Genomic DNA, 48,213 nt, shown 5'->3' with positions numbered 1-48,213 from the left:
GTCCGGCGCGTTCACCTTGACGACGATCTGCGAGTCGAAGCCGAGGCCGGTGTCGAGGTCCAGATAGCTGTGCGACTTGCGGGCGAAGCAGTACACGCACGCGTGCGAGCAGCCCCGGTACGGGTTGACCGTCCACTCGAAGGGCATGCGGGAGGCCCCCGGTACCCGGTTGATGATCGAGCGGGCCCGCACCTCGTGGAAGGTGATCCCGCGGAACTCGGGCGTGTCGAAGGTACGGGTGGTGACCGCGTCCGCGCCGAACAGCGCGACGTCGGCCGTCCGGCTGTGGCTGTCGGACTCCGTTGTCAGGTTCTCCCAGCGCATGGCGCCTCCTCGGTAGGCCTGCCCCCAGAGTGAAACACTTGTTCGAATTACTGTGCAAGTGAACTTCCTCATCGCTCCTGATCGCTTCCGACGTCCTGGGGTACCCCGATTTGGGTGACCGAGTGCGGGGGTGGTTGGCTTGCCCCGACCCCGAGAACGCAAGTCCTGGAGGAACGAAATGGCGCAGGTCGAGGCCACCACCGAGCGGGTCGTCGCAGCCGACGCGGAGAAGGTGTTCGACGCCCTCGCCGACTACACCGGCACGCGCGCGAAGCTGCTGCCCGAGCAGTTCAGCGAGTACGAGGTGCGCGAGGGCGGCGACGGCGAGGGCACCCTCGTCCACTGGAGGCTCCAGGCCACCAGCAAGCGCGTCCGCGACTGCCTCCTGGAGGTCAGTGAGCCGACCGACGGCGAGCTGGTCGAGAAGGACCGCAACTCGACCATGGTCACCACCTGGCGGGTCACCCCGGCCGGCGAGGGCAAGTCCCGCGTCGTCGTGACCAGCACCTGGAACGGTGCCACCGGCATCGGCGGCTTCTTCGAGCGCACCTTCGCCCCCAAGGGTCTCGGCCGCATCTACGACCTGGTCCTCGACAAGCTCGCCACCGAGGTCGAGAAGTAGGCCCCAAAGGCCAACTCCCCAGGGCGCGTTGGCGCCCTGGCCGCGTCCCTCGCCACGTCCCTCACCGGTTCGAGTGGATCTCCGTTCGAGCCGGGCGTACGTCGTAACTCGTCACGCTTGCTCACAGTTGTCGCCTTAAGCGGGAATTGTGTGGCAGGCGCGACGAGGGGAGCGGTACGTGGGCGGGACGACTCTGGTGCAGGACGAACGGCCCCCGGCACCCCCGGAGACACCCGTCCCCGCACCCGCCGAGCAGGCCGAACTCGGCCCGCGCCGGGTGCGGTTGGTCTTCCTCGGGCTGATGCTCGCGCTGCTGCTGGCCGCCCTCGACCAGATGATCGTCGCCACCGCCCTCCCGAAGATCGTCGGCGAACTGCACGGCCTGGAGAAGATGTCCTGGGCGATCACCGCCTACCTCCTCACCTCCACGGTCGGCCTGCCGGTCTACGGCAAACTCGGCGACCTCCTCGGCCGCAAGAGCGTGTTCCAGTTCGCGATCGGTGTCTTCGTGATCGGCTCCGCGCTCGCGGGCCGCGCCCAGTCCATGGATCAGCTCATCGCCTTCCGCGCGGTGCAGGGCATCGGCGCGGGCGGGCTCATGATCGGCGTGCAGGCGATCATCGCGGACATCGTGCCGCCCCGGCAGCGCGGCCGTTTCATGGGCCTGATCGGCGCCACCTTCGGACTCGCCTCCGTGGCGGGGCCGTTGCTCGGCGGCTACTTCACCGACCACCTCTCCTGGAGGTGGTGCTTCTACGTCAACGTCCCCTTCGGCCTGGTGACTTTCGCCGTCGTCACCGTCGTGTTGAAACTGCCGAAGCCGACCGCCAAGGCGCGTCTCGACATCCTCGGCGCACTGCTGCTCGCCGCCGCGTCAACGTGCCTTGTCCTGCTGACCAGTTGGGGCGGGACCGAGTACGCCTGGGGCTCGCGCGTCATCCTCGGGCTCGGCGCGGGAGCCGTGGTCGCCGCCGTCCTCTTCCTCGTCGCCGAGCACTTCGCGCCCGAACCCCTCATCCCGCTACGGCTGTTCAAGGACGCCGTCTTCAACGTCACCGCTCTGGTGGGCCTGGTGATCGGGGTCGCACTGTTCGGGGCCGCCAGCTATCTGCCGACCTTCCTCCAGATGGTCGACGGGGCCAGCGCCACCGAGTCCGGACTGCTGATGCTGCCCATGATGGGCGGCATCGTCGGCGCGTCGATCATCTCCGGGCAACTCATCAGCCACACCGGCCGCTACAAGATCTACCCCGTCCTCGGCAGCGCGCTGGCCGCCCTCGGGATGTGGCTGCTGTCCCGGCTCGAAGTCGACACGTCCAGGCTGCAGTACAGCGTCTGGATGGCCGTCCTTGGCGCCGGCATCGGCCTGGTGATGCCCGTCCTCGTCCTCGCCGTGCAGAACTCCGTACGGCCCGCCGACCTCGGCACCGCCACCAGCGCCAACAACTACTTCCGGCAGATCGGCGGCAGCGTCGGCGCCGCCATCTTCGGCACCCTCTTCGCCGACCGGCTCACCGACGCCCTGCGTGAGCGCATTCCCGCGGGTGCCGGTCTCCCCGACCCCGAGTCCATCACCCCGCAACTCGTCCACGCGCTGCCCCCGGCGCTGCGCGACGGCTACATCCGGGCGTACGCCGACGCGATGCCGCGGATCTTCCTCTACCTGGTGCCGGTGCTCGCCCTCGGCCTGCTCATCGCCTTCTTCCTCAAGGAGAAACCCCTGGTGTCCCACAACGCCCCCGCCGAGACCTCGGAGACCGCGCCCTTCAACTCGCCGATCCCGCAGGCCCGTTCGCCGTACACCCCGGGAATTCCCGTCTGCGGCACCGTGCAGCACCCCGACGGGACCGTTGTGCCCCGGGCGGCGCTCACCCTCATCGACGTCTCCGGGCAGCAGATCGGGCGCGGGGCCAGCGGCGAGGACGGGCGGTACGCGCTGTCGACGCCGGGCTCCGGGTCGTACGTCCTGATCGCGGCGGCCGGTGGGCACCAGCCGCAGGCGGTGTCCGTGACCGTGGGGGAGCGGCCCGTCGAACTGGACGTCGTCCTCGGCGGCGCCGGACGCCTCGCCGGGAGTGTGCTGACCGCGGACGGCACCCCGGTGCGGGAGGCGGCCGTGACGCTCACCAATGTGCACGGCGAGGTCGTGGCCAGTACCCGCAGCGGGCGCGAAGGCGCCTATGTGATCAGCGAGTTGGTGGCCGGCGAGTACACCCTGGCCGCCAGCGCGCCCGCGTTCCGCCCGGCCGCGCTCCCCGTCAGTGTCCAGGCGTCCCGCGAGACCCGCCAGGACGTCGAACTCGCCGGCGGCGCCGTGCTGCGCGGCACCGTCAGGGCGAGCGGCGGACGGCCCGTCGAGGACGCGCGCGTGACGCTGCTCGACGCGGCGGGCAACGTCGTGGACACCCTCACCACCGGACCCGACGGAACGTTCCGGTTCGTCGACCTGTCCTCCGGCGAGTACACGGTGATCGCCGCCGGGTACCCGCCCGTGGCCACCGTGCTCCAAGTGGCGGGCGGGGGACGCACCGAGCGGGACCTCCAGCTCGGCCACGAGGACTGAGCCCGCCCCAGGGACGCGGGGAGGCGCGCGCCGGTGCGATTGAGTGGAACCAATTCCAGGAATGCCACACATCGCCACCGGCCGCCCCCGTAGCGTGGTCGGTGGCGGCACAGATCTTGCGGAGCCGTGGGGAGAGAGGGCCTGGGTCATGGACCGTGGCACCGAGCGGGAGGCACCTCCCGGCCGCGGGGCCGGGGACGACGTGAGGGCGGAGCACAGCGCGGTCGGCCGCGTCCCGCTGGCCGTGATCCTCATCGACCGCGACGGCCTCGTCTCCCACTGGAGCCGCGGCGCCCGACGGCTGTTCGGCGCCACCAGGGAAGAGGCGATCGGCCAGCCGGCCCTCGACCTGCTCCCCGTCTCCGGCGCCCTGCCCGAGGACGAGAGCGTCAGCCCGTACGGCGCGTTCGCCGCCTACGACGGACTCGGCCCCGATCTGGAGTCCTCCCTCGACGGACGCCTGTCCTACCCGGCCGCCGGACGCGCCCGCCTCACCGTGCCCGAGCTGGACCGCGTGGACGTCCTGTGGTGGGCGTACCCGTTGATCGGCCCCGGCCAGGAGCGGCTGCTCGTGCTCGCAGCCGACGCGGGCGGACTGCGTCAGGAACTCCCCGAAGGGGACGGCGCCTTCGAGCGCATAGCACCCGGCTTCGCCCTGCACACCGACTTCCCCGGCGCCGAGGAACTCGCCCGCAGGCTCCCCGAGATCCTGCCCAGCATGAGCGTCGACGAGAGCGCCCGCATCGTCGCCCAGGTCCTCGAACTGGGCTATCCCGTCCTGGAGTTCAGCCAGAACGAGCGGGTGCCGGTGACCCCCGACTGGGGTGTCGCGCGCCGCGCCGAGCGCAAGGCGCGCCGCGAGCGGGCGGCCGCAGCGGTCGCCGAGGGGCTTCCCCTGCCGGAGGAGACCGTCGACGACGAGGGCGAGGACCTCGAATACGCCGCCGTACGCGAGCGGTTGGAGTTCCTCAACGAGGTCAGCGGCCGCATCGGCACCTCGCTCGACCTCGCGCAGACCATCATCGAGGTCAGCAAGGCCGTCGTCCCCAAGTTCACGGACGTCGCGGGCACGTACCTCCGTGAACAGGTCGTCGCCGGCGAGGGGTTCCCGGACGGCGTGCCCGACACGACCACCATGTGGCACCGGGTCGCCCTGGAGCACACCGACGAACCCGGCCGCTGGGACGACGTCGTACCCGTCGGCGAGGCCATGCCGTTCCCGGCGCACACTCCGTTCTTCCAGTGCATGACCACCGGCGATCCCGTCCTCGTGCCGCGCATCAGCGAGCAGATGGGGCACATGATCGCCTCGCAGTTCGAGAAGCGCGACATCCGGCCGCTGATCACGGGCCGTTCCATGCTGGTCGTCCCGCTCAAGGCCCGCAACGTCGTCCTCGGCTTCATGATCCTGCTGCGCCACCCCGAGCGCGTCGAGTTCAACGACATGGACCGCGTCACCGGCGCCGAACTCGCCGCCCGTGCGGGCCTCGTGCTCGACAACGCGCGCATGTACACCTACCAGGAGTCCGTCGCCGAGACCCTCCAGGACAGCATGCTGCCGCACATCCCGCCGCGCATGGCGGGCTGCGACATCGCCACCCGGTACCTGCCGGGCACGCTGCTCGGGCGGGTCGGCGGCGACTGGTTCGACTCGGTGAAACTGCCCGGCGCCCGCACCGCGCTCGTCGTCGGCGACGTCATGGGTCACGGCCTCAACTCGGCAGCGATGATGGGCCAGTTGCGCACCGCCGTGCAGACCATGGCCGCCATGGACCTCCCGCCCGCCCAACTCCTGCGCAACCTCGACGACTTGGCGCAGCGCCTCGGCGACAACTATCTCGCCACTTGCCTGTACGCCGTCTACGACCCGATCGCGAGCGACCTCCACATCGCCAACGCGGGCCACATCCCGCCGGTGATCGTGCACGCCGGGGACGGCCGCAGCGAGCTGCTCGACCTGCCCACAGGTGCGCCCATCGGCGTCGGCGGGGTGCCCTTCGAGGCGATACGCGTGCGCGTGGAACCCGGCGACCGGCTCGTGATGTGCACCGACGGACTGGTCGAGGTGCGCGGCGAGGACATCGGCGTAGGACTCGCGACCCTGTGCGAGTCGGCCGCGCATCCGGCCGCGTCGATGGACGACGCCTGCGACACGATCATCCGCTCCCTCAACACCCGCGGCGGCCGCAAGGACGACGTCGCCCTTCTGATGGCCCGCCTGAACGGCATCGAGCCGGACGACGTCGCCGAATGGCGGCTCGCCCTGGACCCGGTCGAGGTCGGCCGGGCCCGCGCGGTGGTCCGTGAACAGCTCCACGAGTGGGGCCTGCCCAAACTCGCCGACAACGCCGCCCTGTTGGCCGGCGAACTGGTCACCAACGCCGTACGGCACTCCCACGGCCGCCATGTCGAACTCCGCCTGGTGCGCGGCGACACCCTGCTGTGCGAGGTGGACGACGACGACCACACCCTGCCGAGCCTGCTCACCGCGGGCCCCGACGACGAGTTCGGACGCGGACTGCACGTGGTCGGCATGCTCGCCCGCGAATGGGGCGCCAGCCGTACGACCGCCGGCAAGACCGTCTGGTTCGAACTCACCCTGCCTCGCCGCTGAAGCCCTACCCACCGCTGAAGCGCAGGTGACCGCGGGGGCGCACGAGGCGCACATCGGCGTACACGGGTCGAATGAGCGGTGAAGGAATGCGCCGTGTGCTTGTGAGCGGGACCGGGGCGCGATAGACCGTACTGGCCCGTCACTTACGGCGGAACGGCCTTGCATCCTGGGGAGTTGGGCATGAGCGTGACCAGTCGGTACCGGGAGGCCTGGGAGGGTTTCTGGCGCGAGGCGCCCGAGGAACAGGGGGCCGTCTTCTGGGACGCGGCGCCCGCGCAGACCGTGGGACTCCATCTCGCCCTGTTCGAGCCGAAGTTGCGCGACCCCGGCCTGCAGATGATCGACCTCGGCTGCGGCAACGGCACCCAGACCCGCTTCCTCGCCGACCGGTTCACCCATGTCGTGGGCGCCGACCTGTCCGCCGCGGCCATCGAGCACGCCCGGCACGCCGACCCGGCGGGACAGGCCACGTACCGGCTGCTGGACGCCGCCGACAAGACCGAGGTCGAGACGCTGCACGCCGAACTCGGCGACGCCAACGTCTACATGAGGGGCGTCCTCCACCAGGTCGACCCCGACGACCGGCAGCCAATGGTGGACGGCATCGCCACGCTCGTCGGGGAGCGCGGCCACGCCTTCCTCGTCGAACTCTCCGAGGCGGCCCGCCCCATCCTGGGCGGCCTGGCGCAGGACCCGGAAGGCCCGCCGCCGAAGCTCGCCCCGATCTTCCGCCACGGCATCGCCCCCGGCGAGGTGCCCGACGACGAGGTGCCCGAACTCCTCCGAGCGGCCGGCCTCACCGTCATCGCGAGCGGTGAACTGCCGTTGATCACCACCGAGTTCAGGCCGGACGGCGCGCGTATCGAACTGCCGTCGAAGTGGCTGATCGCGGGACGTACGGGCTGAGAGGACAGGAGAAGGCAGGGGGAGACGGGACGGCTCACCGCCTCCCCCCACCTGGATCAACTGAACCGGGCCCCACTCGCCCTACCCGAACTGGTGCTTGAGGAAAGAGCCGGACCACGCCATCAGGTCCGCGGGCACGTAGTACCCCTTCTCGTCGTTGATCGCGTCCCAGTTCTTCGCGACGTCCTCGACGGAGGCAGCGCCCCCCTCGTCCGCGTACCCCTCCGTCGAGGCCAGGAAGACCCGCGCGAACCGGCCCGCACCGGCCGTGTAGATCTCCCCGCTCACCGGGACGCTCTCGTGCGCGAGGTAGGCCACCATCGGCGCGACCGCCGAGGACGGCATGTACGGCATGCCCTCCGCGGTCTCGGCGGGCTCCTCCTCCGGGCCGCCGCCCATCCGGGTCATCGCGGCCGGCGCGATCAGGTTGACCTTGATGTTGTGCGGCTCGCCGGCCAGTTTCGCGCTGCGGGCCATGCCGACCGTGCCCGCCTTCGCGGCGGCGTAGGACAGGTTGTCGTCCATGCCGAACATGCCGCTGGAGGTGGTCAGGACGACCCGGCCGTAGCGCTGCTCGACGAAGTGCGGCCAGGCGGCCCGCAGCGTGTTGAACGAACCGAGCAGGTGGACGGCCAAGTGCCGTTCCAGGTTGTCGAGTTCGATCTCCGGCAGGCCCGCGTACCGGATGATGCCGGCGTTGTTGACGAGGACGTCGATCCGGCCGAAGCTCTGGATCGCGGTGTCGATGATCGCCTCGCCGCCGGCCTGCGTGGACACGTCGTGGGTGTCGGCCACGGCCTGGCCGCCGTCGGCGACGATCCCGTCGGCGACCTTCTGCGCGGGTCCGGCGTCGGAGCCCTCGCCCTCCATCGACCCGCCCAGGTCGTTGACGACGACCTTCGCCCCGCGCTCCGCCAGCAGACGGGCGTAGGCGCGGCCGAGGCCACGGCCCGCGCCGGTGACGACGGCGACGCGTCCTTCGAAGCCGAACTCGCTCATGGGTGACTCCTGTTGTGTGCGGGTGACAGCGTGGGTGGCTACCAGGCGACCGGCAGCTCGTGCAGGCCGTAGGCGAGCGCGTCGTCCCGGCGGAACCTCAACTCGTCGAAACCGACGGCCAGTCGCAGGGTCGGGACGCGGCGGTACAACGTGCCGTAGACGACCTGCAGTTCGATCCGGGCGAGCTGCTGGCCGAGGCACTGGTGGATGCCCCAGGCGAAGGCGTGGTGATGGCGTGCCTCGCGGGCGATGTCGAACTTCTCCGGCTCGGGGAAGGCAGCGGGGTCCCAGTTGCCGGCGGGCAGCGCGACGACGATGCCCTCGCCGGCCTTGATGGTGACGCCCTCGATCTCGATGTCCTCGGCGGCGATCCGCCGCTGGCCGAGCGCCGGGATCGTCAGATAGCGCAGGATCTCCTCGACCGCGTTCGCGACGGCCTTGGGGTCGTCCGTCCCGCGCAGCAGGGCGAGTTGCTCCGGGTTCTGCAACAGCAGCGCGGTGCCCAGCGTGATCATGCTGGCGCTGGTCTCGTGACCGGCGATCAGCAGGATCATGCACAGCATGACAGCCTCGGGCAGGGTGACCTCGCCCGCCTTGATCCGCCCGGCGAAGTCCGAGATGACGTCGTCGCTCGGCTCCTCCATCCGCTTCTGGAGCAGCCCGGCCAGATAGCCGCCGAGCGCCTCCATGGCCACCCGGTCCTGCTCGGCGGTCTTGTCGCTCCGGGTCGCCAGCGAGGCGTGCTCCTGGAAGAACTCGTGGTCCTCGTACGGCACTCCGAGCAGCGCGCAGATCATCAGCGAGGGCAGCGGCAGCGACAGCGCGGCGTTGAGGTCCGCCGGGTTCGGGCCCGCGAGCATGCTGTCGATCAGCTCGTCGGTGAACCGCTGGATCTCCGGCCGCAGCTTCTCCATCCGGTTGCGCGTGAACGGAGCCGTCATCATGCGGCGGATCCGCGTGTGGTCGGCGCCGTCGGCGTTGAAGATGGTCAGCGGGTGGTGGGGAGCGTTCTCCGCCATGGCCCGGTTCGGGTAAGGGAATCCGGGCTGCTTGTCGTTCGAGCTCACCCGCGGGTCGGACAGGATCACGCGCTGCGCGGCGTGTCCGGTGACCAGCCACGGGGTGCTGCCGTCCCAGAGCCGGCCCCGGGACACGGGCGCCGTGTCGTTCAGGGCGCGCAGCCCGGCCGGCGGCGCGAACGGGCAGGCACGGTCCCGCGCGCCCGGGTAGTCGAAGATCTCCGCGTCAGGGGCGGCGAGTTCCGTCTCGGCCTCGGACATGGTCGTTCCTCCAGATGAGGGTGGGGGTGGGGGGAATACAGCTGGGGGTCATTCCTCGATACGGATCGCGAGCGCGGGGCACACCGCCGCCGCGTTCCGTACGTCGTCGGCCAGTTCGGCCGGCGGGTTCTCGGTCAGCAGGACGACGATGCCGTCCTCGTCGCGCTGGTCGAACACGTCCATGGCGGCGGCGACGCACTGCCCGGCGGCGACGCATTTTTCCTCGTCGACGACAACCTTCATGACAACTCTCCTGATCAGTCGTTCAGTGGGCGGGAGCGGGGGAGGGGACCGCGTCGACGATCTCCTGACGGCGCTGCCTGGCCTGCTTGGGCATGTTCCAGCCGAGGATTCCGGTGACCCGGCCGCCGCTGCGGTAGCGCGCGACGAACCGACGTGACGTCAACTCGCCGTCGACGACGTCCACTTCGGCATCGGCCGGCAGGAAGCCGTGCACCTGGAGCTTGGCGTCGAACTGATCGGTCCAGAAGTACGGCACAGGTTCGTAGGGCCGGTCCTCCCCGAGGATCGCCCCGGCGACGGCCATGGCCTGCTCGGTGGCGTTCGTCCGGTTCTCCAGCCGGATCAGCCGGCCGAGCCCCTCGTGCTGCCAGCGGGCCACGTCACCGACGGCGTAGATCCCCGGCGCGGCCCGGCAACGCGAGTCGCACACCACGCCGTTGTCGAGTTCCAGCCCGCTGCCGGCCAGCCACTCCGTCGCCGGGGTCGCACCGATCGCGACCACGACCACATCGGCGGGCAGCACCTCGCCGGTGCTCAACTCGACGCCGGAGACCCGGCCTTGGTCGCCGGTGAGCCCCACGACACCGTTGCCGAGTCGCAGTCGTACGCCCCGCTCGCTGTGCAGCTCCGCCAGCAGTCCCGACACCAGCGGGCCCACCTGGAGGGCCAGCGGTCCCGTCAGCGGGCCCGCCAGAGTCACATCCAGACCCAACGTCCGTGCGGTGGCGGCGATTTCGGAGCCGAGGACCCCTTCGCCGACGACCACGAGACGCGACCCGGCGAGCAGATCCGTGCGCAGGGCGAGCGCGTCGTCGAGCGTGCGCAGGACATGGACGCCGGTCAACTCCCGCTGTTCGGGCAGCATTCGGGGTCGTACCCCGGTGGCGATCACGATCGCGTCCGCGCCCAGCTCGCGCCCGGACCCGGTGCGCACGGTGCGGGTCGCCGGGTCCAGGGCGAGTGCCGGGTCGCCGAGCACGAACTCGGTGTCGAGGCCGGACAGCGTCTCCTCGGTGCGTAGCGCGGCCCGGTCCGGTGCCCAGGCGCCGGAGAGGATCTGCTTGGACAGCGGAGGTCGGTCGTACGGGGCGTGCGGCTCGGCGCCGAGCACCGTGATCCGGCCCGGGTACCCCTTGCGCCGGAGGGCCTCCACCGTGGTCAGCCCGGCCGCGGCGGCGCCCACCACCAGCACGTGGGCCACGGCCCCGGTGTCGTCCTCGATGCTCATGTGCAGCTCCGTTGCAGCGTCGTCGCGATGGTCTGTGCGGGTGCTCACACGAGGTGGCGTCCGCCGTTGGTGCTGAGGGTCTGGCCGGTGACGTAGGACGCCTCCTCGGAGGCGAGGTACGCCACCGCGTAGGCCACGTCCTCCGGCAGGCCGGCCCGCTTCATCGGCATGGTGGCGGCCGCCGCCTCCACGTCGACGGGGCCCTGGCGGACCAGAGGGGTGTCGATGAAGCCGGGCGGCACGTGGTTCACCGTGATGCCCTGCTCGATGTACTCGATCGCGAGGGCGCGGGTGAGGCCGATGACACCGCCCTTGGAGGCCACGTAGTGGGCCATGGCGGGTGCCCCGGTCTGCGCGGAGGACGAGGAGATGTTGATGATCCGGCCCCAGCCCGCCGCGACCATGTCGGGCACGATCTCCTGGGTGACCAGGAACGGGCCCTTGAGGTTGATCCCGATCATGCGGTCCCAGGACGCCTCGGAGATGCTGGTGAACGGCTCGTAGGCGGTGATGCCGGCGTTGTTGACGAGGATGGTGACCGGGCCGAGTTCCTCGCGGGTGCGGGCTGCGGCGGCGGCCACCGCACCGGCCTCCGCCGCGTCGCCGGCGACCGCGATCGCCGTACCGCCCGACTCCTGGATGGCCGCCGCGGTCTTCTCGGCGCCCTCGGAGTCGAGGTCCCAGACCGCGACCGCGGCTCCCCCGGCCGCGAGCACCGTCGCGATCGCCCGGCCGATGCCGCGGCCGCCGCCGGTGACGACCGCGACCTTTCCCTGCAGTGACATGTGCGCTCCCTTGCGCTCGTGCGCGGTGTCGGACACCTCGGAAAACAGCGATGGGGCGGGCCTATTCGCCCAAGGCCTCGCGGGCCGCGGTACGGGCCGCCACGGCCCGGGGGAAGCCGGCGTACCCGGCGGAGTGGTAGAGGACCTCGGCCAGCTCGTCCCTGGTCACCCCGTTGGTGAGGGCGACCCGGACATGGGTCTTCAGCTCGGGCTCGGCGCCGAGCGCGATCAGGATGCCGAGGGTGACCAGACTGCGGTCGCGCGGGGCCAGACCCTCGCGGCCCCACAGCGCACCCCACACGGTGCTCAGGCTGATCTCGACGAGATCCTCGCCGAGCAGGCCGTCCCGCAAGTCGAGATCACCCTCCCCGGGAACCACCCCGGGCAGCGCGGCACGCAGGGCTTCGATGCCCGCGACGCGCAGATCGATGGCTTCCTTGACGTCTTCGGCGCTCATGCGCGACTCCCGGTCCAGGCGATGACATGCGTCCCAAACGAAAGTTAGATCAAACGGTCGGTACAATCAATCCCCGCTGCGGACATGGCTGCTCCAAGCCCTCTCCGTCGTCGCCATTGATCGGGTCGAGGCCCTCATCTACTCTCGGTCTGAATATTCGACCGACTGGTCGAACTATCAAACCGGGCTCATGTGGGAGCCGCGGCCCCAGTCGCCTTGGAGGGCAAATGAGCGAATCTTCGAAGCCGGCGGTCCAGGACCGGGTCGACGTCCTCGTCATCGGGGCCGGTGTCACCGGCATCTACCAGCTGTACACCGCCCGTGAGGCCGGGTTCTCGGTGCGGCTCCTGGAGGCCGGCACCGGCGTGGGCGGCACCTGGTACTGGAACCGCTACCCAGAGGCGCGCTTCGACTCCGAGAGCTACACCTACGGCTACCTGTTCTCGAAGGAGCTGTGGGAGGAGTGGGAGTGGTCGGAGCGGTTCGCGGGCCAGCCCGAGATCGAGCGCTACTTCAACCACGTCGTCGACCGCTTCGACCTGCGGCGCGACATCCGCACCGGCGTCAAGGTGACCTCCGCCGTCTTCGACGAGCCGTCCGGCACCTGGACCGTCCGGGGCAGCGACGGCACCGAGGTCCGGGCCCGCTACGTCGTCGCGGCCACCGGCAACCTCTCCGTGCCGTTCATCCCGGGCATCCCGGGGCGCGACGACTTCCGCGGCGAGCAGCACCACACCTCGCGCTGGCCGAAGACCCCCGTCGACTTCACCGGCAAGCGGGTCGCTCAGATCGGCACCGGCTCCAGCGGTGTGCAGATCATCTCCGCGATCGCGGACGACGTAGCGCAGTTGACGGTGTATCAGAAGGACGCCGACTGGCTCACACCGCTCAACAACGGACCGATCACACCCGAGGAACAGGCCGGGCTGAAGGCGGACTTCGAGTCCATCCGCGACACGCTGAACACCTCGCCGAGCGGCTTCCTGCACCAGATCGTCATGCGCTCCGGCCTCGACGACAGCCCGGAGGACCGCCAGGCCTTCTATGAGGAGCGGTGGAACGGCCCGGGCTTCACCAAGCTCACCGAGCACTACATGGACATGCTGTCGAACGAGACCGTCAACGCCGAGTGGTGCGCGTTCATGGCCGACAAGATCCGCAGCATCGTCAAGGACCCCGAGACGGCCGACAAGTTGATCCCGAAGGGCCATGGCTACGGCGGCCGGCGACCCCCCTTCGGTACCGGCTACTACGAGACGTACAACAAGCCGAACGTCTCCCTCGTCGACATCAACGAGACGCCGATCACCCGCATCACCGAGGACGGCATCGAAACCGCCGCGGGCGTCGAGGAGTTCGACATCATCATCTGGGCGACCGGCTACGACTTCGGCACCGGCGCCCTCAACAGGCTTGGTGTGCAAGGCCGTCGGGGCCTCCCGCTGAAGGAGTACTGGGCGGACGGCCCGCGCACCTACCTCGGTGTCGCGACGGCCGGCTTCCCCAACTTCTTCTTCCCCGGCGGCCCGCACGGCGCGACCGGCAACAACCCGCGCTACGCCGGCGACCAGGTCGACATCATCACCGACGCGCTCGTCCACACCCGGGACAGCGGCTACGACGTCATCGAGGTGACCGAGGCCGCCGAGGAGGAGTGGACGGACAGCATGAACAACAGCACGATGTCCTCCTTCCTGGAGAGCAGCTACTTCTACGGCGGCAACATCCCCGGCAAGCCGGTCAAGCAACTCCTCAACCCGACGGGCCGCTGGGCGCTCCAGGAGGCGATCAATACCGTCAGGCAGAACGAGTTCCCGACCTTCGTCCTCTCCAAGGCCGAGAACCCGGACGCCTGAACGCCCTGACGCCCGTGTCGCCCTGGCATGGGCGGCACGGGCGTCAGGGTTTCCGCCGAGGCCTACTCCGCGAAGGTCGTGACCCGGCGCCGGAACAGCCATGCGCCGTCGTGCCGGCGCAGGACGTCGTCGTAGCGTCCGACCATCTGTACGGTCCAGCCCGCCTCGCCGCGCGCGAAGAACGCCAGGTTGCTGGTGGCGGTCGCCTCGTCCTCGGTCGCGGAGGTGACGACGGTGTTGGCGATCAGGTGCAACTGCGGCGCCCGGGGCGCGAAGCCGCCGAAGCCCTGCCGTATCGCCTCGCGGCCCTCGAAGGTGGCCATGCCGACGATCTCGGCGACGCCGTCGGGGGTGTACAGGTCGGCGATCTCGTCGGCCCGTCCGGCGTCCAGGGCCTGCGCGTAGGCCGCGATGGCGGTCTGGACGGCCGCCGTGACGGAGGCGTCGATCGATGTGGTCATCTCACTCCAAGGTCATGAAGGTCAACAAGCTTGCGGGCGGCGGCCGTTACGCCTGGTACGTCGTCCTCCTGCGGTGCAGCAGCCACTCGCCGTTCTCACGGCGAAGCGTGTCGTCGTAGTGCCCGACCACCCCCACCGCCCAGCCCGCCTCGCCGCGTTGGAGGAAGGCCACGTCGCTCAGGGCGCGCGCCTCGTCCTCGCCCGTGGACGTCACGACGGTGTTGGTCACGAGGTGCAGCTGCGGCTGTGCCTGCTCCCATCCCTTGAAGGCCGCACGGATCGCGTCGTGGCCCTCGATCGGTTCCGTGCCCGGCAGTTCGAGGACGCCGTCGGGCGTGTACAGCGCCACGACGTCGTCGGTGCGGCCGGCGTCCTGGGCCTGGGTGTGCGCGCCGAGCACGGCCCGTACGGCCGCCACGACCCACGCCTGTGTGGATTCGCTCATTCTTCTCTCCAGGGTCGGTGTTTCGACCGCTCAGTCTATTGATGAGACGAAGATAAAGGGAGGGGTGTACGCCGGATTCGTTGACCGATCGGTACAATCACAAATAGCATGCGGGCGGCTGGTCGACGGGGACTGTCGCCGAAGGAGGCGTGATCATGACGAAGCGTTGGAAGCAGCGTCCGCCGGGCTCGACGTGGGGCGATTGGGGTGAGGACGACGAGCTGGGCCGGATCAACCTGCTCACCCCCGAGAAGGTTCTGCAGGGGATCCGCGAGGTCGAGCACGGGATCAGCTTCAGCCTGAGCCTGCCGCTCGACTATCCGGGCGGCAGCGAGCTGAACCAGCGGCGCTACCCTCCGATCCTGCGGCCCACCGAGGACCTGGAACACAAGCAGGACGTCTTCTACAACATCAAGGCGCGGGAGCACTTCTCCCCGCACCTCAGGGACGTCTGGTCCGACGACGTGGTGACCCTCTGGCTGCAGTACTCGACGCAGTGGGACGCACTCGCCCACCAGGGCCAGGAGTTCGACGCCGACGGTGACGGCGTCGAGGAGGCGGTCTACTACAACGGCTACCGCGCCGACACCGACATCGTCGGACCGCGGGAGGACGCCAAGGGCGACGGCAGCGGCACCCTCGGCTTCGCCCGCCACCTCGGCCTGGAGCACATGGCGGAGCACGGGGTCCAGGGCCGGGGTGTCCTGGTCGACCTGGCCCACCACCTGGGCAACACCTGGCAGCCGGTCAACCTGAAGACCCTGCAGGAGATCATGGCGGCGGACGACATCGTCGTCGAGCCCGGTGACATGCTCCTCCTGCACACCGGTTTCGACACCGCGGTGATGGCCTGGGGCAAGAACCCGGACCCCGTGGGGATCCACACCACGGCCTCCTACCTCGACGCGTTCGACCCGGCGCTGCTGGAGTGGATCGCCGAGTCGCAGATCTCGGCCCTGATCTCGGACAACTACGCCGTCGAGGGCGTCGGCGTCGGCCCCGAGGACAACACCCCGCACTCGCTGCTCCCGATCCACAACCTCTGCCTCTTCAAACTGGGAGTCCCGCTAGGCGAGTTGTGGTACTTGGAGAAGCTGGCGGCCTGGCTGCGCGAGCACAACCGCAGCCGCTTCCTGCTCACCGCGCCCCCGCTCAACCTGCCCGGCACACAGGGCAGTCCGCTGACACCGGTCGCGACCGTCTGACCGCCTGACAGCCGCTACGACGGGAAGGGCCCCCAGAGATTCTGGGGGCCCTTCCCGTCGTAGAACCGCTTGCTTCAGACCGCGGCGATCCTGCGCACCGTGTCCGCGATCGTGTCCCGTGAGGGGAGCCAGACGCGCTCCAACGAGGGTGCGTACGGCGCCGGGACGGATGGTGGGGCCACGCGGGTGACCGGGGCGTCCAGGTGCCAGAAGCCCTCGTCGACGGCCATGGCGGCGAGTTCCGCACCGACGCCGAAGTCGCGTACCGCCTCGTGCGCGATGACCAGACGGTTGGTCTTGGCGAGGGAGGCGAGGACGGTCTCGCGGTCCAGCGGGGAGATCGTGCGGAGGTCGATCACCTCGACGCTGATGCCCTCCCCGGCGAGCAACTCGGCTGCCGCCAGGGCGTCTTGGACCATCCGCGACCAGGAGACCAGGGTGATGTCGGTGCCTTCGCGGATCACCTTCGCCTTGCCGAGAGGGATCAGGTGGTCGGTCGGCGGCTTGGGGCCCTTGAGGCCGTACTGGAGGCGGTTCTCCACGAAGATCACCGGGTTCGGGTCCTGGATCGCGGCGCGCAACAGGCCATAGGTGTCAGCCGGGTTGGAGGGCATGACCACCGTCAGGCCGGGGATGTGGGCGAGCAGCGCCTCCAGGCTCTGCGAGTGCTGGCTGCCCGAGGAGCGGCCGGCGCCGAACTGGGTGCGGACGACAAGCGGCATGGAAGCCCGGCCGCCGGTCATGAAGCGGAGTTTGGCGGCCTGGTTGAGGAGCATGTCGAAGGCGACGCCGATGAAGTCCATGTACATGATCTCGACCACCGGCTTCATACCGGCCATGGCCGCCCCCACCGCCGTACCGACGATGGCGCTCTCGCTGATCGGCGTGTCCCGCACCCGGCCGGGGAAGGTCTGGGCGAGTCCGCGGGTCAGGCCGAAGACGTTGCCGCCCGCTCCGACGTCGATCCCGGCGACGAACACGCTTGGATCGGCGGCGAGTTCGTGTTCCAGAGCGAGTCGTACGGCGTCCATGGAGCGGAAGATCTCGGCGTCGGCCGGGAGTCGCGCGGGCTCGGGGATCGGGAGGCGGGGCGCGGAGACGTAGTCGTACAGGGTCTCGGGGGCCGGCTCCGGCAGGCTCCTCGCCCACTCGATCGCCGCCTCTATCTCCTTGTCGATCTCCTCGTCCACGGCATCGGCCGACGCGGTGTCCAACTGCCGGCGGGCCACCAGCAGTGGATCGCGTTCCTTGGCGGCGGCGACCTCCTCGGCGGGGCGGTAGCGCTCGGGATCGCCCTCGTAGTGGCCGTGCCAGCGGTACGTCTCGGCCTCGACCAGGACCGGGCCGCCGCCCGCGCGCAGCCGGGCGACCACCCCGGTCATGGTCTGCGCCACCGCCAACACGTCGTTGCCGTCGACGTGTTCGTAGCCGATGCCGTATCCGGCGGCGCGGGCGGAGAGCGGGGCGCGGTGCTGTTCGGAGGCGGGGGAGAACTCGGAGTAGTGGTTGTTCTCGCAGAGGAAGACGACCGGCAGATCCCATACGGCGGCCAGGTTCACGGCCTCGTGGAACATGCCCTGGGCCACCGCCCCGTCCCCGAAGAACGCCACCACCACATCACCGGCGGCCCGGAGTTTCGCGGCGATGGCGACCCCGGTGGCGATCGGGAGGCCCGCGCCGACGATGCCGTTCGCGCCGTAGATCCCGAGACCGGGGTCCGCGATGTGCATCGAGCCGCCCCGGCCGTGACAGGTGCCCGCGTCCTTGCCCATCAGCTCGGCCATCATCGACGCCGAGTCCAGGCCCTTGGCCAGGACGTGGCCGTGGCCGCGGTGGGTGGAGGTGATGCCGTCGCGTGCGCCCAGCGGCCAGCAGGCGCCGACCGCGCTCGCCTCCTGGCCGATCGACAGATGCAGGAAGCCCGGGATCTCCGTCGCCTTGTACAGGTCGGACGCCCGCTCCTCGAAGCGGCGGATGCGGCGCATCCGTCGGTACATCTCCAGGAGCTGGTCCGGCTGTGCGGTGCCGGTGCCGGTGCCGGTGTGATGCGATGCCTGAGTCATACGGTCCTCGCTTTAATGTACCGTTTGGTCTAGCAAACTAGAGCGACGTCCCCGGATCCGCTTCCCCCGGGCGTGCCGCAGCGCGGCGCCCGTGCGGACCCGGGACAGCGCGCACGTCGTCACAGCCAGGGGAGAGAACACATGCCACGACCGCCGGGTCATGGGCCGGGTTTCGAAGTCAGACGCCAGAAGATCATCGACACCGCGGCGTCCCTGTTCGCGCAACAGGGCTACGCGGCGACCTCCATCAACGACCTGGGCCGCGCGGTCGGGCTCGCCAAGGGCGCCCTGTACTACTACATCGGCTCCAAGGAGAACCTGCTGATCGAGATCCAGTCGCGGGTGCTCGGCCCGCTGCTGGCCCGCGCCAAGGAGATCGCGGCGCTCGAAGAGGTCCCGCTGCTGCGGCTGCGGCTGCTGTCCGAGTCGCTGCTGACGATCATCTTCCGCAGGCTCGACCACATCTGGGTCTACGAGCACGACTACCGCAGCCTCAGCGGCAAGGAGCTGGAGATCGTGCTGCGGCAGCGCTCCGACTTCGAGCAGCTGATCACCGGCCTGCTCACGGAGGCCGTCGAGGAGGGGACCTTCCGTGCGGTCGAACCGCACCTGGCCACCCTTCAGTTCCTCAACCTGCACAACCACACCTACCAGTGGGTGCGGCCGGACGGCAGCTGGGACGCCGCGTTCCTGTCGGGCGAGTACTGCTCGACCCTGTTCCGCGGTTTCGCCGCGTCCGTCACCGAACTCCCCGATGTCGAGGCGCTGGCCGCCGAGTTCAAGCGGGCCCGGCCCGAACTGCCCCTCGACCCCGAGGCGTTGTGGGAAGCGGTCTCCGTGGCGAGCTGACCGGACCCGCGGTGCGCCGCCGCTTTGGCGCACCGCGGATCCCGCGCCGTCACGCGCCCTTGACCAGGGCCCTGGCGATGACATTGCGCTGGATCTCGTTCGTGCCCTCGCCGATCTCCAGGATCTTGGCGTCGGCGTAGAAACGGGAGATCTCCGACTCCCGTACGTACCCGTAGCCGCCGTGGATCTGCAGCGACTGAGAGGCCGCCCGGTTGGCGACCTCGGAGGCGAACAGCTTGGCCATCGCGGCCTCCGTGCTGTGCGGGCGGCCCCGGTCGGCGAGCCACGCGGCGCGGTACACCATCCAGCGGGCGGCCTGGTACTCCGTACCGATGTCGGCGATCTTGTGCGCCACGGCCTGGAAGTCCGACAGCGGACGCCCGAACTGGTGCCGTCCCTTGGCGTGTTCGACCGCGAGGGCCAGCGCCGCCTTGGCCAGCGAGAGCCCCAGCGCGGCCACGCTGATCCGGCCGCTGTCGAGCACGGACAGGAACTGCCGCAGCCCGTTGCCCTCCTCGCCGATCAGATGGTCGTCGGAGACCCAGCAGTCGGTGAAGACCAACTCCCGTGTGTCCATGGCGTGCCAGCCGAGCTTCCTCAGCTTGGCGCCGACCGTGTAGCCGGGCGTGCCGGTCGGGACGTAGAAGGTCGCGTACCCCTTGCGACCGTCCGGGCCCTTGCCCGTCGTCGCGAGCAGCGTGACGCCCTGACTGATGTCGGTGCCCGCGTTGGTGATGAACATCTTCGTGCCGTTGATCACCCAACCCCCGTCCGCCCGGCGGGCGGTGGTCGCGATGCCGGCCGCGTCGGAGCCGGCGTCCGGCTCGGTCAGCCCGAACGCGCCGAGCGCCTCGCCCTTCGCGAGCGGGGTCAGCCAGCGCCGCTTCTGCTCCTCGGTGCCGTACGCGAGCAGCGGCAGGGTGCCGATGGTGGAGTGCGCGTTCCACGAGGAGGCCACCGACTGGTCGGCGGCGCCGATTTCCTCCATCACCGCGACATAGGTGACCAGGTCCGAGCCCGCCCCGCCGTACTCCTCCGGCACGAGCATGCCCATCAGGCCGAGTTCGCCGAGCTTGGTGAAGATCTTGGTGGGGAAGACCTCGTTCTCGGACCACTCCGCCGCGTGGGGCGTGATCTCGTTCGCCGCGAACTCGCGGACCATGTCCTTCAGAGCGAGGGTCTCCTCGGGCAGGTCGAAGTCCATGTCACAGTCCCTTCGGGGTCAGCAGCACCTTCAGGTGCCTGGCCCGGTCGGCGGCCAGGTCCTCGAAGACACCGGCTCCTCCCGAGAGCGGATAACGTCCGGTGATCAGGGCGGAGGCATCCAGGCGTCCGGTGCCCATCAGATCGATCACGCGCGGGATGTCGAAGTTGTAGCCGAGCGTGCCGACCACCGACCGCTCGTAGAACACGAGTTGGCCCATGTCGAACTCGACGCTGCCGTGTCCGACGCCCGCGAGTACGACGCGTCCGCCTCGGCGGACGGTCGAGACGGCCTGTCCGGCGAGGGCGGGCACACCGGTCGCGTCGATCACGACGTCCGGGCCGATGCGGTTCGTTCGCACGAACACCTCGCGTCGTACGTCCGTTTCGCGCGGGTCGAAGGCCTCGGTGACGCCGATGCCGAGCAGCATCTCGCGGCGGCCGGCGAGGGGTTCGCTCACGAACAGGCCTGCGGCGCCTCCGATTTGGGCGGCCAGGACGACTGCCACGCCGATCGGGCCGCCGCCGACCACGAGGACGTTGTCGCCCGGTTTGACGCCGGCGCGGGTCACGGCGTGCAGTCCGACGGCCAACGGCTCGGCCACGGCGGCCAGTTCGTCGCTGACGTTGTCAGGGAGGCGGGTCAGGCCGGCCAGCGGGACGGTGACGCGTTCCGCGAAGGCGCCGGGGGAGGCCAGGCCGACGGAGCCGCTCTGGGGGCAGATGTGGTACTCGCCTCGTGTGCACCAGAAGCAGGTGCCGCAGCGCCAGACCGGGTCTGCGGTCACTCGGTCGCCGATGGTGATGCCGGGCGCGTCCGCTCCCAACGCGACTACTGTGCCGCTGAGTTCGTGGCCGAGGGCCAGGGGTGGCTTGGTGCCGGTGAGGGGGTGGGGGCCCTCTCGGATCATGTGGGGGCCTTCCAGGTACTCGTGCAGGTCTGTGCCGCAGATTCCGCACCAGGTGACTTCTATGACGGCTTCGTGTGGGGCGGGTTCAGGGGGTTCGGCGACCTCTTCGAAACGCAGATCTTGTGCACCGTGCCAGACGAGTGCCTGCATGTTTTCCGCCCCTTTCATGTCGTGTTTTGGCTGTCCGCCGGTGGGGGCTGGTCGCGCAGTTCCCCGCGCCCCTTAGGTGTCTTGCGGCTCAGGAAGTTGTGAAGTCCCGTTGCTGCGTCCTCTGTGCCGAACACGCCTGTGAACAGGGACCGTTCGAGTGCCAGGCCCGCCGCCATGCTCGCGTCCGTGCCGTGGTCCACTGCTTCCTTGATGGCCTCCAGGGCTGTCGGTGGGCCCTCGGACAGGTGGCGGGCGTAGGTCAGGGCGGCCTTCAGTGCCTCGCCCGTGGGGACCACCTCGTCCACCAGGCCCAGCCGTAGCGCCTCCTCCGCCTTCACCCTGCGGCCGGTCATCAGGAGGTTCTTCGCGCGGGACGGGCCGATCAGGCGGGCGAGGCGTTGGGTGCCGCCCGAGCCGGGCATGATGCCCAGTTGGACCTCCGGCTGGGCGAAGATCGCGTCCTGTGCTGCCACCCGGTAGTCGGCGGCCAGGGCCAGTTCCATGCCGCCGCCGAGCGCGTAGCCGGTGACCGCCGCGATCACCGGCATGGGCAGGCGGGCCACCTCGTCGAAGGTGCGCTGGAGGGCGCGGTTCCAGGCGCGGATCTGCTCCGGGCCCATCGCGGCCAGGGCCCTGATGTCGGCGCCGGCGGCGAAGAGGCGCTCGCCGCCGTGGAGCACCACGGCCCGGACGGCGGAGGTGTCGGCCAGGCCGCGTACGCAGGTGGCCAGTTCCTCCCTCTGTACGGAGTCGAAGGCGTTCATCGGCGGGTTGTCGAGGCGGAGCGTGACGACCGGTCCGTCGGTGTCGAGCCGGATGCGTGGCACGAAGAACCCTCCTCGTCGGCGAAGCGACTTCGCGTGCGCGGACGGTTGTCGTCGCGGACGCTCCGTCGTACAGTGCGGCTCCCAGGTTTTATAGACCAAGGGGTACACTAAATCTTGGGAGCGGGCAACCGACCGGTCGGGACATTTCCCGGCCACCGAGCGAGAGAGTCGCCGTGCACAATTTCGCGAGCATCCTCGACTACCACCTGGCCCAGCGGCCCGACGCGGTGGCCGTCACGCAGGAAGGGCGCAGTCTGACGGTCCGTCATCTGCACGAACGCGTGAACCAGTTGGCCGCCGGTCTTGCCGAACTCGGCGTCGGGCGCGGTGATGTCGTGGCTCTGCTGCTGTACAACCAGCCCGAATTCCTGGAGCTGGTCCATGCCGCCAATCGGCTCGGCGCGGTCTTCCTGCCGCTCAACTACCGCCTCTCCGAAGAGGAATGGCAGTACATCCTGGGCCACGCCCAGGCCAAGGTGCTCGTCACCGAGCCGGAGTTCGTCCGGGCGGTGGAGCGCGGCGCCGGTTGCCTGACCGATCTGGAGCACCGCGTCCTGATCGGTGGCGCCGATCTGCCCGAAGAGCCGTGGATCGGCTACGAGGAGCTGCTGGCCCGGCACAAGGGGGCGCGGGTGGAGCCCGTGGATGTCGAACCCGACGATCTTCAGCGGCTCATGTACACCTCCGGGACGACGTCACGGCCCAAGGGTGTCCGCATCACCTACGGAAACCTCGAGGCCAAGAACCTTGCCCACATCGTCCACTTCGGGCTGACGGCGGCGGACACCACGCTGGTCTGCGGCCCGCTCTACCACGTGGGCGGCCTGGACATGCCGGCTCTCGGGGTGCTGTACGCGGGCGGCAGTGTCGTGCTCCAGCGGAAGTTCGACCCGCAGGGCGTGCTGGAGGCGATCGAGAGGCACCGGGTCACCAATGTGTGGCTGGCGCCCGCCATGGTCAACGCGGTTCTTGAGGTCCCGGATCGGGAGGAGTACGACACCGGCTCGGTGCGCTTCATCCTCGGTGGCGGCGAGAAGACTCCCGAACCGGTGCTGCGGCGCATCATGACCGCGTTCCCCAACGCCTGGTTCGCGGACGCATACGGCCTGACCGAGACCGTCTCCGGGGACACCTTCCTCGACCGTGAGCACGCACTGTCCAAGCTGGGCTCGGTCGGGCGTCCCGTGCCGCACACGCGCGTGCGGATCGTCGACGACAGCGGCCATGAGGTCCCCGCCGGTGAACTCGGCGAGATCACCCTGCGCGGACCGAAGGTCTTCGCCGGGTACTGGCGGGACGAGAAGGCCACGGCGGCGGCGATCAGGGACGGCTGGTTCCACACCGGCGACATCGGGCACGTCGACGAGGACGGCTTCCTCTTCATCGACGACCGCAAGAAGGACATGATCGTGTCCGGCGGCGAGAACATCGCCACACCCGAGGTGGAGCGCGTGCTGTACGAGCACCCGGCGGTGCTGGAGGCCGCCGTGGTCGGGCTCGGCCATCCCCGCTGGGGTGAAGTCCCGCGCGCGTTCGTGGTGTTCAGGCCCGGCGAGAGCGTGGGCGCGGAGGAACTGCGGGCGTTCTGCCGGGCCCGGCTGGCCAAGTTCAAGGTGCCGGCCCGCTTCGACATCGTCGACGAACTGCCCCGCACCCCGTCCGGCAAGGTTCTCAAGCGGACCCTGCGCGACATCCCGGCGGAGGGCTGAGCCATGACCGACGTGAACGACGTGAATGCCCAACTCCGGCTCGACGGACGGACGGTGTGGGTGACGGGGGCGGGGAAGGGGCTCGGGCGGGCGATCGCGGCAGCCCTGTCCCAGGCCGGTGCGACCGTGGCGGCAACGGCCCGTACGGCCCCGGACCTTGAGAGTCTGGAGGCCGAACTGGCCACGCACGGCGGCAAGGTGCTGGTCCTGCCCGGCTCGGTCGCCGACTCCGCCGCCGTACGGACCATGGTCGAGCGGATCACCGACGGCACCGGCCGCCTGGACGCGGTCGTCAACTGCGCCGGTACGAGCCCCCACTTCACGCGCAGCGAGCGGGTCACCGACGAGGACTGGCGGCAGGTCCTGGACGTCAATCTCCAGGGCACGTTCTACTGTTGCCGCGAGGCCGGCAAGGTGATGCTGGCGCAGGGCTCCGGTTCGATCGTCAACGTCTCCTCGGTGCACGCCCGCACCGGCTTCGAGCGAATCGCCGCGTACGCCGCGAGCAAGGGCGGGGTCGAGGCCCTCACCAAGTCCCTCGCCGTCGAATGGGCCGACCGCGGGGTCCGGGTGAACGCCCTCGCACCCGGCTACTTCCACACCGACCTCAGCTCGGGACTGCTGGCCAGTCGCTGGGGCCAACACATCGTCGACAGCACCCCGTTGGGCCGCGTCGGCGCCGTAGACGAACTCGGCGGCGCCGCCGTCTTCCTCGCCTCCGACGCGTCCCGTTTCGTCACCGGCAGCACGCTCACGGTGGACGGCGGCTGGACCGCGCGATAGCGCCCGCGGTCACTGGTCCGGCGCGGGCCGCACGGTGAGTATCTGCTGCGCGTGTCCCACCGGGCCGTCGACGTCGTGCAGCACGGTGCTGGTGAGGCCCTGCCCGGTCGGCCCGAAGGTGACTGTCGTGTCCAACCCCGTCCAGTTTCCCCGGGGTTGGCGGTGCAGGTGGACGGTCAGGTCGACGTTCGGGTAGATCCAGGCGGTCGGCGGCTGTTGTACGGCGATGCCGTTCGCGGTGTCGACGAGCGCGAGGTAGGACGCGAGCGGGCTGCTGGGTTCACCGGCGACGAGGGCGTGCCGGGTGGAGATCCAGGCGGTCGTACGGCCCGGCTGCGGCGGCGCGAGCGGCCGTACGTCCACGGAGGCGATGTATCCGCCGGGCCACAGCGAGGACATCTCCCAGGGGGCGAGCTGCTCGGGCGGGGTGAGCCGGTCGGCGGGGCCGCCCGCGACGGCGGAGGTGTCGACGGTGGCGAGGTACCAGGCCCGGGCCCGCACCACCGGCCGGTCGGCGACCAGTACCACGGCCTCGACCAGCTCGATCGTGCGGCCGGGGCGGACGGTCTCCACCCGGATCTCGCACTCGTCGAGGGCGAGCCTGCCGAGGATGTCGTAGCTGATCCGCGACATCACGAGACCGGTCTCCGGTCGCGCGGCCCGCTCACGCTCGATGGCGTGGACGACGAGCCCGCCGAGCGGGCTGAAGTGCAGTTCGTCCGGGTCCCAGGCGCCGCCCGCGTGGACCGTGGGCTTGTAGCGGTGCTCGTCGATACGGACGTAGTAGCTGTCGGGGATCCGGGTGCCGGTGTTCAACGGACGTTCTCCTGTGCTGTTCACGGGGTGTCTGCGGCGCGTGCGACGCTCCCGTCAAGACTGCCCGATCAGTCCGGAACGCCGATCAGCACCCGTCCCCGGCCGCCCGCGTCCACGCGCTCGTGGGCCTCGGCGATGTCCTCCGGCGGGTAGCGGTCGCCGACGTCGACCGTGAGGGCGCCGACCGCCGCGGCGGTGAGGTCGCGGGCCGCCTGGTGTTTCGCCTCGGCGGGGAAGCCGTCGCTGCCGAGCAGGCGCAGGGTGACGTTGTTGAACAGCAGCGGCCAGAAAGGGAGTTCGGCGCGAGTGGCGTAGGCGGCGATCACTCCGTCGACGGCGACGACCGCGGCGTCCAGGTCGGCGTTGTCGGACAGGGCCACCTCGACGACACGGTCCACGTCCCGGGGCGCGTAATCGACGAACCCAGCCGGCCGCGCCGCTTCTTGGTGTCCCCGGGGTTCACCCCCGACACGGTGACACGGACGCGGAGCTCACCGGGGCCGGGCTCGGGGTCGGGCAGTTCACCGACCTGGAGCACACCCGTCGCCGGGCCTTGTTCGCCGTATCAGGACGCGAGCACGGGGGACCTCCGTCGTCTCCCTCCCACCCCCGTGACCTGGATATTGTTCCACGGGCTGATAATCTGGGCCCGAACTTCTCTCTTGCCCCGGGGCTCCGTCGACCGGACCGACAGTAAGGGGAGGGCGCGATGACCGACCTGCCTGTCGCGGCGGGCTCAGGACGCGCGCCGGGTGGAGCAGAGCCAGGGCCGATCCACCGCCACGACCTGATGGCGGCGTTGAACCGGGCGGCCCGGAAGCCGGTCACGATCATCTCGGCGCCCGCCGGCACCGGTAAGACCTCACTGTTGCGTGCGTGGATGGACCAGCCCGGTCAGGATGTCCGTATCGCCTTCACGACCGTGCGGCCGGGCCAGCACGACCTCCAGTTGTTCTGGCTCACCGTGCTGGAAGCGGTCCGTACCGCGACGGGAACCGGCGAAGGCGGTGCGCGGTTGCCGCCGGTGCTGCCCGGCCCGAGCGGTGGCGTCATGGTGGACAAGGTGCTCGTCGCGCTGGAGGAGTCCCGTGATCCCCTGGCCCTGGTCGTCGACGACCTGCACGAGCTCAGCTCACCCGAGGCCGCCGAGCAGCTCACCGCGTTCCTGACCCGCATGCCTCCGCACGTGCGCGTGATCGTGGCCACCCGCCGTGACCTGCCGCTGCGCCTGCACAAGGTGCGACTGGCCGGTGACCTGACCGAGATCCGCGCGGCGCACCTGCGCTTCACCGAGCCGGAGACCCGTCGGCTCCTGACCGCCGCCGGCATCGCGCTGCCCGAGCCCGTGGTGGCGCTGCTGCATCAGCGGACCGAGGGGTGGGCGGCCGGGCTGCGACTCGCCGTGCTCTCCCTCGCCAGGCACCCCGACCCCGAACGGTTCGTCGCCGAGTTCTCCGGCAGCGACCGTACGGTCGCCGAGTATCTGATGGCCGAGATGCTCGACCGGCAGCCGCCCGAAGTCCTTCGCCTGCTGCTGCGCACCTCCGTGCTGGACCGGGTCGACGGCGAACTCGCGGATCTGCTCACGGGCGCGACCGGGTCGGAGCAGATCCTGCTGGACCTGGAGGACGCGAACGCCTTCGTCGTGTCCCTGGACCCGGGCCGTACCTGGTTCCGCTACCACCGCATGTTCGCCGGCCTGCTGCGCCTTGAGCTGCGTCGCACGATGCCCGCGGAGATCGCCGGACTGCACCGGCTCGCGGCGCGGTGGCTCGCCGAGCGCGGCCATGTCGCCGACGCGATCGGCCACCTCCAGGAGGCCGGCGACTGGGACGAGGCGGCCCACCTGCTCACCGACCATGTCCTGAGCCTCACTCTCGACGGGCAAGGGGGCACCGTCGCGGCCCTGTTGCGCGCCTTCCCCGCCCGCACCGACGAGGAATCGCCCGACCTGACCCTGGTGCGGGCCATCACCCACCAGTACCAACTACGGCTCGACGAGGCCGACGCGCGGCTGCGCGAGGTCAGGGCGTACGCGGCCACCGCACCCGCGGCGCGCCGGCACCGGCTCCAAGTGGCCATCGCCTCGGCGGAGTTGCTCGCGGCGCGGCTGCGCGGGGACTTCGAGAGCGGCATCGAGCAGGCCACGGCCCTGCTGTCCGCGGCCGAGGTCCGGACGGGCGCCGAGATCGAGCTGGGCAGTGACCTCAAAGCCGTCGCGCTGCTGACCCTGGGCGTCGCCGAGGCGTGGTCGCTGCGGCCGGCCGAGAGCGAACGGCACCTCAGGGAAGGCGCCGTCCTCGCCCGTCGCATCGGCCGGCCCTATCTGGAGGTGGCCTGTCTGGCCCAACTCGGGTTCGCCTCCACCGGCCACTCCCTGGCCGTGGCCCGGCAGCGCTGCGAGGAGGCCGTCGCGCTGGCGACCCGGCACGGCTGGGAGGCCGAGCCGGTGACCTCCCCGGCGCTGGCGACGCTCGCCCACACGCTGATCTGGACGGGCCGGTTCGACCTCGCGGAGCAGTGGCTCGACCGCGCCAGGCACGCCACACGGGTCGACGGTGAACCGGGCGTGCGGCTGCTGGTGTGCCTGACCTCGGCGATCAGTCAGGCGGCACGCGGCCACGGCCACCGGGCACTGGAGGAGTTCGCCGCCGCCGAGCGGATGCAGGCGCTCATGGTGAGCGAACACGGGCTGACCACCCGGGTCAAGGCGTGGACGATCGCCACGCTGGCCCGGCTCGGCATGGTCGGCCGGGCGCGGGACGCTCTGGCCGCCCTCGACGGTCGCCGGGCCGAGTCCGGCGAGCTGCGCAACGCGGCCGCGGTGATCCTGCTGGCCGAGCAGAACCCCGCCGCCGCCCGTCGCGAACTGCACGGCGTACTCAGCGGCGAGGCCCCGGTCCTGTCCTACGTCACCCACATCGAGGCACACTTGCTCGACGCCCTCGCCTGCCGCGACCTGGGCGACGAACGAGCCTGCCAAGAGGCGGCCGAGCAAGCGCTGAACCTCGCCGAGCCGGACCGGCTGATCCTGCCCTTCGCGATGACCGGCGCCGCACAACTCCTCGAAACCCAGGCGCCGTACGGCACCTCGCACGCGGCGCTGGTCACCGACATCCTCGACGCCGTCCGCGGCCCCGAGCCGAGCGGGCCGAACCAGCCGCTGATGATGCCGGTCGAGAAGCTCAGCAGAAGCGAACTGCGCGTCCTGCGCTATCTGCCGACGAATCTCACCCGCCGCGAGATCGCCGGGGAACTCTCGGTCTCGCTGAACACCATCGACACCCACATCCGCCGGATCTACGCCAAGCTCGGCGCCGCCGGCCGGACAGCGGCGGTGGAACGAGGCCGCGAACTGAGGCTGCTGTCCCTCGGCCGCACCTGAGACCCGACGGCCCACGCACCGGCACTCCTCCCCTCGAATCACGGTGATCCAGTGACGCCGGATCACCCCGTCGACGGCAGAGTTGGACCGAGCTCAGGCACTCGACGCGGCCCGCGCAGGCCGGCAGAGAACTGCTCGACCATCGACGGAGGAACACATGAGAGCGGCAGTGGTCCACCAGCCCGGCGCCATCCCGGTACTCGAACAGTTCGACGATCCACAGCCCGGTCCCGGTCTCTCGGTCGGCACCCTCCTCGCGGCGTCCCTGAATCCGCTGGACCTGGCATTCGTCAACGGCCAGTTCCCGATTCGCCCGCTCCAGCCGCCGTGCGTCGCCGGCTACGAGGCGGTCGTGCAACTCTCCGACGGCACCCGCCGCTATGTGACGGCCCCGCCGTCTCCCTACGGCGCGCTGGCCGAGCTGGTACCCGTCCCGGACGCGGACGCCTTTCCGGTGCCGGACGGCCTGGACCCGGCTATCCGGGCTGTGGCCCAGGGGTAGGAAGCCCATCCCTGGCTGAGGACCGGGTTGCGGGTGCCCTTGTGTCCGTTGAGGCATTCGTTGAGCGCCCAGGTGGAGCGCTGGGGGATGAAATAGACAAGACGCGTCCACGGTGATTCGCCCTCGTTCGCCATCCTGGCCCCACGCCTGACGCCTCGCGGGCACCTTGCATCGTCGCTTGTCCCGCCTGCCCCTGCGCGGCGCGCACATGTTGAGAACGAACCATCACGAGATGCCGACGCGACGCGCTTCCTCAACCGCTGGAGACAACTCAGCCATCGGATCGCCGTGGCCCGGCAGGACCGTCAAGTCGCTTCCGATCCCCGCCAGGGTGTCCAGCGAGGCAAGGGCCGACGCGCCGTCGTGTGTGAAGCCGCGGCATACCAGGCGAGGTCCCCGTAGCCCGGTCAGGCCGTCGTACGAGACAAGGGCGTCGCCGGTGAAGATCACCCCGTGGTGCCGGAAGACGTAGGCGGTACTTCCCGGCGTGTGCCCGGGAATCGGTACGGCCTCGGGCGCTCCCGGCACGCGCGTGAGCGTGGCGGGGGATTCGAAGACCTCCGGATCGCTGACAGGAGCGGGACGAAATGCTCCGCTCCGGGCAAGGTGGAGCACAAGCCCCACGCTCGCGGGTCGCCGCATCAGGTAGCGAGCCATCGATCGTTCTGTGCTCGCCCCCGCTCGCGCGGGGTTGGCCGCGGCAAGGGTGGCGGCTTCGGCGCTGTGAATCCACACGGCAGCGCCGGCTTCACGGCGGACTCGGGCCGCCAGACCCAAGTGGTCGGGGTGGGCGTGGGTGAGCAGGACAGCCTTGATGTCGCCCGGAACGGCACCGATATGTGCGAGACGGTCGCAGAGCTCACCCCAATGGGTGGGCAGTCCACCGTCGACCAGGACCAGCCCTTCCGGCTCCTCGACGAGATAGAAGTTGACCATGTCGTCGCCGAGGCGATGCACGGCATGTGGGATGAGGGGTGTCTGCTCCACGATGATTCCCATGGGTCGAATTGGCGTAGGCGGTCGGATGGTTCGGCATGTGATGGTCAGGCGCGAACTCGCCTGGGCGAAGGAGACGCAGAGCGACCGGCGTCCTGTCTCGGCGGCGCTCGGCGAGCCCCGGGCGGGAGGGCGTCCAGTTGGGGCCGACAGGACAGGAAGCCTGGCCAGGTCAACTGGTCCGCATCGGGATGACGCAGCCACGCTGCGTGTGGAGATGCGGTCGCGATGTCAGATCTGCGCCCTGCCGCCGTCAACGAAGAGTTCGATACCCGTGACGAAGCTCGAGTCGTCCGAGGCCAAGAACAGTGCCGCTTTGGCGACTTCGTCGGGCTCGCCCATGCGGCCCATCGGAATGGTGGAGGTGATCTTCTCGATGGCGTCCTGCGGCTGCCCGGCCACCATGGAAGTGGTGATCGGGCCGGGGCTGAGAACGTTGGCACGGATACGACGGTCCGCGAGTTCAACGGTCCATCCGCGTACGAAGTTTCTGATGGCGGCCTTACTCGCGCCATAGACCGCGAACGCGGGGGTCCCTTTTGTGCTCGCGACGGAGCCTGTGAGGATGATGGAACCACCTGGGTTCATCAGCGGCAACGCCTTCTGTATCGTGAAGAGCGCGCCCTTCACATTGGCATTGAAGATTCTGTCGAAATGCTCTTCCGATACAGCTTCGAGTGGAGCCATTTCGGCCACGCCGGCGTTGGCGAAGACGATGTCGATCGGCCCGTGCGCCTCGACAGCCTCGTAGAGCCGATCGAGATCGGTCAGGTCGGTAACGTCTCCCTGGACACCGGAAGTGTTGTGACCGATCTCCGTTACGGCGTCGTCGAGTTGCTTCCGGTGCCGCCCCATGATGAAGACATGCGCACCTTCCGCGACGAAGAGTTTCGCCGTGGCGAGCCCGATCCCGGCCGTGCCTCCGGTGATGACCGCCACCTTTCCCTGCAACTTGTCGCCCATCGATCTAGCTCTGCCTTGCGTCCGCACGGAGCGCCTCGCTCGCCAGGCTGCCGGCCAGGACACGGCTGATCTGCGCGGCCACGAGGGAGGGTTGCTCGATGTGCGGCCAGTGACTGCACTTCTCGATCTCGGTCGTGGTCGTCCTCGCCGCCTCGAACCGTGCCACGACCTGGGAAGCGACGACCTCAGAGGTGACGATCGGGTCGTCGCTTCCCGACAGGATCAGCACCCGCTCGGAGAATCCGCTGGGCCGCGGGTTGGGGTGGCCGTTGTTCCACAGGTCGGCTGTGGCCAGTACGACCTCGGGGCGTACCTTCGCGGCTACCGTGGCGATTCGCGCCAACTCGGCCGCTGGAGCCGATGGTCCCGCTTGCTGACGTACGGCCTGAATCACCGATGCGTCCGCTCCGGCCAACGAGTGGAAGCTCTCGATGATTTCGTCGGGCAACCGGGCTCCGGCCATCGGAATGGGTGCCAGAAGTACCAGGCCCAATGCGCGCTCGCTGCGTGCCTCGGCGGCAAGTTCGACGATGGGTGCCGCCATGCTGTGACCGACGAGCACGAACGGCTTGTCCACCGCGTCTACGACGGCCAACAGATCGGCGGCGAACCGGTCGAACGTGAACGGCCCGTCTGCCTGCGTGCGGTTTCCGAAGCCGGCCAGGTCCAACTGCACGGTCTCGAACCCGGAGCCTGACAGTTCCGCGATGACTGGGTTCCAGACGTGCAGGTCGTCGATCCAGCCGTGCATGAACACAACGGCGATGTCGCCCACGCCGTCGCGGCGAAACACGATGTCGCTGTTCGGGATCTTTGCTGAGGTGGCCATGAGGGTTCCTTGCCTGAAGAAGTGGATGCCGACCCCAGAGGCGGGGCCAACGGGAGGGGAGCCGTCCCCAGGCCGCGCTCAGGAAAAGGCGACCGGCCGGTCCAGGAAGCGCCCCACATCGGCGACGAACAGTTCCGGGTACTGGAACAGCGAGGCGTGACCGGAGTCGGGGTAGACGATGAGTTGGGCGCCGGGGATGTGCTGGGCCAGGTGGTAGGAGTTGATCGTGGGGACCATGACATCGCGTCGGCCGTTGACCACCAGGGTCGGTTGAGTCATCGTCCGAAGCTCGGCGAAGGGCTCGCCGTGCGGGAGCTTCCAGTCGACGATCGCGGCTGTCTGCGCCTGCATGGTCTGCTTCGACGTCGGCGGGTCCACGTCGGTGGTGCGCTGGTGGCGACGCTCCCAGAACCTCTCACCGGCGGCCTGGCTGGTCGGTGTGGGCTCGAAGAAGAGGAGCCGGAAGTCCTCGAGAGTCAGTACGTCGTGCCGGGTGGCGACATCGGTCGCGTCGGGGTGCCGGTCCGTGTCGTCGCCGGCTCGAGGCTTGGTGCCGGCGAGAACGAGCCTGCGGACCAGTTCGCGGTGGCGGAGTGTGAGGGCCTGCGCCACATAGCCGCCGATGGAGAAGCCGAGGATGTCGACACGGGTCAGGCCCAGCGCGTGGATGAACGCGGCCGCGTCATCGGCCTGCGCCTCCACGGTGTCCGGGGTCTGGCCGCCGGAGCTCGCGACGCCTGTGTTGTCGAACAGAATCACCGGACGGTTCGCGGCCAGTCCGTCCGTGACCGCCGGATCCCAGTGATCCATGCCGCCACGAAAATGCTGCAGGAACACCAGCGGCGTGCCGGTCTCGGCGCCGAAGCGGCGGTAGGCGTACTGAATCCCGTTCGCCGTGACGAACTGCGTCGGAGCCGTCACATGGGAGAGAAGTGGTGTGTGGGTCGTTCGGGTCGTCATCTTCAGCTCCTACTTCATCAGCCGCACGGGAGAACCCGCCTGGAACGCGGCGATGTCCTCGACGGAGTCCTGATAGAAAATCTCGTACAAGTCACGGTTCACGTAGCCGATGTGACCCGTGAGCAGTGCGTTCGGCAGAGCCCGCAACGGGTGGTCCGCTGGAAGCGGCTCGGTGTCGTACACGTCGAGCGCGGCCGCTCGGATCGCGCCCTCGCGCAGGACGTCGATCAGGGCGACCTCGTCGACGACCGGTCCGCGTGAGGTGTTGACCAGGACGGCCGAGGGTTTCATCGACCGTAGTTCCGCCGCGCCGACCAGCCCGCGTGTCCGCTTGCTGAGCAGTACGTGGATCGAGAGCACATCGCTCTCGCTGAAGAGTCGCTCCTTCGTCACCGCCCGCACGCCGTGTTCGGCGGCGGCTTCGGGGGTCAGGTTCTGACTCCACGCGATGGTGTCCATTCCGAAGGCCTGTCCGATCCGTGCCACTCCGGAGCCGACGCGGCCGAGGCCCAGAACGCCGAGAGTCCTGCCGTGCAGCCCCTCGCCGAGCGACACCTGCCAACCGCCGGCGCGCATCGACTGCGCCTCGGCGACCAGATTTCTCGTGGCACCGAGGATCAGCGCCCAGGTGTGCTCGACGGTGGAGTGGGACTCGTAACGGGTCCCGCACACCGTGATGCCGAGTCTGTGCGCGGCCGCAAGGTCGATGGCGGCATTGGCCGGGCCGGTGCTGACCAGGAGTCGGAGGTCGGTCAGCCGCTCCAGAACCTCGGCCGGGAATCGCGTGCGCTCCCGCATGGCCACGAGCACGTCGAACCCGGCAAGGCTGTGGACCACCTCGTCGGCATCGGCGAACGGCTTGGTGAACACGACCACCTCGGCACCGAGTGACCCCCAGTCGGCCAGGCTCGTCGCGACGTTCTGATAGTCGTCGAGGATCGCGATCTTCATTCGGGTGGCCATGTGGGCAACCTCCGTATGTCGTCGAGGTGATGCGCCTGTCTTCGCGGGGTGGCGACCCGGTGCGGGTCAGGTGAGCAGGCCCAGGGCGCTGTACCAGAGGGGTCCCGGGTTGAGCCGGTCACCGTGGAGCTTCGACATCTCCTCGAAGAACTCCAGCGGCTTCGGCCTGCCGGCCAGGAGCCGGATCGCGTCGCGCAGGTACTGCCGGGTCTCGTCCAGGATCTTCGGGTCGTCGGGCAGGTCTGCGTTCTTGTGGCCGGCGACCACATGGCGCGGGTCGAGTGCGGCGAGCCGGTCGATGCCGTCCAGCCACGCTTGCAGACCGCCGCCACCGCCTTCGAGCATCATCAGGTGCACGCCGTTGTAGACGACGTCCCCGGCGACGACGAGACCGATCGACGGCACGTGCAGGACGCTGGAGTCGTCGGTGTCGGTGTGACCGGTCTCGACGGCGCGGAGGACTTGGCCCTCCAGCCGGAATCCTTCGGCCGGCACGGGGACGGCGAGGACCGGCGTGTTCTCCGGGACCCCGGGGAAGGACTTCGCGAACCCCTTGTCCTTGCCCTCCAGTTGGGTGCGCATCTGCCGGATGGTGCCCTCGGTGGCGTACACCACGCTGTCGGCGTCGCCGAACCGCTCGAGCAGCGTCGCGGTGCCGAACCAGTGGTCGGGGTGGCCGTGGGTGATGTAGACGAACGCCAGATGCTTTCCGGAGCGCGCCAAGCCTTCGGCGACCTGCGCGATCTGGGTGTGAGTCAGCGGCGGGTCCACCAGGACCGCGTCGTGCTCCCCGGAGATCAGGGTGGATGAGATCGGCGAGGACACGATCCCGTCGCCGTTCGGCAGCTGGAGTTCGATCTTCCGGGGAACACCATCAGAGATGAGGACCTCGTAGGACAGTTCAGGCATCTCGGAGCTTCTCTCGTGACAGGGGCTGCCCCTCACCGGACTCGCACATGAGCGGCGGTCCGCCTGGCGGGGGTGAGCACTGTCGGGCAGTGGATCTACATTCCACCCGCTGGGAACCCGTAGCGCGCGTCGCCGGTACGCACGCGGTGGTGCGGGGATTTCCAGTCGTGCGAGGTCATGACCGGGCCACCTTGAGCAGGGTCTTTCCGCCGCGCAGGACCTGCTCGATGGCCGTATGGATGTCATCGAGGTCGAACAGGGCGGCGGGCGGAACGAACAGGGCTCCGCTCGCGATCAGGGGCGCGGCCTCGCGGATGACGGGCAGCAGCTTCGTCGCGTAGTCGAAATGGCCGGCGAAGAATCCGTGTACCGTCGCGCGCTTACCGATCAGAGTCACTGCGTTCACGGACATCGGCTGCCCGGTCGCCGAGGCGTAGGTGACGAGCGCACCGCCCTCGGACAGCAGGTCGAGCAGGCGGGCGGGCGCCTCGCCGCCCACCGAGTCGACGGCGAGTGCGACCCGGGCATCGCCGATCGCCTCGCGAACCTCTTCGACCGACGTTGCGTTGTCGAGGCGGACGATGTCCGCGCCGGCCGCGGTCAGCTCGGCGAACACGGACTCGTCCCGGACGAAGTTGATCGTCCGGAATCCACGTGCCTTCGCCAGGGCGATCAAGGAACGTCCGACGCCGGAGTTCGCGGCGTTCTGCACGATCCAGTCCCCGGGCCTCAGATCGGCGTACTCGCTCAGGATCAGACCGGCCGTGGGCGGATTGCTGCCCAGCATCGAAAACTGCTCGACACTGCCCTCCGGCAGCCGGAACAGCCCGCCGGCGGGCAGCACCAGCCGCTCGCGCCAGGCACCGCCGAACAGTGGCAGAACCACCAGGTCGCCCACCGCGAGCGTGTCGACACCGGGGCCCACCTCGACCACCCGGCCGACACCCTCGTTGCCGAGGACGAGCGGGAGCGGCGGCCGTACCAGCGCGCCACTGACGACCAGGAGGTCGTGCAGGTTCAGCGGCGAGAACTCGACCGCGACCTTGACCTCGCCGGCACCGGGAACGTCCGGCTCCTGGAGATCGACGACGCGCACGACGTCCTCCGGCTTTCCGAACTGGGTGATCTGGATGGCACGCATAGGGACTCCGGGTGAGAGACAGCATGTGCTGCGACATAGTCAAACACAGTTTGCTTATGTCTGCATCTCTGCATCTCCGAGTCGGCGCTGTCGGAGTCGTGGAGTGGAGGCGCCCGTCGAGCGCGCCGCCCGGACCGGCGCCGAACAAGCGCGACGCACCAGGCGTCCCGTCGGCGTTGTGACCCGTAGTCCGGTTGGTTCGACTACGGAAAGAACGTAAGCGTAATCCTTATGCCTGTTTCGCGACGGATGGCTCGGGTATATTGGTGATCATGTCCGATCTCGCCACCGAGCGTTACGCAGCAGCCGCGGCGCCGGAGGCGTTGCTGCGTGTGCAGTCGTTTCTGAACACCCGCTCCACGGGCAGCCCTCCCGAGGCCGACCTCTTGGCGAGTCCCGCCTCGGCGAACAGCTGGCTGCGCACGCTCCAGTGGCCCACCCGCCCTCGTTTGACGACGGACGACCTGCCCCCGCTCTACGAGCTGCGCGCAGCCCTCCAAGCCCAAGTCGAAGCCGCCCGAACACCATCGGAGTCCCCGCGCCGGCCTGACCTGGCACGCCACCTCGAGAAGCTCCGTTGGGGAATGACCTTTGAGGAGGGGCGGCTCGTCCTTGCCGCTGAAGGCGATGGCTGGCACCTGGTCGCCGGAACCCTGTTCGGCGACATCCTGCTCGCCCAGCAGCACGAACTGTGGCCCCGCCTCAAGGCTTGCCGGAATCCACCCTGCTCGGTGGTCTTCTACGACAACTCGAAGAACCAGTCCCGGGTGTGGCACAACACCTCGGTCTGCGGCAACCTCGTCAACCTTCGTGCTGCCCGAGCCCGCCAACGCGCCCAGGCCACATAGAAGCAAAGCCGGCGCGGGGAAGGTTTCCTGGGGAACGTATGTGGGACGCCAGGTCCGTGGTCTCCGTGGTCTCCGTGGTCTCCGCGGTGTCGAGGTCCGGCTGTGGGCTCGGCCTCCTCTCCGTCCCGTAGGAAGTTCCCTCGCCGACGCGTAACGTGACGCACCATGAAGATCCCCGTCCCCGCCGCATGCTGTCGCAGACTGTTGTCACCAGCCGCACGACGAGCCTCTGACCTGCGACGGGACGGATCATCGTGAGAATCCTCATCAGCGCCGACATGGAGGGTGCCACCGGCGTCACCTGGCCCGCCGACGTGTTGCCGGGGACACCGCAGTGGGAGCGGTGCCGTTCGCTGTTCACCTCGGACGTGAACGCAGCCGTCCTCGGTTTCTACGACGGCGGCGCCGACGAGGTGCTCGTCAACGAGGCGCACTGGACGATGCGCAACCTGCTGCTGGAGCGGCTCGACGAGCGGACCCAGATGCTCACCGGCCGGCACAAGTCCCTCTCCATGGTGGAGGGCGTGCAGCACGGCGACGTCGATGGCATCGCGTTCGTCGGCTATCACGCGGGCGCCGGCATGGAGGGCGTCCTCGCCCACACCTACCTCGCCAACTCGATCACCGGAGTGTGGCTGAACGACGTCCGCGCGAGCGAGGGTCTGCTCAACGCGCATGTCGTCGCCGAGTACGGGGTACCGGTGGTCCTTGTCACGGGTGACGACGTGGCCTGCGAGGACGCCCTCGGGTACGCGCCCGAGGCGCTGAAGGTCGCAGTCAAGGACCATGTGTCGCGGTACGCGGCCGTGTGCCGTACACCGGGCAGGACGGCCGCCGACATCCGCGCGGCGGCGAAGGAGGCGGCAAAGCTGGCGGTCCGTCAGGAACCGGTCAGGGGTGGGCCGTTCACCGTCGCCCTCGAATTCGACGCCGAGCACCTCGCGATGGCCGCGACCGTCGTGCCGGGTGTCGGGCGGATCGGGGAGCGGAAGGTGGCGTACACCAGCGACACCATGTACGAGGGCATCCGGACCTTCAAGGCGGTCACCACGATCGTCTCGGCCGCGGTGGAGGAGCAGTATGGCTGACGTCGACGAGCAGGCCCTGGACGAGGTCGTGACGTTCACTTCCGACCTCATCCGGATCGACACGACCAACCGGGGCGGTGGTGACTGCCAGGAGCGGCCCGCCGCCGAGTACGCGGCCGAGCGACTGGCCGGCGCGGGCCTCGAACCCACCCTCCTCGAACGCACGAAGGGCCGCACCAACGTCGTCGCCCGCATCGAGGGCACCGACCCCTCCGCGGACGCCCTCCTCGTGCACGGTCACCTGGACGTCGTACCGGCGCAGGCCGAGGACTGGAGCGTGCACCCCTTCTCCGGGGAGATCCGCGACGGGGTCGTCTGGGGGCGCGGCGCCGTCGACATGAAGAACATGGACGCGATGATCCTCGCCGTCGTGCGCGCCTGGGCGAGACAGGGTGTACGGCCGCGCCGGGATCTCGTCATCGCGTTCACCGCCGACGAGGAGGCCAGCGCCGAGGACGGCTCCGGATTCCTCGCCGACGAGCACGCCGGGCTCTTCGAGGGCTGCACCGAAGGCATCAGCGAATCAGGCGCGTTCACCTTCCACGACGGCACCGGCCGGCAGATCTACCCCATCGCGGCCGGCGAACGCGGCACCGGCTGGCTCAAGTTGACCGCGCGGGGCCGGGCAGGACACGGCTCCAAGGTCAACCACGAGAACGCGGTCACCCGGCTCGCCGCCGCGATCACCCGCATCGGCGAGCACGAGTGGCCGCTACGGCTCACCCCGACCGTCCGCGCGGCCCTCACCGAACTCGCCGCCCTGTACGGCATCGAGCCTGAATTCGACGCCCCCGACGGCATCGACGGCCTCCTCACCAAGCTCGGGCCGGCCGGCAAACTCGTCGAGCCCACGGTCCGCAACAGCGCCAACCCGACGATGCTGGACGCCGGTTACAAGGTCAACGTGATCCCGGGCGAGGCCGTGGCCTACGTCGACGGACGGTATCTGCCGGGCGGCGAGGACGAGTTCCGCACCACCCTGGACCGGCTCACCGGACCGGACGTGGAGTGGGAGTTCCACCACCGCGAGGTGGCACTCCAGGCACCGGTCGACTCCCTGACATACGCTCAGATGCGGGCCGCCGTCGAGGAGTTCGCGCCGGAAGGCCACGTGGTCCCGTACTGCATGTCCGGCGGCACGGACGCCAAACAGTTCTCGCGCCTCGGCATCACCGGCTACGGCTTCGCACCACTGAAGCTCCCCGAGGGCTTCGACTACCAGGCGTTGTTCCACGGAGTCGACGAACGGGTCCCCGTCGAGGCACTGCACTTCGGCGTCCGCGTCCTGGACCGCTTCTTGAGGACGGCCTAGTAAGTGGGGGAGAACATGCGGACGTTGGCGTACGGCTCGTGGCCCTCGCCCATCGACGCGGCCCTCGCCGCCGCGCACGACGGACATCCCGAGTACGTCGGTTTCGTCGGCGACGAGGCCTGGTGGACGGAACCCCGGCCCACCGAGGGCGGCCGCCGCACCCTGGTGCGCCGCCGCGCGGACGGCGCCGAGGAGTCGGTGCTGCCCGCCCCGTGGAACGTCCGCAGCCGCGTCATCGAGTACGGCGGACTACCGTGGGCCGGAGCCGTCCAGGACGGCCGACCCCTCGTGGTGTTCGTGAACTTCACCGACCAGCGCCTCTACCGCTACGACCCCGGCAGCGAGCCGCGCCCGCTCACCCCCGTGTCGCGGGTGGGCGACGGACTCCGCTGGGCGGAACCGCAGTTGCGCCCTGAGCCGGGTGAAGTGTGGTGCGTCCTCGAGGAGTTCACCGGCGACGGACCCGGCGACGTGCGACGCGTCCTGGCCGCCGTACCGCTGGACGGTTCCGCCGCCGAGAACCGGGACGCCGTACGCGAACTCACCGACGACCGGCACCGGTTCGTGTCCGGGCCGCGGGTGTCGCCCGACGGGCGGCGGGCGGCGTGGCTCGGCTGGGATCATCCGCGGATGCCGTGGGACGGCACGGAGTTGCTGCTCGCCGAGGTCGCGGACGACGGCACGTTCGGGGAGCCACAGGTCGTCGCGGGCGGGCCCGAGGAGTCGATCGCGCAGGTCGACTGGGGGTTCGACGGATCGCTGCTGTACGCCAGTGACCGCACCGGCTGGTGGAACCTGTACCGCGACCACCAGCCGCTGTGCCCGCGCGAGGAGGAGTTCGGCGGGCCGCTGTGGAAGCTCGGCCAGCGCTGGTTCGCGCCCCTGGAGAGCGGCCCGATCGCCGTCGTGCACGGCCGGGGCGCCACCGCGCTGGGGATCCTCGACCCGGAGACCGGCGAGGTCGTCGACGCGGCCGGACCCTGGACCGAGTTCGCGTCCACCCTCGCGGTGCACGGCGAGCGGATCGTCGGCGTCGGAGCCAGCCCACGCAGCGCCTACGAGGTCGTCGAACTCGACACCCGCACCGGCCGCGCCCGGGTGATCGGCGCCGCCCACGACGACCCCGTGGACCCCGCCCACTACCCCGAACCGCAGATCCGCACCTTCGCCGGCCCCGCCGGACGCGAGATCCACGCCCACATCTACCCGCCCCACAGCCCGAGTCGGTCCGCGCCGGGCGACGAACTGCCGCCGTACGTCATCTGGGCGCACGGCGGACCCACCAGCCGGGCGCCGCTCGTCCTCGACCTGGAGATCGCCTACTTCACCTCACGCGGCATCGGCGTCGCCGAGGTCAACTACGGCGGCTCGACCGGGCACGGCCGGGAGTACCGCAACCGGCTGCGCGAGCAGTGGGGCGTCGTCGACGTCGAGGACTGCGCCGCCGTCGCGCTGGCCCTCGCCGACGAGGGCACCGCCGACCGCGCCCGGCTCGCCGTCCGGGGCGGCAGCGCGGGCGGCTGGACCAGCGCCGCGTCCCTCGTGACGACCGACGTCTACGCCTGCGGCACCATCATCTATCCCGTCCTCGACCTGGCCAACTGGGGCTCGGGCGAGACCCACGACTTCGAGTCCCGCTACCTGGAGACCCTGATCGGACCCCTCGCCGAGGTACCCGCCCGCTACGCCGAGCGCTCACCCGTCGAGCACGCCGACCGCGTCACCGCGCCCTTCCTGCTCATGCAGGGCCTGGACGACGTGATCTGCCCGCCCGCCCAGTGCGAACGCTTCCTGGAGCGGCTGGCGGGCCGCCAAGTCCCGCACGCCTACCTCGCGTTCGCGGGCGAGGGCCACGGATTCCGCCGCGCCGACACCATGATCCGCGCCCTGGAGGCCGAACTCTCCCTGTACGCACAGGTCTTCCGCCTCGCCCCGCCCGGCATCCCCACCCTGGAGCTCACCACGTGACCCCACTCGTACGCCCGCACCGACTCGCCCCCGGCGCCCGCGTCGCCGTCGTCGCAACCAGTGGACCGGTGTCCGAGGAACGGCTGGAGGCCGGCCTCGACATCCTGCGCGGCTGGGACCTCGACCCGGTCGTGGCACCCCATGTGCTGGACCGGCACGGCGAGTTGGGCTATCTGGCAGGCACCGACGCCGACCGCGCGGCCGATCTGCAGAACGCCTGGTGCGACCCGACCGTGGCCGCCGTCCTGTGCGCACGCGGCGGCTACGGCGTGCAGCGCATCGTCGATCTGCTCGACTGGGACGCGATGCGGGCCGCCGGGCCGAAGGTGTTCGTCGGCTTCAGCGACCCCACCGTGCTGCAGCAGGCGTTCGCCACCCGGCTGGGACTGGTCACGCTGTACGGACCCGTCGCCGCGGGCGCCGACTTCATCAAGAACGCCCGCGCACAAGAGCACTTGAAGGCGACCCTCTTCGACCCGGAGTCCGTACGGACCATCCGGGCCGTCCCGACCGGGGGCGGCGCGCTGGTGCCGGGACGGGCCCGGGGCGTCACGCTCGGCGGGTGCCTGGCCCTGCTCGCCACCGACCTCGGCACCCCGCACGCGGCGGCCGGTGCGCGCGGCGGGCTGCTGCTGATCGAGGACGTCGGTGAACCGGCGTACCGCATCGACCGGATGCTGACCCAACTCCTGCGCAGCGGCTGGCTCGACGGCGTCGCGGGCATCGTCCTCGGATCGTGGGCGCGCTGCGGACCGTACGAGCAACTGCGCCCGGTGCTCGTCGACCGGCTCGGCGGGCTCGGCGTGCCGGTGGTGGAGGAGTTCGGGTTCGGGCACTGCGACGGGGCGCTGACCATACCGCTCGGCGTGAGCGCCGAACTGGACGCGGACACGGGCACGTTGACGCTGGACGAGCCCGCGCTGCGGTAGCCGCCCCCGCTTGTCGCGTCGCTGCCAAGAAACACCCCTTGTTCTCCGTCGGGTTGTCCTCAGTGTGGAGGTCCCTGTGTCCTGTCGTGCGCCCGGAATCCGCGCCGCGTTGGCTCTCACGCTCACCGCACCGCTGGTGCTCGCCGCACCGCTCGTCCTCGGCGGGCCCGCCGCCGCGACCGACCAATACACCGTCACCGCACTGAAGTTGACCGTCCGCGCGGGCGGGCGCGACTGCACGGTCGACGCCGACCTGTACCGGCCCAGGGGCGTGGACCGTGCCCACCCGGCGCCCGCCGTGCTGGCGACCAACGGCTTCGGCGGCAGCAAGTCCGACGGTTCGACGGAGGCGATGGGTAAAGACTTCGCGCGGCGCGGGTACGTCGGACTCGTCTACTCCGGGCTCGGCTTCGGCAAGTCGGGCTGCCTCATCTCGCTCGACGATCCGCGCATCGACGGGGCTGCCGCGTCGGGACTGATCGACTTCCTGGCGGGGACGCGGGCCGCCGACGACGGGACCAGGGCCGACTTCGTGACACTCGACGCGAAGGGGGACCCCCGGGTCGGGATGATCGGCGGATCGTACGGTGGTGCCATCCAGTTGGCGACGGCGGCCGTGGACCACCGGGTGGACGCGCTCGCCCCCCTGATCACCTGGAACGACCTGGCCTACTCCCTGGACCCCAACAACGCGGTCGGCAACGGCAGTCGGGCCGTGCCCGGCGCCTTCAAATGGCAGTGGACCAACGGCTTCTACCTCATCGGCGAGACCCAGCCCCTGACCGTACCGAGCCTCGACCCGACCCGGATCAACTCCCTCACCTGTCTGCACTTCGTCAGCGAGGCCTGCGCCATAATCCGCACCCTGAACTCCGGGAGCTACCCGGCGAAGGCGACGGCCGACCTGCTCGCCTACGCGCACAGCGTCTCGCCGGTGTCGTATCTGAACCGGGTGAAGGCGCCGACGCTGCTCGTCCAGGGCCAGGCCGACAGCCTGTTCGACCTCAACGAGGCGACGGCGACGTACAAGACGCTGAAGGCGCAAGGGACGGCCGCGAAGATGATCTGGCAGTCGTGGGGTCACAGCGGCGGGATGACGAACCCGGCGCCCGGCGAACTCGACCTGAGCCAGGGCGATTTGGGGTCCAGCTACGTCGGCCGGCGCATCCTGGCGTGGTTCGACCGATATCTGCTCCAGCGGAAGAGTGCGGACACGGGACCGGCGTTCGCCTACTACCGCGACTGGATCACGGACCCGGCGGACACCTACGCCACGGCGGACCGACTCCCGGCACTCGACGAGAAGTTGTACCTCTCCGGCGACGGCAAGCTGGTGGACGACCGGGCGAAGGTGACGCGCGGCAGCCGTGGCTACGCCAACTGGCTTGTTCCCACGAGCCATTCGGAGAACTCGCTGAGCGCGATGATCGGCCTGCCGGACCCGGCGCCGTACGACACGAAGGGCACGTATCTGGGCTGGACCAGTGAGCCCCTGACCCGTACGACGGACGTCGTCGGTGCCCCGAAGGCGACGCTCAAGGTCGTCTCGCCGAAGGCGCGGCACACTCAGAACTCCGGCGACGCCGCCGACAACCTGGTCCTCTTCGCCAAGCTCTACGACCTCGCGCCCGACGGCACCCAGACCCTTGTCCACCGGTTGGTCGCCCCTGTCCGCGTGCCGGACGTGGCGAAGAGCTTCACGGTCGGTCTGCCGGGGATCGTGCACCGGTTCGCGAAGGGGCACCGGCTGCGGTTCGTGATCGCGGCGAGCGACGACGCGTACACCGGCAACCGGGGGATCAAGCCGGTGACCGTGGTCAGCTCGCCGAAGGACACCGGGGTGCTGGAGTTGCCGGTCGTCGGCGGCTGAGCCACGCAGGCCACCCGGGGGCATCTCTTCACCGTGCGTGATGGTGGATTCGGGCTCACCCTGGAGGCATGAGCCCGAAGACCACCGAGAGCGGCGGCAGGACCGGCGGGCGGGAACGTGTGCTGACGCCCGCCCGGATCACTGTTCTGCTGCTCGCCGTCCTGGCCCTGATCTTCATCTTCGAGAACACCCGTGCCACAAAGATCCGCCTGCTGATCCCCGAGGTCACCATGCCCCTGTGGATGGCGCTGCTGGGCACGGCGATCATCGGCGCCCTGTGCGGTTGGTATTTCATGCGCCGGCGTCGCTAGCCCGCACTAGGGTGACGGGATGCCGCACACCGCATCCCGTTATCTCGCCGAGGGCCCCCGCGTGGGGATACGACACTTCACCTACGAGGACGGCGCCGAGTTCACCGCGCGTGCTCGGGAGAGCAAGGATCTGCACCAGCCGTGGCTGTTCCCGCCGGCGAGCGGGGACGCGTACACCGCTTATGCGGGGCGGCTGATCCAGGATCCGTCCAAGGTCGGGTTCCTTGTGTGCGAGCTGGACGGCGGGGGCATCGCCGGGTTCATCAACATCAACAACATCGTCGAGGGCGGGTTCCAGTGCGGTGCGCTGGGATACGGCGCCTTCGCGCACGCGGCCGGGCGCGGGCTGATGCGCGAGGGGATGAACCTCGTGGTGGGGCACGCCTTCGGGCCGATGCGGCTGCACCGGCTGGAGATCAACGCGCAGCCCGGCAACGCCGGGTCGGTCGGTCTCGCCCGCAGCTGTGGGTTCCGGCTCGAGGGCTTCTCGCCGAACATGATCTACATCGACGGCGCGTGGCGGGACCACGAGCGCTGGGCGATCACCGCCGAGATGCGGACTTCCGGTTGACCTTCATCGTGTCCAGGTCCGTGACCGTCGACTTCAGATCGCGGAAGCCGTAGCCCAGACCGTGCAGCGCGGTCTCGGCGCGGTCCTCCGCGAGCGCCGCCGCCATCTCCGCGCCGTCCGCCGCGTCCGACACCACCACGTACCGCCACGAGAAGTGCTTGAGCGGCGAGGGTTCGTAGCTGAGCGAGCCCTCCTCGGTGAACCGCATGCTCAGCATCCCGTGCTCCGCGGCCTCGCCCAACAGCCGCTCCCGCGCCTCGTCCGTCAGCGCGTCCCAGGTGCCCCGGACGATCACCCGGTACGTGTGCTGCTCGCTCATCCGGCGTTCCACTCCTGTGCTCGGGTCATTGCAGGGGCGACTCTACGTCGACGAGGATCGACCGCATGCGGAATTTCGTGGTGCTCGACGCCCCCTCGAACCTGGGCCTGCGCCCACCCGCCCCCGGCACGGTCCCCGGTTGCTACAAACTCGCGGGCGCCCTGCGCGACCAGCACATCGTGCGGCGACTGAACGCGCGGGAGGGTGGGGTCGTCGTCCCGCCGCGCTATGACCTGGGGGAGTGGAAGGAGGGCGACGGCGTGTTCAACGCGGCTGCCCTCGCCACGTACACCCGGCAGCTCGCCGACCGTATCGAGCACCACATCCGCGCCGGGGACTTTCCCGTCGTGCTCGGCGGCGACTGTTCCATCCAGCTCGGTGCCTCCCTCGCGCTGCGCCGGATCGGACGGTACGGACTCGCTGCGGTGGACGCCTCGCCCGACTTCCGGCATCCGGGCAACTCCGACCGGATCGGTGCGGCGGGAGGCGAGGAGGTCGCGCTCGCCACCGGGCGCGGCCAGGACGACCTGACCGACCTGGAGGGGCTGAAGCCGTATCTGCGCGACGAGGACATCCGACTCCTCGGAATCCGCGACTACTTCGAGGACGACCGGGCCGAACTCGCCGCTCTCAAGATCCCCGTCGTCACCGTCGGCGAGCTCCGCGAAGAGGGCCCCGACACCCTCGCCCGCGCCACCGCCCAGTCCTTCGCATTCCCCCAACTCGACGGATTCTGGGTCCACTTGGACGCCGACGTCCTCGACCCGTCCGTCATGCCCGCCGTCGACAGCCCCGACCCGGACGGACTCCTGCCCCACGAACTCGTGGCCCTCCTGCGCCCGTTGCTGGCCTCCCCGCACTGCGTCGGCCTCAACATCACCATCTACGACCCCGATCTCGACCCCGAGGGCAGCGCGGGCGCGCTCCTCGCCGACCTCGTCGTCTCCGCCTTTGCGGAATCCTGACCCGTAGTGCCCCTGGCCACCGCACCGGTTGCCGGGTTCCATGGTGATCGTGACGACGATCCGACGTGAGGTACTGACCCTGCCCACCGCCGAGTTGGGTCCGGACAACCCGCTGCCCCCACTGCGTCCCCTCGACGAAGCACACCGCATCGACGACCGGGACCGCGAGGAACTGCCGCGCGACATGGCCCGCCAGGTCGGCTACGAACCCCTGCGCAGCCTGCTCCCCACCCGCGTCCGCGACGGCTACGACAGAGACCGCGCACCCCGCCGGATCGACGCCCTCGTGATCGAGAACGACCGGCTCCGCGCCACCGTGCTGCCCGCCCTCGGCGGCCGGATCGCCTCCCTCGTCCACAAGCCCACCGACCGTGAACTCCTGTACCGCAACCCGGTGTTGCAGCCCGCCAACTTCGCCCTCAACGGCGCCTGGTACTCCGGCGGCATCGAGTGGAACATCGGCGCCACCGGCCACACCACCCTCTCCTGCGCACCCCTGCACGTGGCCCGCGTCCCCGCCCCCGACGGCGGCGAGATGCTCCGCCTGTGGGAGTGGGAACGACTCCGCGACCTCCCCTTCCAGGTCGACCTCTGGCTCCCGGACGGCTCCGACTTCCTCTACGTCGGCGTCCGCATCCGCAATCCGCACGAGAGGCCGGCGCCCACCTACTGGTGGTCCAACATCGCGGTACCGGAGGAACGCCGGGTCCTCGCACCGGCGTCGGAGGCCTGGCACTTCGGGTACGAGCGGCAACTGCGCCGGGTGCCCGTGCCGTCGTACGACTCAATGGACCGGACGTATCCCCTCAACAGCCCTTTCGCCGCCGACTACTTCTACGAACTGCCGGACGGGCGGCGGCGCTGGATCGCCGCGCTCGACGCGGACGGGCACGGGCTGGTGCAGACGTCCACCGATGTGCTGAGGGGCCGCAAGCTGTTCGTGTGGGGCACGGGCAGCGGCGGCCGGCGCTGGCAGGAGTGGCTCACCGAGCCGGGGACCGGCGGCTACTGCGAGATCCAAGCGGGCCTGGCCCGCACCCAGTTGGAGCATGTGCGGCTGGACCCGGAGAGCGAGGTGTCCTGGCTGGAGGCGTACGGGCCGCTCGACGCCGAGGCGGAGGGGGAGTGGTCCACCGTCGTGGACGGTGCCGAGGCCCGGCTCGAAACCGCTCTGCCCCGCGCCGACTTGGACGCCGCCTACACCGCCTGGAAGCCGTACGCCGACACCGAACCCGGTGAGATCCTCGCCACCGGTTCCGGCTGGGGCGCCCTCGAAGTCCTGCGCGCCGACTGGAAGTTGCCCGGCACGCCCTTCGAGGAGTCCACGCTCGGTGAGGCGCAGGCGCCCTGGGCGGAGCTTGTGCGGAGCGGTGTGCTGCCCGAGCCGCGCCGGGTACGGCCGCCCGGCGAGACGCTGGTCGCCTCGCACTGGCGGGACATGCTGGAGACCGCGCCCGCCACCCCGCTCACCGAGTACCACCTCGGCGTCGCGCAGTGGCACGCCGGCGATCGGGCGCAGGCGGTGCGCAGTTGGGAGCGGGCTCTCGAACTCGCTCCGTCCCTATGGCCGTTGCTGCGCTGTCTCGCCGTAGCCGATCAGGAGGCGGGGAACCACGAGCGGGCCGCCGACCGGTACAACGAGGCCTTCGCGGACCTGTGTCACGAGCGGCGGGACGCCGGGGAGCGGTGGACCGCCGCCACGGCCGCGCTCGGGCGTGAGGCCGTCGAGGCGTTGCTGCGGGTGCGGCGGACGGCGGACGCCCGCGCCGTGTGGGAGATGCTGCACCCCGTCACCCGGGAACGCGGCCGATTCCTGCTGCTCCAGGCCGAGTTGCTGCTCGCGGAAGGGCGGCGCGACGACGCCTGGGCGGTCTTCGCCGACGGCTTCGAGGTCGCCGACCTGCGCGAGGGCGCCGAGTCGATCGGCCGGCTGTGGGCCCGGCTCACCGACGAACCACTGCCGGCGCGCTACGACTTCCGGATGCGGCCGGGATCGTCCTGAGACGAACCGTGGACCGGCCGGTCAGCCGCGCCGGTCCACGTACTCGTACACCGTCCCGTCCGGATGCACCGCGATCAGATTGC

Annotated in this window: 44 protein-coding genes and 1 pseudogene (1 of these 45 running past the window's edge); 21 read left to right on the top strand and 24 right to left on the bottom strand. The window is 70.0% G+C overall.

The features are described 5' to 3' along the window. A pseudogene (locus OO70_RS19940) lies at nucleotides 1-324 on the bottom strand (Rv2578c family radical SAM protein); the annotation flags it as partial. Between the two features lie 178 nt (nucleotides 325-502). On the opposite strand from OO70_RS19940, the gene OO70_RS19935 reads away from it, so the two are divergent. The 4 genes from OO70_RS19935 (at nucleotide 503) to OO70_RS19920 (ending at nucleotide 7,029) form a co-directional block, all read left to right on the top strand. Further along, a complete protein-coding gene (locus tag OO70_RS19935; RefSeq protein ID WP_043672459.1) occupies nucleotides 503-946 on the top strand; it encodes an SRPBCC family protein in 444 nt (147 codons plus the stop codon). A 178-nt stretch (nucleotides 947-1,124) separates the two neighbouring features. Then, complete coding sequence (locus OO70_RS19930; RefSeq protein ID WP_043672456.1) at nucleotides 1,125-3,509, top strand: MFS transporter; 2,385 nt, start codon at nucleotides 1,125-1,127, stop codon at nucleotides 3,507-3,509. A 148-nt stretch (nucleotides 3,510-3,657) separates the two neighbouring features. Then, complete coding sequence (locus tag OO70_RS19925; protein ID WP_043672454.1) at nucleotides 3,658-6,123, top strand: ATP-binding SpoIIE family protein phosphatase; 2,466 nt, start codon at nucleotides 3,658-3,660, stop codon at nucleotides 6,121-6,123. Nucleotides 6,124-6,303: 180 nt separating this feature from the next. Continuing rightward, nucleotides 6,304-7,029 (top strand): class I SAM-dependent methyltransferase, encoded by a 726-nt coding sequence (locus OO70_RS19920; protein WP_043672451.1) that lies wholly within the window; start codon nucleotides 6,304-6,306, stop codon nucleotides 7,027-7,029. Nucleotides 7,030-7,110: 81 nt separating this feature from the next. Here the strand turns inward: OO70_RS19920 and OO70_RS19915 are convergent, their stop codons facing one another. The 6 genes from OO70_RS19915 to OO70_RS19890 form a co-directional block, all read right to left on the bottom strand. Further along, complete coding sequence (locus tag OO70_RS19915; RefSeq protein ID WP_043672449.1) at nucleotides 7,111-8,028, bottom strand: SDR family NAD(P)-dependent oxidoreductase; 918 nt, start codon at nucleotides 8,026-8,028, stop codon at nucleotides 7,111-7,113. Nucleotides 8,029-8,066: 38 nt separating this feature from the next. Next, nucleotides 8,067-9,308 (bottom strand): cytochrome P450, encoded by a 1,242-nt coding sequence (locus tag OO70_RS19910; RefSeq protein WP_043672446.1) that lies wholly within the window; start codon nucleotides 9,306-9,308, stop codon nucleotides 8,067-8,069. A gap of 48 nt (nucleotides 9,309-9,356) precedes the next feature. Continuing rightward, nucleotides 9,357-9,551: a ferredoxin gene (locus OO70_RS19905; RefSeq protein WP_043672443.1), complete on the bottom strand. Its 195-nt coding sequence runs from the start codon at nucleotides 9,549-9,551 to the stop codon at nucleotides 9,357-9,359. A gap of 22 nt (nucleotides 9,552-9,573) precedes the next feature. Further along, on the bottom strand, nucleotides 9,574-10,779 hold the full coding sequence (locus OO70_RS19900) for an NAD(P)/FAD-dependent oxidoreductase (protein ID WP_043672439.1): 1,206 nt from the start codon (nucleotides 10,777-10,779) through the stop codon (nucleotides 9,574-9,576). A 44-nt stretch (nucleotides 10,780-10,823) separates the two neighbouring features. Continuing rightward, entirely contained in the window at nucleotides 10,824-11,564 is a 741-nt protein-coding gene (locus tag OO70_RS19895) for a glucose 1-dehydrogenase (protein ID WP_043672436.1), read from the bottom strand. Between the two features lie 61 nt (nucleotides 11,565-11,625). Further along, nucleotides 11,626-12,021, bottom strand: a complete 396-nt coding sequence (locus tag OO70_RS19890) for a carboxymuconolactone decarboxylase family protein (protein ID WP_043672431.1) — start codon at nucleotides 12,019-12,021, stop codon at nucleotides 11,626-11,628. A gap of 227 nt (nucleotides 12,022-12,248) precedes the next feature. Here OO70_RS19890 and OO70_RS19885 point away from each other — a divergent pair, with 227 nt between their 5' ends. Further along, nucleotides 12,249-13,877: a flavin-containing monooxygenase gene (locus OO70_RS19885; protein WP_043672428.1), complete on the top strand. Its 1,629-nt coding sequence runs from the start codon at nucleotides 12,249-12,251 to the stop codon at nucleotides 13,875-13,877. Between the two features lie 62 nt (nucleotides 13,878-13,939). Here the strand turns inward: OO70_RS19885 and OO70_RS19880 are convergent, their stop codons facing one another. Both OO70_RS19880 and OO70_RS19875 read right to left on the bottom strand, forming a co-directional pair. After that, nucleotides 13,940-14,338 carry a nuclear transport factor 2 family protein gene (locus OO70_RS19880; protein ID WP_043672425.1) on the bottom strand — a complete coding sequence of 133 codons (399 nt, stop codon included), beginning with the start codon at nucleotides 14,336-14,338 and terminating at the stop codon, nucleotides 13,940-13,942. 46 nt (nucleotides 14,339-14,384) lie between these two features. Then, a complete protein-coding gene (locus OO70_RS19875; protein WP_043672422.1) occupies nucleotides 14,385-14,783 on the bottom strand; it encodes a nuclear transport factor 2 family protein in 399 nt (132 codons plus the stop codon). Nucleotides 14,784-14,938: 155 nt separating this feature from the next. On the opposite strand from OO70_RS19875, the gene OO70_RS19870 reads away from it, so the two are divergent. Continuing rightward, nucleotides 14,939-15,988, top strand: a complete 1,050-nt coding sequence (locus OO70_RS19870) for a cyclase family protein (protein WP_043672419.1) — start codon at nucleotides 14,939-14,941, stop codon at nucleotides 15,986-15,988. 74 nt (nucleotides 15,989-16,062) lie between these two features. Here the strand turns inward: OO70_RS19870 and OO70_RS19865 are convergent, their stop codons facing one another. Continuing rightward, entirely contained in the window at nucleotides 16,063-18,051 is a 1,989-nt protein-coding gene (locus OO70_RS19865) for an alpha-ketoacid dehydrogenase subunit alpha/beta (protein ID WP_043672416.1), read from the bottom strand. Nucleotides 18,052-18,192: 141 nt separating this feature from the next. On the opposite strand from OO70_RS19865, the gene OO70_RS19860 reads away from it, so the two are divergent. Further along, a complete protein-coding gene (locus tag OO70_RS19860) occupies nucleotides 18,193-18,900 on the top strand; it encodes a TetR/AcrR family transcriptional regulator (RefSeq protein WP_043672413.1) in 708 nt (235 codons plus the stop codon). Nucleotides 18,901-18,949: 49 nt separating this feature from the next. On the opposite strand, the gene OO70_RS19855 is transcribed toward OO70_RS19860, so the two are convergent. Genes OO70_RS19855 through OO70_RS19845 form a run of 3 tightly spaced genes read right to left on the bottom strand, consistent with a single transcriptional unit; the run spans nucleotide 18,950 to nucleotide 21,991 of the window. Then, nucleotides 18,950-20,104, bottom strand: a complete 1,155-nt coding sequence (locus OO70_RS19855; protein WP_043672410.1) for an acyl-CoA dehydrogenase family protein — start codon at nucleotides 20,102-20,104, stop codon at nucleotides 18,950-18,952. Between the two features lies 1 nt (nucleotide 20,105). Continuing rightward, a complete protein-coding gene (locus OO70_RS19850; protein ID WP_043672407.1) occupies nucleotides 20,106-21,164 on the bottom strand; it encodes a 2,3-butanediol dehydrogenase in 1,059 nt (352 codons plus the stop codon). Between the two features lie 14 nt (nucleotides 21,165-21,178). Then, the gene (locus OO70_RS19845; protein WP_106971702.1) at nucleotides 21,179-21,991 is read right to left on the bottom strand and encodes an enoyl-CoA hydratase/isomerase family protein; all 813 of its coding nucleotides are present in this window, start codon (nucleotides 21,989-21,991) and stop codon (nucleotides 21,179-21,181) included. 173 nt (nucleotides 21,992-22,164) lie between these two features. Here OO70_RS19845 and OO70_RS19840 point away from each other — a divergent pair, with 173 nt between their 5' ends. Together OO70_RS19840 and OO70_RS19835 are read left to right on the top strand one after the other, a co-directional pair. After that, entirely contained in the window at nucleotides 22,165-23,700 is a 1,536-nt protein-coding gene (locus OO70_RS19840; protein ID WP_043672405.1) for an acyl-CoA synthetase, read from the top strand. A 3-nt stretch (nucleotides 23,701-23,703) separates the two neighbouring features. Continuing rightward, complete coding sequence (locus OO70_RS19835) at nucleotides 23,704-24,483, top strand: SDR family NAD(P)-dependent oxidoreductase (RefSeq protein ID WP_051741384.1); 780 nt, start codon at nucleotides 23,704-23,706, stop codon at nucleotides 24,481-24,483. A gap of 9 nt (nucleotides 24,484-24,492) precedes the next feature. Here the strand turns inward: OO70_RS19835 and OO70_RS19830 are convergent, their stop codons facing one another. Together OO70_RS19830 and OO70_RS51815 are read right to left on the bottom strand one after the other, a co-directional pair. Beyond that, nucleotides 24,493-25,299, bottom strand: coding sequence for a thioesterase family protein (locus tag OO70_RS19830; RefSeq protein WP_043672402.1), 807 nt, complete (start codon nucleotides 25,297-25,299; stop codon nucleotides 24,493-24,495). A 68-nt stretch (nucleotides 25,300-25,367) separates the two neighbouring features. Continuing rightward, entirely contained in the window at nucleotides 25,368-25,697 is a 330-nt protein-coding gene (locus OO70_RS51815; protein WP_051741382.1) for an MDR/zinc-dependent alcohol dehydrogenase-like family protein, read from the bottom strand. A gap of 311 nt (nucleotides 25,698-26,008) precedes the next feature. Here OO70_RS51815 and OO70_RS19820 point away from each other — a divergent pair, with 311 nt between their 5' ends. Both OO70_RS19820 and OO70_RS19815 read left to right on the top strand, forming a co-directional pair. Continuing rightward, the gene (locus tag OO70_RS19820) at nucleotides 26,009-28,684 is read left to right on the top strand and encodes a LuxR C-terminal-related transcriptional regulator (RefSeq protein ID WP_078651455.1); all 2,676 of its coding nucleotides are present in this window, start codon (nucleotides 26,009-26,011) and stop codon (nucleotides 28,682-28,684) included. A 157-nt stretch (nucleotides 28,685-28,841) separates the two neighbouring features. Then, on the top strand, nucleotides 28,842-29,186 hold the full coding sequence (locus tag OO70_RS19815) for a hypothetical protein (RefSeq protein WP_043672864.1): 345 nt from the start codon (nucleotides 28,842-28,844) through the stop codon (nucleotides 29,184-29,186). Nucleotides 29,187-29,411: 225 nt separating this feature from the next. Here OO70_RS19815 and OO70_RS19810 read toward each other — a convergent pair whose 3' ends face one another. The 7 genes from OO70_RS19810 to OO70_RS19780 all read right to left on the bottom strand — a co-directional run bounded on the left by OO70_RS19810 (nucleotide 29,412) and on the right by OO70_RS19780 (nucleotide 35,947). Continuing rightward, nucleotides 29,412-30,185: an MBL fold metallo-hydrolase gene (locus OO70_RS19810; RefSeq protein WP_051741378.1), complete on the bottom strand. Its 774-nt coding sequence runs from the start codon at nucleotides 30,183-30,185 to the stop codon at nucleotides 29,412-29,414. 228 nt (nucleotides 30,186-30,413) lie between these two features. Then, nucleotides 30,414-31,145: an SDR family NAD(P)-dependent oxidoreductase gene (locus OO70_RS19805; protein WP_043672396.1), complete on the bottom strand. Its 732-nt coding sequence runs from the start codon at nucleotides 31,143-31,145 to the stop codon at nucleotides 30,414-30,416. Nucleotides 31,146-31,149: 4 nt separating this feature from the next. Continuing rightward, the gene (locus OO70_RS19800) at nucleotides 31,150-31,974 is read right to left on the bottom strand and encodes an alpha/beta fold hydrolase (RefSeq protein WP_043672394.1); all 825 of its coding nucleotides are present in this window, start codon (nucleotides 31,972-31,974) and stop codon (nucleotides 31,150-31,152) included. A gap of 78 nt (nucleotides 31,975-32,052) precedes the next feature. After that, the gene (locus OO70_RS19795; protein WP_043672392.1) at nucleotides 32,053-32,934 is read right to left on the bottom strand and encodes an alpha/beta fold hydrolase; all 882 of its coding nucleotides are present in this window, start codon (nucleotides 32,932-32,934) and stop codon (nucleotides 32,053-32,055) included. A gap of 9 nt (nucleotides 32,935-32,943) precedes the next feature. Next, nucleotides 32,944-33,897 (bottom strand): D-2-hydroxyacid dehydrogenase family protein, encoded by a 954-nt coding sequence (locus tag OO70_RS19790; protein WP_078651454.1) that lies wholly within the window; start codon nucleotides 33,895-33,897, stop codon nucleotides 32,944-32,946. Nucleotides 33,898-33,963: 66 nt separating this feature from the next. Then, nucleotides 33,964-34,806 carry an MBL fold metallo-hydrolase gene (locus OO70_RS19785; protein ID WP_043672389.1) on the bottom strand — a complete coding sequence of 281 codons (843 nt, stop codon included), beginning with the start codon at nucleotides 34,804-34,806 and terminating at the stop codon, nucleotides 33,964-33,966. A 175-nt stretch (nucleotides 34,807-34,981) separates the two neighbouring features. Further along, nucleotides 34,982-35,947: a zinc-dependent alcohol dehydrogenase family protein gene (locus tag OO70_RS19780; protein WP_043672386.1), complete on the bottom strand. Its 966-nt coding sequence runs from the start codon at nucleotides 35,945-35,947 to the stop codon at nucleotides 34,982-34,984. 272 nt (nucleotides 35,948-36,219) lie between these two features. On the opposite strand from OO70_RS19780, the gene OO70_RS19775 reads away from it, so the two are divergent. From OO70_RS19775 to OO70_RS19740, 8 genes are all read left to right on the top strand, one after another. Beyond that, nucleotides 36,220-36,795, top strand: coding sequence for a CGNR zinc finger domain-containing protein (locus OO70_RS19775; RefSeq protein ID WP_043672856.1), 576 nt, complete (start codon nucleotides 36,220-36,222; stop codon nucleotides 36,793-36,795). 254 nt (nucleotides 36,796-37,049) lie between these two features. Next, on the top strand, nucleotides 37,050-37,883 hold the full coding sequence (locus tag OO70_RS19770; protein ID WP_043672382.1) for a M55 family metallopeptidase: 834 nt from the start codon (nucleotides 37,050-37,052) through the stop codon (nucleotides 37,881-37,883). Next, entirely contained in the window at nucleotides 37,876-39,195 is a 1,320-nt protein-coding gene (locus OO70_RS19765) for a M20/M25/M40 family metallo-hydrolase (RefSeq protein ID WP_043672379.1), read from the top strand. The genes OO70_RS19770 and OO70_RS19765 overlap by 8 nt, the downstream gene beginning before the upstream one ends. Nucleotides 39,196-39,210: 15 nt before the next feature. After that, nucleotides 39,211-41,163 carry a prolyl oligopeptidase family serine peptidase gene (locus OO70_RS19760; RefSeq protein ID WP_043672853.1) on the top strand — a complete coding sequence of 651 codons (1,953 nt, stop codon included), beginning with the start codon at nucleotides 39,211-39,213 and terminating at the stop codon, nucleotides 41,161-41,163. After that, nucleotides 41,160-42,092: a S66 peptidase family protein gene (locus tag OO70_RS19755; protein ID WP_043672376.1), complete on the top strand. Its 933-nt coding sequence runs from the start codon at nucleotides 41,160-41,162 to the stop codon at nucleotides 42,090-42,092. Before OO70_RS19760 ends, OO70_RS19755 begins: the two co-directional genes overlap by 4 nt. Before the next feature lie 76 nt (nucleotides 42,093-42,168). Beyond that, complete coding sequence (locus tag OO70_RS19750) at nucleotides 42,169-43,962, top strand: CocE/NonD family hydrolase (RefSeq protein WP_078651453.1); 1,794 nt, start codon at nucleotides 42,169-42,171, stop codon at nucleotides 43,960-43,962. 68 nt (nucleotides 43,963-44,030) lie between these two features. Beyond that, the gene (locus OO70_RS19745) at nucleotides 44,031-44,273 is read left to right on the top strand and encodes a LapA family protein (protein WP_043672369.1); all 243 of its coding nucleotides are present in this window, start codon (nucleotides 44,031-44,033) and stop codon (nucleotides 44,271-44,273) included. A 19-nt stretch (nucleotides 44,274-44,292) separates the two neighbouring features. After that, nucleotides 44,293-44,844: a GNAT family N-acetyltransferase gene (locus OO70_RS19740; protein WP_043672365.1), complete on the top strand. Its 552-nt coding sequence runs from the start codon at nucleotides 44,293-44,295 to the stop codon at nucleotides 44,842-44,844. Here the strand turns inward: OO70_RS19740 and OO70_RS19735 are convergent. After that, the gene (locus OO70_RS19735) at nucleotides 44,816-45,163 is read right to left on the bottom strand and encodes a DUF6204 family protein (RefSeq protein ID WP_043672363.1); all 348 of its coding nucleotides are present in this window, start codon (nucleotides 45,161-45,163) and stop codon (nucleotides 44,816-44,818) included. The two genes, OO70_RS19740 and OO70_RS19735, sit on opposite strands and share 29 nt — an antisense overlap. A 65-nt stretch (nucleotides 45,164-45,228) precedes the next feature. On the opposite strand from OO70_RS19735, the gene OO70_RS19730 reads away from it, so the two are divergent. Both OO70_RS19730 and OO70_RS19725 read left to right on the top strand, forming a co-directional pair. Then, nucleotides 45,229-46,128 (top strand): arginase family protein, encoded by a 900-nt coding sequence (locus OO70_RS19730; RefSeq protein ID WP_043672361.1) that lies wholly within the window; start codon nucleotides 45,229-45,231, stop codon nucleotides 46,126-46,128. A 40-nt stretch (nucleotides 46,129-46,168) separates the two neighbouring features. Further along, nucleotides 46,169-48,130 carry a DUF5107 domain-containing protein gene (locus OO70_RS19725; RefSeq protein WP_043672358.1) on the top strand — a complete coding sequence of 654 codons (1,962 nt, stop codon included), beginning with the start codon at nucleotides 46,169-46,171 and terminating at the stop codon, nucleotides 48,128-48,130. Between the two features lie 21 nt (nucleotides 48,131-48,151). Here OO70_RS19725 and OO70_RS19720 read toward each other — a convergent pair whose 3' ends face one another. Beyond that, nucleotides 48,152-48,213: the final stretch of a VOC family protein gene (locus OO70_RS19720; RefSeq protein WP_043672355.1), read on the bottom strand. 286 nt of this gene lie beyond the right edge of the window; the window shows 62 of its 348 coding nt (coding positions 287-348); its start codon lies off the right edge, out of view — the gene reads right to left on this strand; it ends in the stop codon at nucleotides 48,152-48,154.

It is taken from the genome of Streptomyces xylophagus, assembly GCF_000716435.1.
In the GTDB taxonomy this organism is placed as follows: domain Bacteria; phylum Actinomycetota; class Actinomycetes; order Streptomycetales; family Streptomycetaceae; genus Streptomyces; species Streptomyces xylophagus.
This window is presented reverse-complemented; position numbering and strand designations above follow the sequence as displayed.

Excerpts from the sequence above, each read along its gene's own strand:
- OO70_RS19835 (WP_051741384.1), top strand. The coding sequence starts at position 23,704 with ATGACCGACGTGAACGACGTGAATGCCCAACTCCGGCTCGACGGACGG.
- OO70_RS19800 (WP_043672394.1), bottom strand. The coding sequence starts at position 31,974 with ATGGCCACCTCAGCAAAGATCCCGAACAGCGACATCGTGTTTCGCCGC.
- OO70_RS19760 (WP_043672853.1), top strand. The coding sequence starts at position 39,211 with ATGCGGACGTTGGCGTACGGCTCGTGGCCCTCGCCCATCGACGCGGCC.
- OO70_RS19820 (WP_078651455.1), top strand. The coding sequence starts at position 26,009 with ATGACCGACCTGCCTGTCGCGGCGGGCTCAGGACGCGCGCCGGGTGGA.
- OO70_RS19805 (WP_043672396.1), bottom strand. The coding sequence starts at position 31,145 with ATGGGCGACAAGTTGCAGGGAAAGGTGGCGGTCATCACCGGAGGCACG.
- OO70_RS19855 (WP_043672410.1), bottom strand. The coding sequence starts at position 20,104 with ATGGACTTCGACCTGCCCGAGGAGACCCTCGCTCTGAAGGACATGGTC.
- OO70_RS19740 (WP_043672365.1), top strand. The coding sequence starts at position 44,293 with ATGCCGCACACCGCATCCCGTTATCTCGCCGAGGGCCCCCGCGTGGGG.
- OO70_RS19895 (WP_043672436.1), bottom strand. The coding sequence starts at position 11,564 with ATGTCACTGCAGGGAAAGGTCGCGGTCGTCACCGGCGGCGGCCGCGGC.
- OO70_RS19810 (WP_051741378.1), bottom strand. The coding sequence starts at position 30,185 with ATGGGAATCATCGTGGAGCAGACACCCCTCATCCCACATGCCGTGCAT.
- OO70_RS19765 (WP_043672379.1), top strand. The coding sequence starts at position 37,876 with ATGGCTGACGTCGACGAGCAGGCCCTGGACGAGGTCGTGACGTTCACT.
- OO70_RS19880 (WP_043672425.1), bottom strand. The coding sequence starts at position 14,338 with ATGACCACATCGATCGACGCCTCCGTCACGGCGGCCGTCCAGACCGCC.
- OO70_RS19795 (WP_043672392.1), bottom strand. The coding sequence starts at position 32,934 with ATGACGACCCGAACGACCCACACACCACTTCTCTCCCATGTGACGGCT.
- OO70_RS19850 (WP_043672407.1), bottom strand. The coding sequence starts at position 21,164 with ATGCAGGCACTCGTCTGGCACGGTGCACAAGATCTGCGTTTCGAAGAG.
- OO70_RS19735 (WP_043672363.1), bottom strand. The coding sequence starts at position 45,163 with ATGAGCGAGCAGCACACGTACCGGGTGATCGTCCGGGGCACCTGGGAC.
- OO70_RS19910 (WP_043672446.1), bottom strand. The coding sequence starts at position 9,308 with ATGTCCGAGGCCGAGACGGAACTCGCCGCCCCTGACGCGGAGATCTTC.
- OO70_RS19870 (WP_043672419.1), top strand. The coding sequence starts at position 14,939 with ATGACGAAGCGTTGGAAGCAGCGTCCGCCGGGCTCGACGTGGGGCGAT.
- OO70_RS19775 (WP_043672856.1), top strand. The coding sequence starts at position 36,220 with ATGTCCGATCTCGCCACCGAGCGTTACGCAGCAGCCGCGGCGCCGGAG.
- OO70_RS19935 (WP_043672459.1), top strand. The coding sequence starts at position 503 with ATGGCGCAGGTCGAGGCCACCACCGAGCGGGTCGTCGCAGCCGACGCG.
- OO70_RS19780 (WP_043672386.1), bottom strand. The coding sequence starts at position 35,947 with ATGCGTGCCATCCAGATCACCCAGTTCGGAAAGCCGGAGGACGTCGTG.
- OO70_RS19900 (WP_043672439.1), bottom strand. The coding sequence starts at position 10,779 with ATGAGCATCGAGGACGACACCGGGGCCGTGGCCCACGTGCTGGTGGTG.
- OO70_RS19730 (WP_043672361.1), top strand. The coding sequence starts at position 45,229 with ATGCGGAATTTCGTGGTGCTCGACGCCCCCTCGAACCTGGGCCTGCGC.
- OO70_RS19905 (WP_043672443.1), bottom strand. The coding sequence starts at position 9,551 with ATGAAGGTTGTCGTCGACGAGGAAAAATGCGTCGCCGCCGGGCAGTGC.
- OO70_RS19920 (WP_043672451.1), top strand. The coding sequence starts at position 6,304 with ATGAGCGTGACCAGTCGGTACCGGGAGGCCTGGGAGGGTTTCTGGCGC.
- OO70_RS19865 (WP_043672416.1), bottom strand. The coding sequence starts at position 18,051 with ATGACTCAGGCATCGCATCACACCGGCACCGGCACCGGCACCGCACAG.
- OO70_RS19915 (WP_043672449.1), bottom strand. The coding sequence starts at position 8,028 with ATGAGCGAGTTCGGCTTCGAAGGACGCGTCGCCGTCGTCACCGGCGCG.
- OO70_RS19725 (WP_043672358.1), top strand. The coding sequence starts at position 46,169 with ATGGTGATCGTGACGACGATCCGACGTGAGGTACTGACCCTGCCCACC.
- OO70_RS19890 (WP_043672431.1), bottom strand. The coding sequence starts at position 12,021 with ATGAGCGCCGAAGACGTCAAGGAAGCCATCGATCTGCGCGTCGCGGGC.
- OO70_RS19815 (WP_043672864.1), top strand. The coding sequence starts at position 28,842 with ATGAGAGCGGCAGTGGTCCACCAGCCCGGCGCCATCCCGGTACTCGAA.
- OO70_RS19925 (WP_043672454.1), top strand. The coding sequence starts at position 3,658 with ATGGACCGTGGCACCGAGCGGGAGGCACCTCCCGGCCGCGGGGCCGGG.
- OO70_RS19785 (WP_043672389.1), bottom strand. The coding sequence starts at position 34,806 with ATGCCTGAACTGTCCTACGAGGTCCTCATCTCTGATGGTGTTCCCCGG.
- OO70_RS19790 (WP_078651454.1), bottom strand. The coding sequence starts at position 33,897 with ATGGCCACCCGAATGAAGATCGCGATCCTCGACGACTATCAGAACGTC.
- OO70_RS19860 (WP_043672413.1), top strand. The coding sequence starts at position 18,193 with ATGCCACGACCGCCGGGTCATGGGCCGGGTTTCGAAGTCAGACGCCAG.
- OO70_RS19875 (WP_043672422.1), bottom strand. The coding sequence starts at position 14,783 with ATGAGCGAATCCACACAGGCGTGGGTCGTGGCGGCCGTACGGGCCGTG.
- OO70_RS19745 (WP_043672369.1), top strand. The coding sequence starts at position 44,031 with ATGAGCCCGAAGACCACCGAGAGCGGCGGCAGGACCGGCGGGCGGGAA.
- OO70_RS19885 (WP_043672428.1), top strand. The coding sequence starts at position 12,249 with ATGAGCGAATCTTCGAAGCCGGCGGTCCAGGACCGGGTCGACGTCCTC.